Source organism: Streptococcus sp. DD10 (assembly GCF_001578805.1).
Classification (GTDB): Bacteria; Bacillota; Bacilli; order Lactobacillales; family Streptococcaceae; genus Streptococcus.
The window spans coordinates 28,490-70,907 of record NZ_KQ969158.1 but is presented as its reverse complement, the minus strand read 5'-3'; the positions used below and the strand labels follow the sequence as shown (position 1 = coordinate 70,907).

The 42,418-nt window shown below is 41.2% G+C and carries 35 protein-coding genes, 1 tRNA gene and 4 pseudogenes; 7 read left to right on the top strand and 33 right to left on the bottom strand.

The annotated features are described in order from the left end of the window. Nucleotides 1–695 precede the first annotated feature (695 nt). The 14 genes from STRDD10_RS03360 to STRDD10_RS03295 form a co-directional block, all read right to left on the bottom strand. Nucleotides 696–1,058, bottom strand: a complete 363-nt coding sequence (locus tag STRDD10_RS03360; protein ID WP_067193138.1) for a DUF1304 domain-containing protein — start codon at nucleotides 1,056–1,058, stop codon at nucleotides 696–698. Between the two features lie 10 nt (nucleotides 1,059–1,068). Next, nucleotides 1,069–1,494 carry a MarR family winged helix-turn-helix transcriptional regulator gene (locus tag STRDD10_RS03355; RefSeq protein ID WP_067193134.1) on the bottom strand — a complete coding sequence of 142 codons (426 nt, stop codon included), beginning with the start codon at nucleotides 1,492–1,494 and terminating at the stop codon, nucleotides 1,069–1,071. 123 nt (nucleotides 1,495–1,617) lie between these two features. After that, nucleotides 1,618–2,316 (bottom strand): CPBP family intramembrane glutamic endopeptidase, encoded by a 699-nt coding sequence (locus tag STRDD10_RS03350; RefSeq protein ID WP_067193132.1) that lies wholly within the window; start codon nucleotides 2,314–2,316, stop codon nucleotides 1,618–1,620. 10 nt (nucleotides 2,317–2,326) lie between these two features. Next, nucleotides 2,327–3,070 carry a DUF3169 family protein gene (locus STRDD10_RS03345; protein WP_067193131.1) on the bottom strand — a complete coding sequence of 248 codons (744 nt, stop codon included), beginning with the start codon at nucleotides 3,068–3,070 and terminating at the stop codon, nucleotides 2,327–2,329. A gap of 19 nt (nucleotides 3,071–3,089) precedes the next feature. Beyond that, complete coding sequence (locus STRDD10_RS03340) at nucleotides 3,090–3,848, bottom strand: DUF3169 family protein (RefSeq protein WP_067193129.1); 759 nt, start codon at nucleotides 3,846–3,848, stop codon at nucleotides 3,090–3,092. 12 nt (nucleotides 3,849–3,860) lie between these two features. Beyond that, nucleotides 3,861–4,211, bottom strand: coding sequence for a PspC domain-containing protein (locus tag STRDD10_RS03335; protein ID WP_067193127.1), 351 nt, complete (start codon nucleotides 4,209–4,211; stop codon nucleotides 3,861–3,863). An 11-nt stretch (nucleotides 4,212–4,222) separates the two neighbouring features. After that, the gene (locus STRDD10_RS03330; protein WP_067193125.1) at nucleotides 4,223–4,411 is read right to left on the bottom strand and encodes a hypothetical protein; all 189 of its coding nucleotides are present in this window, start codon (nucleotides 4,409–4,411) and stop codon (nucleotides 4,223–4,225) included. Between the two features lie 3 nt (nucleotides 4,412–4,414). Beyond that, nucleotides 4,415–4,621 (bottom strand): helix-turn-helix transcriptional regulator, encoded by a 207-nt coding sequence (locus tag STRDD10_RS03325; protein ID WP_067193123.1) that lies wholly within the window; start codon nucleotides 4,619–4,621, stop codon nucleotides 4,415–4,417. Nucleotides 4,622–4,630: 9 nt separating this feature from the next. After that, the gene (locus STRDD10_RS03320; protein WP_067193121.1) at nucleotides 4,631–4,942 is read right to left on the bottom strand and encodes a hypothetical protein; all 312 of its coding nucleotides are present in this window, start codon (nucleotides 4,940–4,942) and stop codon (nucleotides 4,631–4,633) included. Nucleotides 4,943–4,945: 3 nt separating this feature from the next. After that, a complete protein-coding gene (locus STRDD10_RS03315) occupies nucleotides 4,946–5,152 on the bottom strand; it encodes a hypothetical protein (protein ID WP_067193119.1) in 207 nt (68 codons plus the stop codon). Between the two features lie 433 nt (nucleotides 5,153–5,585). Beyond that, nucleotides 5,586–6,239, bottom strand: coding sequence for an HAD-IA family hydrolase (locus STRDD10_RS03310; protein ID WP_067193118.1), 654 nt, complete (start codon nucleotides 6,237–6,239; stop codon nucleotides 5,586–5,588). After that, nucleotides 6,236–7,522, bottom strand: coding sequence for an MATE family efflux transporter (locus tag STRDD10_RS03305; protein ID WP_082782038.1), 1,287 nt, complete (start codon nucleotides 7,520–7,522; stop codon nucleotides 6,236–6,238). Before STRDD10_RS03305 ends, STRDD10_RS03310 begins: the two co-directional genes overlap by 4 nt. Before the next feature lie 147 nt (nucleotides 7,523–7,669). Further along, entirely contained in the window at nucleotides 7,670–9,154 is a 1,485-nt protein-coding gene (gene thrC, locus STRDD10_RS03300) for a threonine synthase (RefSeq protein ID WP_067193425.1), read from the bottom strand. A 93-nt stretch (nucleotides 9,155–9,247) separates the two neighbouring features. Continuing rightward, the gene (locus tag STRDD10_RS03295) at nucleotides 9,248–9,646 is read right to left on the bottom strand and encodes a PaaI family thioesterase (protein ID WP_067193116.1); all 399 of its coding nucleotides are present in this window, start codon (nucleotides 9,644–9,646) and stop codon (nucleotides 9,248–9,250) included. A gap of 232 nt (nucleotides 9,647–9,878) precedes the next feature. Here STRDD10_RS03295 and STRDD10_RS03290 point away from each other — a divergent pair, with 232 nt between their 5' ends. Beyond that, nucleotides 9,879–10,634, top strand: coding sequence for a class I SAM-dependent methyltransferase (locus STRDD10_RS03290; protein WP_067193115.1), 756 nt, complete (start codon nucleotides 9,879–9,881; stop codon nucleotides 10,632–10,634). A 72-nt stretch (nucleotides 10,635–10,706) separates the two neighbouring features. Here the strand turns inward: STRDD10_RS03290 and STRDD10_RS03285 are convergent, their stop codons facing one another. The 9 genes and pseudogenes from STRDD10_RS03285 to STRDD10_RS03245 form a co-directional block, all read right to left on the bottom strand. Continuing rightward, on the bottom strand, nucleotides 10,707–12,185 hold the full coding sequence (locus STRDD10_RS03285; RefSeq protein WP_067193113.1) for an ABC transporter substrate-binding protein: 1,479 nt from the start codon (nucleotides 12,183–12,185) through the stop codon (nucleotides 10,707–10,709). 63 nt (nucleotides 12,186–12,248) lie between these two features. Next, nucleotides 12,249–13,151, bottom strand: a complete 903-nt coding sequence (locus tag STRDD10_RS03280; protein ID WP_067193111.1) for a carbohydrate ABC transporter permease — start codon at nucleotides 13,149–13,151, stop codon at nucleotides 12,249–12,251. 43 nt (nucleotides 13,152–13,194) lie between these two features. Then, nucleotides 13,195–14,124: an ABC transporter permease gene (locus STRDD10_RS03275; RefSeq protein ID WP_067193109.1), complete on the bottom strand. Its 930-nt coding sequence runs from the start codon at nucleotides 14,122–14,124 to the stop codon at nucleotides 13,195–13,197. Between the two features lie 338 nt (nucleotides 14,125–14,462). Beyond that, nucleotides 14,463–14,612: pseudogene (locus STRDD10_RS10770) on the bottom strand (IS3 family transposase); the annotation flags it as partial. A gap of 188 nt (nucleotides 14,613–14,800) precedes the next feature. After that, nucleotides 14,801–15,151: a hypothetical protein gene (locus tag STRDD10_RS10400; RefSeq protein WP_082782031.1), complete on the bottom strand. Its 351-nt coding sequence runs from the start codon at nucleotides 15,149–15,151 to the stop codon at nucleotides 14,801–14,803. Nucleotides 15,152–15,214: 63 nt separating this feature from the next. Continuing rightward, the gene (locus STRDD10_RS03260; protein ID WP_067193103.1) at nucleotides 15,215–17,095 is read right to left on the bottom strand and encodes a beta-N-acetylhexosaminidase; all 1,881 of its coding nucleotides are present in this window, start codon (nucleotides 17,093–17,095) and stop codon (nucleotides 15,215–15,217) included. Then, nucleotides 17,080–17,958: an ROK family protein gene (locus tag STRDD10_RS03255; RefSeq protein WP_067193101.1), complete on the bottom strand. Its 879-nt coding sequence runs from the start codon at nucleotides 17,956–17,958 to the stop codon at nucleotides 17,080–17,082. The genes STRDD10_RS03260 and STRDD10_RS03255 overlap by 16 nt, the downstream gene beginning before the upstream one ends. A gap of 12 nt (nucleotides 17,959–17,970) precedes the next feature. Continuing rightward, entirely contained in the window at nucleotides 17,971–20,601 is a 2,631-nt protein-coding gene (locus STRDD10_RS03250; RefSeq protein ID WP_067193099.1) for an alpha-mannosidase, read from the bottom strand. Nucleotides 20,602–20,738: 137 nt separating this feature from the next. Beyond that, a complete protein-coding gene (locus tag STRDD10_RS03245; RefSeq protein WP_067193097.1) occupies nucleotides 20,739–22,016 on the bottom strand; it encodes a glycoside hydrolase family 125 protein in 1,278 nt (425 codons plus the stop codon). 207 nt (nucleotides 22,017–22,223) lie between these two features. Between STRDD10_RS03245 and STRDD10_RS03240 the strand changes: the two are divergent. Then, nucleotides 22,224–24,296: pseudogene (locus tag STRDD10_RS03240) on the top strand (GH92 family glycosyl hydrolase); the annotation flags it as partial. A gap of 28 nt (nucleotides 24,297–24,324) precedes the next feature. Here the strand turns inward: STRDD10_RS03240 and STRDD10_RS03235 are convergent. From STRDD10_RS03235 to STRDD10_RS03220, 4 genes are all read right to left on the bottom strand, one after another. Beyond that, nucleotides 24,325–24,813: a DUF6287 domain-containing protein gene (locus tag STRDD10_RS03235; protein WP_067193094.1), complete on the bottom strand. Its 489-nt coding sequence runs from the start codon at nucleotides 24,811–24,813 to the stop codon at nucleotides 24,325–24,327. A gap of 251 nt (nucleotides 24,814–25,064) precedes the next feature. Beyond that, nucleotides 25,065–26,411, bottom strand: a complete 1,347-nt coding sequence (locus tag STRDD10_RS03230; RefSeq protein ID WP_067193092.1) for a DUF6688 domain-containing protein — start codon at nucleotides 26,409–26,411, stop codon at nucleotides 25,065–25,067. A gap of 282 nt (nucleotides 26,412–26,693) precedes the next feature. Next, nucleotides 26,694–27,134, bottom strand: coding sequence for a D-aminoacyl-tRNA deacylase (dtd, locus tag STRDD10_RS03225; protein ID WP_067193090.1), 441 nt, complete (start codon nucleotides 27,132–27,134; stop codon nucleotides 26,694–26,696). A gap of 67 nt (nucleotides 27,135–27,201) precedes the next feature. After that, nucleotides 27,202–29,418 (bottom strand): RelA/SpoT family protein, encoded by a 2,217-nt coding sequence (locus STRDD10_RS03220; protein WP_067193088.1) that lies wholly within the window; start codon nucleotides 29,416–29,418, stop codon nucleotides 27,202–27,204. Between the two features lie 526 nt (nucleotides 29,419–29,944). On the opposite strand from STRDD10_RS03220, the gene STRDD10_RS03215 reads away from it, so the two are divergent. Continuing rightward, nucleotides 29,945–30,268, top strand: a complete 324-nt coding sequence (locus tag STRDD10_RS03215; protein WP_067193087.1) for a hypothetical protein — start codon at nucleotides 29,945–29,947, stop codon at nucleotides 30,266–30,268. 148 nt (nucleotides 30,269–30,416) lie between these two features. Further along, entirely contained in the window at nucleotides 30,417–32,846 is a 2,430-nt protein-coding gene (locus tag STRDD10_RS03210) for a bifunctional 2',3'-cyclic-nucleotide 2'-phosphodiesterase/3'-nucleotidase (RefSeq protein WP_067193085.1), read from the top strand. 706 nt (nucleotides 32,847–33,552) lie between these two features. Here STRDD10_RS03210 and STRDD10_RS03205 read toward each other — a convergent pair. The 4 genes from STRDD10_RS03205 to STRDD10_RS03190 are packed head-to-tail and all read right to left on the bottom strand — an operon-like array spanning nucleotide 33,553 to nucleotide 39,402. After that, complete coding sequence (locus tag STRDD10_RS03205) at nucleotides 33,553–34,296, bottom strand: 16S rRNA (uracil(1498)-N(3))-methyltransferase (protein WP_067193083.1); 744 nt, start codon at nucleotides 34,294–34,296, stop codon at nucleotides 33,553–33,555. Between the two features lies 1 nt (nucleotide 34,297). Next, entirely contained in the window at nucleotides 34,298–35,248 is a 951-nt protein-coding gene (gene prmA / locus STRDD10_RS03200) for a 50S ribosomal protein L11 methyltransferase (RefSeq protein ID WP_067193082.1), read from the bottom strand. A gap of 27 nt (nucleotides 35,249–35,275) precedes the next feature. After that, on the bottom strand, nucleotides 35,276–38,905 hold the full coding sequence (locus STRDD10_RS03195) for an N-6 DNA methylase (RefSeq protein WP_067193080.1): 3,630 nt from the start codon (nucleotides 38,903–38,905) through the stop codon (nucleotides 35,276–35,278). Nucleotides 38,906–38,931: 26 nt separating this feature from the next. After that, nucleotides 38,932–39,402, bottom strand: coding sequence for a DUF3013 family protein (locus STRDD10_RS03190; protein ID WP_067193079.1), 471 nt, complete (start codon nucleotides 39,400–39,402; stop codon nucleotides 38,932–38,934). Between the two features lie 115 nt (nucleotides 39,403–39,517). Between STRDD10_RS03190 and STRDD10_RS03185 the strand changes: the two genes are divergently transcribed. The 3 genes and pseudogenes from STRDD10_RS03185 to STRDD10_RS03175 form a co-directional block, all read left to right on the top strand. Next, a complete protein-coding gene (locus tag STRDD10_RS03185; RefSeq protein ID WP_067193077.1) occupies nucleotides 39,518–40,789 on the top strand; it encodes a replication-associated recombination protein A in 1,272 nt (423 codons plus the stop codon). 263 nt (nucleotides 40,790–41,052) lie between these two features. Continuing rightward, nucleotides 41,053–41,125 (top strand) — tRNA-Lys (locus STRDD10_RS03180). Nucleotides 41,126–41,303: 178 nt separating this feature from the next. After that, nucleotides 41,304–41,618 (top strand): annotated as a pseudogene (locus tag STRDD10_RS03175) (transposase); the annotation flags it as partial. A gap of 3 nt (nucleotides 41,619–41,621) precedes the next feature. Here the strand turns inward: STRDD10_RS03175 and tnpA are convergent. Together tnpA and STRDD10_RS03170 are read right to left on the bottom strand one after the other, a co-directional pair. Next, a pseudogene (gene tnpA, locus STRDD10_RS10395) lies at nucleotides 41,622–41,869 on the bottom strand (IS200/IS605 family transposase); the annotation flags it as partial. A gap of 236 nt (nucleotides 41,870–42,105) precedes the next feature. After that, entirely contained in the window at nucleotides 42,106–42,414 is a 309-nt protein-coding gene (locus STRDD10_RS03170; RefSeq protein WP_156468587.1) for a helix-turn-helix domain-containing protein, read from the bottom strand. Between the last annotated feature and the right edge of the window lie 4 nt (nucleotides 42,415–42,418).

Genomic DNA, 42,418 nt, shown 5'->3' with positions numbered 1-42,418 from the left:
GAGTAATTGTTGCACTTATTCTTGTAATTCACCCAGAATAAAAACAAGAAAAATTCTCTTTGTTTCATCTGTCATCCCCTTCCCCTACACTTGATGAGTTGCACCACCTATTTTCTAATAAATCAGGCCTAAATTATCTAGTATTTCCAGAGTGATAAATTAAAAAGGCTGGACAAACACTGTCCAACCTTCAATAACTAATGAATAACTGATTACTGCAATGATACATCACTCAAGCACTATCTTAAGATAATGCATCAAACGTATTGAGTGGTACAGATGTGAGAAAAATTTTATTAACTAAATAAAATTTTTCCCACTACTAATCTATTGATTTATCAGGAGTTTCCGTAACCAGTTCGGGTTAATTTCGCAGGTTTAAATTTTTTTGGATAGTTTACTGAGATTTTCATATTTCTACCTCATTTTCTTTTAGAGACGGTGAAAGAGAATGCACTAGAGAAGTTTTGAGCCCCTCTCTTCAATCCGAAAAGACGATTAGGACTTGTATTCTATAAAAGAAGTTAACATCCTACTTATAACTGCATTAAGTCGTTCGTACGATTCTTAATATCTATACTAGTATTGTAGCCCAAAATCTTAAAAAGGGCTTATAAAAAACTTGAAATAAACTAAACTATTTGACGATGACCTATTGCCTATCCTGTAATTAAACCGCTCCTAGTTTGATTTTCTTAATGAAATAACAGAATACTGATCAAAGCTAAGATAGCTGGCCCACCTTGAGTTAGGATGATTTTCTTATTGGCAGTTGCTGCTCCATAGCTAGCAGCACCGATAACAAAGAGAACAAAGATGGTCACGATTTCCAAATTATGTGAGACAAAAATCCCATATAAGAGAAAGACAGCGACAAGGGCATTGTAAATTCCTTGATTTTTAAAGAGTGAAGTGACAGATGGGCGAGCCAGTTCTTCCTTATCCATGTTGAAAACACGACTGGTACTGTCTGAGTGCGTTGCAATGCTTTCCAAGTAAAAAATATAAAGATGTTCTAAAGCAACAATAGTAGCTAAGATAGTTGTAAAAATTGACATAGTATACTCCTTAAAATGTAATAGTTTCTAAGCCAGAAACCAATTTCTCCAGCAGATGACTGAGTTGAGTCTGTTCAACAGAAGACAGGATATCTTCCATCTGAGCTTTGACTTGCAAGTGCTGAGCAGGGGGATAGGTGACGAGCTGCTCTCTGGCAAATTCTGTCACATGAACCAAGACCTCTCGCTGATTTTCTGGATTTCGACTACGATTAACATAACCGCCCTCCTCCAATATCTTAAAATGACGAGTTAGCGCTGCTTGGTCAATTCGCAAGCGTTCTTGCACAGTTATCTGACTACACGGTGCCTGCTCTAGCAAAAACTGCAAGATTTGGTAGCGGGTCAGACTAATCCCTAGTTGTTTTTCAAAAAGCTGGGTTATCGTTTGATCTGCTAAACGTAGCTGGTAGAGCAAATCATTGATTTCTGCCATGGTTTCTCCTTAATTATACTTGATTTATCAATCATTGACTTATCAAGTATAACACAAAGAAAAAAATTGCAATTTTTTTGCTCATTTTTTTTGAAAAGAAAAACCAGCTAAAAGCTGGCGACATTATAACATCATCAAAAAAATGTAAATAGCTGGTAAAAGATTGTTCAACATATGTACTACTATCGAATCCAAGACATTTCCGCGACGGGCATAAGAAGCATAACAAACCAAGGCTAACATAAAGTAGGTTGGTACTTCTGCCCACGAATGAACATGGGGAAGGACAAAGAGTATCGAAGTAACTAGAGCTCCAAGCCAAGATACAAGCTTATTGAAGAGGAGACGATTTCCAAAACCACGGAAGACTAGTTCTTCAAAAACAGGAGCAACCACAACCAGGGTGAATAAAAACAAGACCAAAAAGAAGGGATGTTGAAAAGACATGTTAGCACCGATCCCTCGCAAAGATGCGTCGTTTGCAGAAATAAGCTTCCCTGAAAGAAGATATTGTATCATAACTCCTAAAACGGCTACTACTCTAGCAAGCAAGCCAAACAACAGTGCAAAACCGACATCTTTCCAGCCGAACCGAAACTTCTTTTTCGCATTCAAGTCATATTTAAAATACTTAGAAAATAAGTGTTTACCAATTACAATTAGGAAAGCCATATATAGAATGACGAAAAGGATTTCCAAAATCAGTGAAATACTTGCTGAATAAGCTAGAAAGTACATGGGAATGCTGTTTATAAGTAAAGTCAGCAGTATTAAACCCACTATTTTTAAACTAGATACACCAATCGTTTTTATTTGTTTCATTCTAATCTCCTTATTTATAATATCGTTTGATAATGCGATACTGACTCAACACAATGAAAGCCTGTAAACCAGCAAGAACAAATAAAGTTAAAGTAATATCCAAATCATACAAGCTAGATAAAAGCAAAAGTCCAATATAAATAAATGGGAACACATAGCCATTCAAGCGTAAAACAAGCTCAAAACTCTCCTCGTACTGAATCTGCTTTTCAGCCTCATCCATCAAACTCATGGTGAAGTCACGCATTTCCTTAACCGATAAATTCCGTGGGATTTTTTGTCCATGAAGCAACTTGAAAGAGCGATGACAGAGACTGGTGGTCACAATGACTAAGATTGATATCAGAACAAATTGAGCAAAAAGGAGGGTAGAAAATTCTCCAGTCATCATGACTTGTCCCATAATCCCTAGCGTTAAAAATAAGGTTACCGTTATCAACCCCATTAAGATAGAAGCAATACTATAGGCACGACCGGATGCTCTATCTCGTACTTCAACTCGTTCATCGTCTGTTTCCTCTTTCATCAGAGTCACCTGTTTTTTGGTTTCTGCTAAATAATAGAGAAAAAGGGCAAAAAGGATTAAGGACAAGGTTGTCACTAAATACTGAACTGATGTGAGTTGGATTTGAAACTGATTCAAAGTAAAGTTACCCCCACCGATTGCAGTAAGATAGCCAACAACTCCACCCAGTACCATACTAATGACAAGAGTGATGGTGGTTCTCCAAAAACGATAGCGATCTGACTTCATAATTTTCTCCTCCTATCTCTTATTTAAAATACTGCCGAATCATCTTAAAACTAGATAGATTGACATAAAAGTGGATAACCAGCAGGATAATAAATCCTGACACGCCACTAAGCGGGGACACATATGCTACAATCATCAAGATGATGTAAAGACTCGGAATAACGTACTGTCTGAGGTTAAATAGAGTTTCAAAACTCTGAACATAATGAGCTTGCAACTCTCCTTCATCATAGTGCTGAATCATGTCTCTCACTTCTTTTGAGCTTGGAAAGACAGAAATCTTATAGTCACGTAGCTGACGAGTCAGTCGCCAGATAACAAACTGTACTAATAGAAGTAGCACTATCTGTCCTAATGGCACCTCAAAACTTGATTTCAAATTTTCCTCATTGAGCTGACGCGCACCAATCACGATAGCAAAGAGCAAACTAGCACCAGATAAGTTAAAGGTAAGACTCGCATACTCCAGATAACGAAAGGAGCTACGGTAGGCCAAGTAACTCTCTTCCTCATTAGCCTCTTCGATACGAACGGAATTTCTTTGCGCTCTAAAAGAGAGCCAAGCAAAACCAGCTGTTACAGTTAACAATAAACTCGTCATCAGTTGGGCCAAGTGTCCTAAAAATAAAGTGGACAAAATATACGGCCAACCTGTTTCCTGAAAATGTTCAAAGAAGGCTGCTTGTAAAAATCCTGCAGAGAATACGATGACTACAGCTAACATAAGCCCTACTAAAATCAAGAATATAAATCGTAAAAAACGTTTTAAAGGTGTCATACTTTCTCCTTTTTAGAACAACTGTGTTAACCAAGCACCTGTCATACGACCAAAGTCATAAATGGTGTGGATAATCTCTCCCTTAGTCCCCACCAAAATAATTAGGAAAACAAAGAGGTAAATCGCATTATTGCGAGCTTTCTTATCTTCCAAGGACAACTCACCACGAGATAACCAACCTGCTAGATAGGCATAAGCAACGATGGTCACGATAGATAACTCTGTCGAGCTAACAAAAGCTAGCAACCAAATCAAGCGCATATACAACACCTTGATATCAAAGTAATTTGCCAAACCAGCACAAACGCCAGCTATTTCTTTCTGTTCTCTATCTAAAGTAAAGTTCTTCATGAATTCTTGCATGGTCATTCTCCTCATTTTCTTTTTTTGTCAGCCAGAATACACAATGGAATCAGAAGACTTGGTAGTCCACCTAAAAGTAGAATAAAATTAACGGAACTCATCTGACGATGTAAGCCCAAGTAAACTCCCGATAAAAATCCGATAATTATAGCGATCCCTAAAATGATTGCCACTAAACTGTTCTTGATTTCTTTTTTCATCTCTTACTCCTCCTCGACCAGGCTAAAAACATTTTCTACTGGTTCCTTAAATATCTGGGAAATGGTGATGGCGATAACGACCGATGGGGTGTACTCTCCTCGCTCGAGGAGACTGATAGTCTGTCTCGAAACCCCTGCTAGCTTGGCTAGCTCGGTCTGATTGAGCCCTTCACGGGCTCGCAGCTCCTTGAGCCGATTCTTTAGTATCATGGTAAACTCCTACTTCAAGCTCACAGACTGGATGTCCTCAACTCGTTTTAACTGGGTCTCCACATTCCCTTTCTTATCCGTCCGGGTCAGCTTGACCCAGTCCTCATCTACATCGAGGATTTCCCACTCCATACCAAAACCATTAATAATGACTGTCGCTTTTTGTCCTTTTAATTCTTCTAATAATCGTGACATCGCACTACTTCCTTTCTCATGTTTTTCTAAGCGTCTGACCCGTTTGGTCAGTTTTTTTATCTTACTCCCCTGTTCTATCAGCGCAACGAACGCAAACAGTGCCAGACATACACCATACAAACTCATAGACTACCTCCTACTCCCCGATACTTCTCCAAAAAATCTGGGTGCTTTCTTCCAACCAAGCAGAGCGATTATAAATAGACTCAGCAACACTTGCTCTCCATCAACCCCTTGACCAGAAATCAACCTCCAGATGTTATGCAAAATAAGCAAAACACTAGCTGTCAGTAGGAATCCTTTGTTCAACCCTTCTGCAAATACAAATAGTTTCATAAACATTCCCCTTTATTCTCTTTCCTTAGGCTTAACTGTATCCGCATAAATCGCAACAACCACCGAAGAATTAACTGGCTCTGTGAAATGCAATAGATGCACATCCTTCAAGATCATCTCCACAAAGTAGAGAAGAAACGAGAAGGTCAAGATATCTAGCTACGTAAAGTATGTTTTTCTACTTCTCTTTTATATATCTTTTCTTAACTTGATTATATTGTAACACATCTTTTTCTTTTTGACAAGTATCTTTGTCAAAAAAATAAAAATATTTGTCAAAAAGAACAATATTGCTGTCATAGATGCTTTCGCAGGTAAAAAACAAAAAAGACCGCCAAATTTGGCGATCCTTATGGGAGATTATTATGAAAAAGAAAAGTTTAGGATTTTTCTATCAAATGAATATAGGAGGTCTTCATTTGATGGTATTAGTTTACTGTTTTGAACTTAAAGGAAACTTAAAATTTTCTTGATCTTCAAATATTTGAACAATATCAGTCGCAAGACTGATTTTTTGATTTTGAGGATAGGAGCTTACAAGGAAGTTAATGCTCTTAATACCACTATTTTTCGCAAAGTCGATATCCAGCTGGCGGTCACCGATATAGTAGGTACGATTAGGATCTAGCTGGTACTTATCCATGAGATAGTGGGCAGCTTCAGGACTTGGTTTTCTAGCAAAACCTGACTGACTCGTCAAAATTTCTGTGAAATAATCGCGTAAACCTAAATGTTCCAAAATCGTAAAAGCATTATCTCCCTTATGGGTATAAACAAACTGCTGAACGCCTGCTTGCTTGGCCCAGTCTAACACTTCCTGGCTACCAGGTAAGAGTTGAACTTGAGCATTTTTCTCTGCCAGGCTTTGGGCACGCACAGTGTTGAGTTCTGCTAAGTCCAAATCGTGTACTGTTGCAACTTGCTCTAGCAAAGCTTGCACAGATTTTTCTAAAATAAAGGTACGGACACATTCCTTGTCATAGGGGAGAGCATACTGAGAAAAGGTTTCCGCAATTCCAGCGAGGATAGCCTCATAGGAATCAAGTAGGGTTCCATCTAGGTCCCAAATAAAGGCAATCTTGGTCATAATGTCCTTTCTTTCTGTATTTTTCTACGGTAGAGATAGGAGAGAAGCAAATAGCGAAAAGCATTATCTAAAAGCGTTGCAGCCCAGACTCCTGCCAAGCCCATACCAAGAGGGAGTCCCATCAGGTAACCTGCTACAATGCGGATAAACCACATCCCTATCGCTGTTGCCATAAAAGGGAGTCGTGCATTTCCCATTCCTTGCCAAAGAGCCGTATATACAAGGGTTCCCGCGGTCAAGGGCATACAGAAGGCTGAGTAGAGGATTACCGTCAGACTAGCGCCGATAGCACCGGCATCTGACGTGTACAATTGGGTTAAGGGTTGACCCAAAAGTAGAATTGTCAAACCAATTGGAAACATAAAAGCAAGCGAAATCCAATAACTCTGTTTGGTGAGCTTTTCTACCTCTTGCCAATCCTGCATACCAACTGAGTGGGCTACCAGCATGACGGTAGCTGTTGCCACACCTAAGGCTGGCATATAGTTAAACTGAGTTAGTGTTTCTCCCACAGCATTCCCTGCAACAATCTCTGTTCCAAAGGCTACGATAATAGCTACTATAACTACATCACCTGCTCGCATCAATAATCTCTCACCCGCTGCTGGTAAGGCCAGCGCTAAGAGTTTTCTATCTAAACCTTTGTCAAATTCTAAGAGTGTGATATCAACCTGTCGCCAAAGAATGACCACTCCAACTAAACGAGCCAAAATTGTTCCCCAAGCTACGCCGGCAATACCTAATTTTAATCCGTAAATTGCAAAACTAGAAAAAACAAGATTGAGAACATTACTAAGAATACTAACACACATAGGGAGACGTGGATTTCGAGTCACCCGGATCAGGGTACCTAAGGTCATGGTTAAACCTAACAAAACGGTTGTCCCACCTACCAGGGTTAGATAAAGAGCTCCAGCATCAGCAACCGCTGCTTCTGTTCCTAGAAAGTTCAAAATCGCATGCCCACCAAGTGCAGAAAACACTCCGAGTAAAAGGCTCAACAGAAGAGTCACCTTGATGGACTCTCTCGCATAATGGGCTAGAGAATCATTATCTCTTTGTCCTAGACTCCTAGAAAGCAGACTAGCTACTGCAGCTCCTAAAGCGATAAACACTGCTTGATAGATGGTGATAATATTCCCAGCCACGGATACACCAGAGATTGCTATGATTCCTAGATGAGCTACCAAATATCCATCCACCATCCCCATGAGCATCTGCAAAAAGTTCTCTCCCATAGCAGGTAGGGCAATTCTTAATATTTCTTTTTGATTTTGAAACAAACCATCCTCCTCAAAAAAGAAGAGGCTGGGACAATCGTCTTCAGCCTCCAAATAAGTTCCGTAATAGACTAATAATGTGGTAGATGATTGGACTACGAACTAAAAATTTTCAATTTTGAGTTCTAGCCCACTCCCTTAACCGTCACATTACAAACCTAAATAAGTTTCTACTGCTTTTTGCATCTCATCTGCCGCAACAACTGTCTTGTGGCGAACAGGAGCTGTCTCAAGGCCATCTACTGCTGGTGGAACTGCCACTCCTGAGAGAGTCTGCAAGGCTGCCAAAGCTTCAAAGTCGCTCAATCCTGCTTTTCCAGTTACTGCTTCTACTGCTACCACTGGGAATTTATAAGGACTAGCTGTTGATGCGATAACAGTCGGTGCTTCATCACCAGTCTCAGCTTGGTATTTTTTAAAGACTGCAGAAGCAACCGCTGTATGCGGATCTTCAATGTAGTTGTCTGCATCATAAACTCGCTTAATTTCTGTAGCAGTCTCAGCTTCTGTCGCATAGGCAGCCGCAAACAAGTCTAAGATTTCTGTGTCAAATCCAGTCAACTCGTATTGACCACTGGTCGACAAACTGTCCATGAGTTCCTTAGTCTTGCCAGCGTCATTTCCCAAAAGGTGGAAAATCAAACGCTCCAAGTTTGAAGAAACCAAGATATCCATAGATGGACTGGTTGTCACCTTAAAGCCACGCTTCTTGTCATAGACACGGGTCTTAAAGAAGTCTGTCAAGACATTATTTTCATTAGACGCACAGATGAGTTTACCAACAGGAAGTCCAATTTGTTTGGCATAAAAGGCCGCCAAGATATTTCCAAAGTTTCCAGTTGGAACCGTAAAGTTAACCTTTTCTCCCGCTTCAATCTCGCCAGTCTTCACCAATTGAGCATAAGCATAGACATAGTAGACGATTTGGGGCACTAAGCGACCAATGTTCATAGAGTTAGCCGATGAGAACTGCAAGTTATTAGCCGCCAACTTTTCCCGAAGGGCTTGATCATTGAACATGACTTTAACATTGGTCTGAGCATCGTCAAAGTTCCCATCGATCGCTACTACATGGGTATTGGCCCCCGTTTGAGTAGTCATTTGCAATTCTTGCACCTTGCTGACTCCATCTTTTGGATAAAAGACAATGATCTCAGTCCCAGGTACATCCGCAAATCCTGCCATAGCCGCTTTTCCAGTATCACCAGAAGTCGCAGTTAAGATGACAATCTTATTTTCCAAACCATGTTTCTTGGCTGCAGTTGTCATGAAGTAAGGTAAGATAGACAGTGCCATGTCCTTAAAGGCAATGGTATTTCCATGGAAAAGTTCCAAATTATACTGACCATCCAACTTGACCAATGGTGCAATAGCTACATCATCAAATTTACTATCATAGGCATGATTGATACAGTAGTCCAGTTCTTCCTCTGTAAAATCATCCAAAAATGCTGACAAAACGAGTTTGGCCACTTCTTGATAGGAAGCATTCTGGAGTTTGTCAAAGTCCAAGTCAACCTGTGGATAGCTAGTTGGAGTAAAAAGCCCCCCGTCAGTTGCCAATCCTTGTAAAATCGCTTGGCTGGCAGTCACCGTATTGTTCGCATCACGCGTTGATTGATAAAGCAATGTCATCATGTTGTCCTCATTCATTACATTTAGTCCACTTTATTCTACCATAATTCCTCAGAAAACTCTCTCTTTTTCTCTATTCTTTTAAGAAATCTCCTAAATCCGCACTTTCTCCCCCCTATCTCCTGTTATGAACATGGTAAAGGTTGCTTTACAGATATGCTCTCCCTCTTGATTATGGATGGCTACATCTACTACTCGCGTCGTTCGTCCCTTGTGAACACAAATCCCCGTAATGGTTAGATGTTCTCCAAGTTTAGCTGCTTTTAAATAGTTAATAGAAGACTGCAGGGTTACACCATCTGACCCTTGTGAGATGACAACCAGACCACTAATCTGGTCACAAAGAGTAAAAAGGTAGCCACCGTGAGCATTACCATAGTAATTAAGTGATGACTTCACTACCTCAGTAGACACCATCACTTCCCCATCACTCATCTTATCTATTTCATAATTTTCGAAAGCAGCAATCGCATCAAAATGAAAATCTTTCATTTCTTCTCCTTTCTTATATTCAGAATATTTTTTCATTTTAATTTATCAAAAAAATATGGTAAAATCAAGAAAAAAAGAAAGGAAGGAAAACCTATTTCTGTACAATTCGTCATCATCACTACCTAACTTCTACACTAACCAAACAAACAACCTCTTTTAAAGTAGTTGTAGGTTATAAAGAAATCCATAGATAGTTTTCAATCGAAAAAAGAAAATAGGTTACTGACAATATATGGTAAAAAAAGAAGTCGGACATAATTTCTTAGCCCGTTTAGGTAAGAAAAGACTAAGACCCGGTGGTGTTACTGCTACTAACTGGCTGATTGAACAAGGGCAGTTTTCAAAAGATAGCAAGGTTCTCGAAGTTGCTTGCAACATGTGTACCACTTCTATCGAACTGGCTCAAACGTTTGGTTGTAGCATCATTGGGATCGACATGGATCCTATCGCTTTAGACAAAGCAAAACAAAATATCAAGGAAGCTGGGGTAGAAAAACTTGTCCAAGTTCAGCAAGGCAACGCCATGAAATTACCCTTCGAGGATAACTCTTTTGATATAGTCGTAAATGAAGCCATGTTAACCATGCTACGGGGAGAAGCCAAAGAAAAAGCTATCAAAGAATACCTACGTGTCCTAAAACCTGGTGGACGACTCCTCACTCATGATGTCGCCTATCTGGATGACCATATGGGAAGCTTGTTAGATGAACTTAGTCAAACAATCCATGTCAATGTGCAACCACTCCATGTAGACAAATGGCAGGAATTATTTAAACAGTTAGGTTTTTCAACAGTTATTGCCCAATATGGACCTATGACTCTTATGTCAACCCCGGGCATGATTAAAGACGAAGGCTGGCTTGGAACCTGTAAGATTCTATGGAATGGCTTTAAAAAAGAAAATCGAAAGCAATTCCTTAGCATGTATCGTTTTTTCAACAAAACTGGTAAAGACTTGCGTTATATTGCAGTCTGCTCCAAAAAATAACCCATAAATAAATTCCCCTTAGCAACATGAGCAGCTAAGGGGAATTTTAATAGAAAATCTGCCAATCAGACTTTATTTGTTTGCCAAAAATTCATCGTATTGTTTTTGCATTTCATCCAAGACTTTTTGATAAGCTCCTTCTTCTTTGAGTTTATCCAACATCTTAGGAATTTCAACTTCAGGATCAACAGTACCTGTATTAATTGCACTTGCATATTGGTTTAATGTATTTGTAAGAGCTGTAATTTCAGCTTTTACAGAATCTGTATTAAAGATAAAACCAAGCGCTGGAGATTCTTTTGCCTCTTCCAAATCTTTCTTAGATTGAGCAATTTGGTCATCTGTTACATTTTCATTTATGTAAAGAATCCAGTTGTTACCAGTGTTCCATCCTGACATATGGGTATTACCATTATAGCCATCAAGAACTTTTACGCGATTTTCAGTGCCAGCAACTTTTTCCCAGTTGGTTCCTTCTGGACCGTAAACAAGGCCATTCAATACTTCAGGATCTGTATTTAGAACATTCAATACTTCCATCGCTTTTTCTTTGTTCTTAGAGTTGTTTGAAATTACAAAGTTCGCTACTTGAGTTGTATTATTTTTCTTGTACAAACCTGTGATTGGCTTAATTTCAATCTTACGGTTTGCTACACGAGAAAGAAGGCTGTTGCCGTAGTCAGCAGGACCGACGGTTTCTTCACGGACAAACCAAGTATCTGCACCTAGTTCAAAGCTGGTATCACTTGTTGTAACATCTTTTGGAATATATCCCGCTTCATAATATTTGTGAAGAGTTTTGAGTTTTTCAACATAACGTGGAATAGTGTAGCGGTCTACAATTTTAGTCGTATCACCTTGCAAATCGACAACAAATGGAAGACTATCAACTGCTACATAGTCAAAATCATCTGCAGGCCCACCGTAACTCTTGGTCATGGCATAAGGCGTTACATTCGGTTCTTTTTCTTTGATTGTTTTGAGCGCTTCTTCTAGATCACTATAATCTTTAATATTTGAAATATCAATGCCATACTTTTCAAGAAGTGGTCCGTTAAAGGCAAAGTTTTGTGATGAGGCTACATTGGCTGCTACTGGAACAGCATAAATCTTGCCATTTACTGTATTCCCCTTGATGTAGGCTGGGTCCAATGCCGCATAGAGATCTTTCCCTTCTTTTTTGTATAGTTCAGTCAAGTCAGCATAGGCACCTTTTTGTGCATTGATAACATAGTTATTAGCAAGAGCAATATCATAATTTTCACCAGATGAGATGATGACATTCATTTTCTTGTCATAATCACCCCAACCGAGGTATTGGATATCTAGTTTAGCACCTGTTTTTTCACCAATAATTTTGTTGGCATTTTCCAATAATTCGTCCAAATTATCAGGCTTATCACCAATTTGATACATCTTAATAACAGTCTTACCGTCATCAGAGGTAGCTGCTTTTTTGTTATTTCCTGTTAGATTACCACAAGCAGCAAGGGTTGCACCGATTGCCAAAAGGCTAGCTGAAGTAAGAGCATACTTTTTCCATTTATTCATAAGAATAGTCTCCTTTTTTATTTTTTGTTTTAGACATACTTAGCTATACATAAACGTATAGGATTATTCTTTTACGCCACCAATCGTTAAGCCTTTTACAAAGTAGCGTTGGAAGAATGGGTAGAGAATCGCAATTGGGATAGTTGCAACAACCACCATAGCCATCCGTCCAGTCTCTCTTGGGAGAGATTGAAGAGCGCCAACAAGTTGACTGGATTGTCCAACTGACTTAGAGATATAGTCCATATTGCTCTGGATTTGCATCAAAAGATATTGAAGTGGATAGAGGTTATCACTCTTGATATATAGGAGTGCATTAAACCAATCATTCCAAAAACCAAGAGCTGTAAAAAGACTAATCGTCGCCACACCTGGTAGAGACAGAGGCAAACAAATCTGGAAGAAAATCCGTGTTTCGCTTGCTCCATCGATACGAGCTGACTCTAAAATCGCTTCTGGAATGGTTCGTTTAAAGAAACTTCGCATCAAAATGATGTTAAACGGATTCAACAACATTGGGATAATTAAGGCTCCAACTGTATCTCCCAAGTGTAAGAGCTGAGTCACAACAATATAACCTGGTACCAATCCTGCACTAAATAGCATACTCAAGAGGGCAAATATGGTGAAAAATCTCCGATATTTAAAGGTAGAACGAGAGATAGCATAGGCATAGGTTGTGGTGATAAAGACATTACAGAAGGTCCCTACTATCGTTACAAAGAAGGTAATAAAGAGGGATTGTAAAATCTTATCTTTAAACTGTCCTAGGAAAACAAAACCATCCACCCCAAACTTAGCTGGAAAGAAGCTGTAACCGTTTATCGCTAAACTTTGCTCATCTGTAATCGATATGATGATAACAAAGATAAAAGGAAGCACGCAGGCGACAGCAACTAACCCCATCAAAAGGGTAAAGAAGAAATTGGAACGTTTACTAAAGGAGTGAATTCCAACATTATCGATTTTTTCTTTTTTATTTTATCTTTTTTCATGGAAAACCTCCTTTCTAAAAGAGTGCTGAATTTTTATCAATCCGTCTCGCAATTAAATTGGAAATCACAACCAAAATCAACCCTACGACTGACTGGTAAAGCCCTGCTGCTGCAGTCATCCCAATATCCCCTGACTTGGTCAAGCCATTGTAGACATAGACATCAATAACATTGGTAACACTATATAACTGACCTGCATTATGTGGGATTTGATAAAAAAGTCCAAAATCTGCTCGGAAGATGTTTCCGACTGCAAGAATAGTCAATACCGTTATCAACGGAGCAAGCTGAGGAATGGTGATATTTTTAATTCGTTGCCACTTGCTAGCACCATCTACAGTAGCTGCTTCGTAATAGGTTGGATCAATTCCCATGATGGTTGCATAATACATAACACTATTGTAACCAAAACCTTTCCATACCCCCATAAATAGCAAGAATGCTGGCCAAATGGTCGTATCCGCGTAGAAATTCATTTCTTTTATGCCAAATGACTGAAGCAAGTGGTTGATTAATCCCTTGTCAATATTTAGGAAAGCATCTGTAAAGAAACTAATGATAACCCATGATAGGAAGTAAGGAAAAAGAATAGAGGTCTGAAATAGTTTGACCATCCTCTTAGATCGCAACTCACTAAAGATAATGGCAATTCCAACAGAAACCACCAATCCCAAAAAGATAAATCCAAGATTGTAGAGAATGGTGTTTCTCGTGATGATAAAGGCATCCTTAGAACTAAAGAGAAAGCGGAAATTATCAAAGCCAACCCACTTACTATTTAAGATACTATCGATAAAGCCCTCACCAGTAATATGGTAGTCCTTAAAGGCAACTACGTTTCCAAAAACAGGAATGTAGAAAAACAAAATCAACCAAAGGGCTCCGGGAAGAACCATCAAAAGGAAAATGAGGTTACTTTTTAAAGTTTGAACAATTTTTTGCATAAACTCCTCCCATTATAATACAGGAGATACAAATAAGGTCATGACATAAAGCAAGGCAACAATCATTCACTTCACTTTTCTCTTGTTTGTTCTCCTTAAATTGTTACCGATTACATTTATGATTATATTATTTACATACTAGCTTTTCAAACCCTAAATTATAGTAAAAATTCTACAAATTATAAAAGGGGAGAGTAACTTCTTCTATTTGTTTCTGCATCCCATCTTTCTAACCTCTTTTTTCCATTACACATAAACTTTGCTAATAGAGGTGGTAAACCGTTAACAGATTAGAGTCCAATTACTCTCCGGTTGGCAATAAACCATTTTCTGTCTATCAGGAGCTTTATTCCGTAACAATCAATCAATTTAATCATGTACCTAAGATTAGAATTGTTTATCCCAAATTTATTTGAAAGTTGCTCTAAGCTATATCCTTGTTTTCTAAGTTCATAGATCTGAACTTTATCTTTATAAGTCAATTTCATAATAAAAACACCCCAAAAGTTAGATTTTTTCTGTCTAACTTTCGGGGTGCAGTTCATTTTCATATATTTTTTATCTAATGAAATGAAGTTTTTAGATTGCCAGCAAAACGAAATACTGCTAGGTCAGCGTATAAATCTTATTGCTGCTATTGTTACCTTTAAAAGTACGTTTTAATTTCGCGGGAAGCCTATTTTTTATTTTTTATATTTATAAAAGAAGCTGCTAGCAATGAAATCCCCATTCCCAAAGCAATGACAATAAATAGAAAGTTGACTATATCAGGTATTGGAATTATTCTATTTATCAACCTCATTATAGAGAGAGTTGACAAGACAATTAGAGCTGATGACTCTAAACGAATAAAAGAAGTTTGCTTAAAATCAACGGCTTTAAAGAAAATAGGTAGTAAAAATAGGGTTAGAACTATTATAAATATGTTAGAACCAACTTCTACTCCATTATTGATTGGGGATATCATCAGTAAATTTGAAATAATGACTATTATTGAACAGATTATAAAAGAAATTTTGTTTTTCATTCTACTTCCTCGATATTCTTACTTTGAAACTCTATTCCAAGATATTTCCTGTGAAACTATTGATCAAGTCGTATAAATAGTCGACGCGGTCGCAATGGTATGCCACTGGTTGGCAGTGGTTGCGCTGAACTCTTGGTCCGCATAGAAGTCGGTAAATGGAAGGAGCTCCACTTCTAGCTCTTCGATCCGGTCAATTGTGCCATTGCTAAAGGCTAGCAGACGACTTTGCGCCCGTTTGATCCGTTGCATGAGGCCACCCATACGGATATCAACCGTATCCAAGCCAAAAACCTTATTTTCCTTGAGCCACTGCTGGCTAAAGGTTTGGTGAAAATCTTCGACTTTTTGGAGAAGACTCGAAAGCTCTTCCTGAGCCAGTCTTTCTAGGGCTTGACGATTACGCGCCTCATAGGCCACCCGAATCTCTCGACCGATGGTCGCTTTTTGCGCTAGGATGCTATTCAACTGGGCCTGAGTCTCAAAGAGATAAGCATAAGGCCCTGCTTGTTGGGAAATAGCTGTCAAGCTTGTTGCAGCCTTTTCAAAGTGTGCTCGGTCTTGTTCAGGATTGATATGCGGATCCAAAAGCGGGCAGAGAATATCCTGATAAAAGACATAGCGATTGGGGTTGATTCCACTGAGATTGGCTGGCAGATCTGGCAGGAGATTGCCCAAGTCAATCTGCATAAAGTCCTCAACAGAAAGCCCTGTATTGGTCTTGAAATGACTGGAGAGTTGTTCTAAGTCATTGCGGTAGCTGAGTTCTGCCCAGATTTGCAAGCTTGGTAGGATAGAGAACTGGGCGGTTTCACCACCGTTGTCCCCCCAACCGGTCACAATGACTTCCTTGATACCGTTTTTGCGGCAGGCTTTATTGGCCTCAATGGCGATCAGGCGACTAAAGTGATTATTGGGCGTAAAGCCGATCCATTTCCAAGCGCCCCCTGCAAAAGCAAGGTCATCGCTAATAGTGTGGTGGTTGCTGAAATTCTTGTTGTACTTTTCTTCGCTGTCTTGGTAGTAATCCCAATAAACTAGTGTCACTCGGTCTTTCAAACGGTCTAGATAGGCCCGGGTCTCAGTTGGAATCTCAATTTCCCGATCATATTGGCCGTCAGAGGACATGAGCTTGAAGAACATATCGCTCCACATTTGACAGTGGAAACCGTATTTATCGGCAATATCCAGCACGCGCTCCAAGTGTTGGCACATGAGAAGACTGCGGTCCACAACGCCGTTTAAGATGAGATAGCGTCCCAAACCAACTAAGTGGGCCTCGTCCATACCGATATTGACCTTGCGAGTCTGCAGTTTAGATAGAGTGGCAAACATACCATCAATCAGGTTATAGACTTTTTCTTCTCCAATAAGGAGAATGTCCTCTACATCGCGGAGTTCTTGCACTTCTTTGACACCCCATTTGACGAAGGCTGACAAGTGGGCCAAGGTCTGAATGCAGGGCACAAAGGTCAGGTCAAACTGCTGGGCATAAGCCTCGATTTCCTGCAATTCCTCAGCCGAGTAGGATCCACGGAAGTAGCCAAAATATGGCTGTCCCTCAATCTGGTAGGTGTCTTCCATGTAGAGCTCAAAGGTTGAGTAGCCCATGAGAGCCAAGACCTCAATCATCTGCTTGGCAGAGGCTACATTCAAAACTGCATTTCGCGAACAGTCTGCCATGTAGGCCAAATCTTCATAAGCCGCTGTTTCGGTGAGGCTAATCTTTTCCCCTTTTTCCAGGGCATTGGATAAGAGCGAAAGTGCCCGATAAAGTTGGTGAGGTTTGCGATAGGTGAGGCGGTAATCGCCTTTGTCTCCCTCAATCTGGATCGAAGCACCGTTACCTTGGGCAACCGTAATCGTATGCTCACCTAATGAAAGGTGTTGTTCAAGTATCTGAACAGCAGCAGTTTGTTTTTCTGTCAGTCCTATAAATGTGGCCACGCTTTTTCCTCCTGTAACCAATTGACTAAGGCACCGTAGAGATTGGCATCTGCTTGGTAATGGCAGGCGACAAGCTCAGGCACCACTGAATATTCTTCATAACGATCGACATAGTCTTGGATGGCCTTTTTCACTCCTAGCAAGAAGTCGGGATTGCGACTGATGGAGCCTCCTAGGCTGATCACGTCTGGATCAAAGAAGTACTGGATATTGAGAATCCCTTGGGCGAGATGGCGATTCATCCGCTGAATAGCCTCTTGGCAGAGGGTATTGCCGTTAACTGCCTCATGATAAATCCGTAAGCCACTCCAGTCCGTTTGTCCTGTTTTTTCATTGACATAGCGGACCATATTTCCTGTCGATGCTAATTGGGACCAATTATTGAGCTTTTCAGCTGGGGTTTTGGTGGTCATATAACCAAATTCTCCCCCTAAACCGTGACGACCACGGTGGAGTTTCCCATTGATGATCAGGGCGCCACCAATGCCCGTCCCAATGACGACACAGGCTGCATTCTCAATCTCTGGATGGGCCAGTAATTCACTCAGCCCCACACAGTTGGCATCATTTTCTAGATGAACGGGCAGATCATAGCGAGCCAAAGCTTCGTACCAGGAAAATCCATGAATGTAAGGAACCGCACTGATGCCCTCAATCACACCGGTTTCTTGATTGACCGCTCCTGGAACGCTGATGGCAATACCCTCATAGTGTCTTTTTTTCAATTCCTTATCCAAAAAGGCCAGCAGTTCTTCGAATGTATCTGGCGTCGGCGTGCTGTCTTTTTCAAGGAGGTCCCCCTCACGGGTCAGACTGGCAAACTTGATGCCTGTCCCTCCGATATCAAATGTTGCAATACTCATGAAATCACCTCATTAAAGTAACTCAGTACGAATCTCCTGCGGAGCTAACAGCCCACTATGGACTGGATAAGGACGTTCTAACAGATCGAGCTGACATTGCTGACTTTCCGTGACACGAACATTTTCTTGACTCATATTATAATAGCGCAAAACCCTACCAGAACCATCCTCAGCCAGTTTGAAAGCTGTTGGACAAACCTGTGGGAGACTGAGCGCTGGATGTTTTAGAGCTTGTCCAGCTAATGCTACCTCCCCTTCTTGCCGTTTGATTTGTAAGCCTGTGAATGGTGTGGCAAGTGCCTTGGCCCGACGATAAGCTGCAAATCGTTCGTCTGGTTGATGGCATTCTACTGCAAATTCAACCTCAAAATCTCGTAAACACTGGGCTTCTGGTGTAGGGAAATATCCCCAATCTCCTAGCTCTCCTGATGCGCGCAAGATTGTGACAGCAATGGTATCATTCCCTAGGATTTCATATTCATTAAGCCCAATATTGCTGACCGTAACTGCTTTTTCTTGGTCATAGAGACTGACAAATGATTGTTGATGTTGCGGGTTTTCAGGATTCACCCAAACTGACGCTGGTTGATTTGGGCGACGAACTACTTCATAGATGCTTTCTGAATCATTCGTTTGACTACTATTGTGCGTCTTAAAAAGGACTCGGATTCGATGATCTTTTGCATTGTTCGTAAAACGGGTTTTAAAGCGAATCTGAGGACAATCTGCGAACACCGTCATCTCGGTTTCTAAGTGGAGAGTCGTATATTGACTTGAACGTCCTGCTCTTCTATGCATGAATTCGACGAGACCTCTCTGTTCCGCATCCAATACTTCATCTGCACTTACTGGAATCGTCAACTCATGCTTTAGCAAAACAGTGCTATACCTTGCATTATTTACCAACACCTGATTTTCTACTAGTTGAGCATAAATCGGTTGGCTGTTTTTAGGTTGAAAATAGATATACTCATTTCCGATATCCCCACAATCTTCAAAGAGCATGAAATCTTCGTACGCCTCATTTGTAGTTTTATCATAAACTGTCACTCCCTCATCCAAGCTTACGGTTAAATAAGGCGTATCAATGACACCATTTTGATAGAGTCCAGAACTCTCCTGCATCTTTCCTTCTAGCAACTGAAAGCTCTGCCAAGAAAGGGGAGCCAAACGAATAGGTAGGGTCACCCGCACTTGACGGGCAATATATGCTTGACGAAATTTATCTTTTGGCAATTCATAATGAAAATGAGCCCCCAAGTCTTCTACTTTTGCCTCTATCAGTTGGCCTTCCATATCCTGAACGACATAACTTGGTAAACTAAGCGCAGACATTTTCTTATAGGCTTCTGTCGGGTGGGTGCTATGAAAATCACACATCTCTATCGTCATATCTACCGATACCGTATCCATTTTCTCATGTAGACCTGTATTGATAACAGTAAAGAGCAGGTCACTCTTAGCGGATTGACTATGAAGTTTAGATTTCCAATCATGAAGAAGATTCTCCTTAACAAAAGAAGCAACCTGTTCTACCTTGGCATAACGAGTTTCCATCTCCCTATGAACCTCATCTACACTACAGCCACAAATACTGTCGTGAGGTGCATTTTGAAGCAAGGTCTTCCAAGCATACGTTAGTTGGTCCTTGTGATTCTTCCCACCCGTGATAATCGTCAACGGCTCTACTACCTGCTCCAGAAGATTACTATTTTTTTGGAAGGCTTGCTTGAGATAAAGACGAGATGATGCCGTGTTTGCAAGTGTGTACCAGCCATCTGTCTCCTGACTTGTCAATTCACCAGATACGGTTGACAACTGCTCAGGAAGGGCTCCTTCCACTGCCTTGATATAATCATCAAAAGAACTATGAACAAAGGTTACATCTGGAAATAATTCATTTGCGACTCGAATGGCTTCACTAAGATTTTTTTGAACCGGTTGGTGGTCACACCCATTCATAATGAGCCACTGATTGGTTGACGCATAGTCACGCACATCCGCTAGTTTTTGTTTCCAAAAAGTTAGTGCTTCTTCTTTTTCAACCGGGATTTCATTCCCATTACTATACCAGTTAGCAAAGAGAATCCCTAAAATCCGACTCCCATCAGCCCCTTGCCAGTACATCTCTGAAAACTGAGAGGTAAATTGTTCTCCCTCAAGCACTTGATTATCAAAACCAATAGGTTTCACACCACGCCCAAAAGCCGCCACATGTAGCCCAGATTTTTGTAAAATTTGAGGAGCCTGCCCCATATTCCCAAAGGTATCTGGGAAGTAACCAATTTGTGTAGACTTGCCCCATTTAGCACATTCTTGTTGACCGATAAGAGTATTGCGGACATTTGCCTCACTTGAGATGAGATAATCATCCTGCAAGATATAAAAGGGGCCAATCTTAAGTTTTCCTTCGTCAATATAGCGTTGAAGCCTGTCTCTATTTTCAGGACGAATAGCCAAGTAATCATCCAAAACGATTATCTGCCCATCTAAGTGAAAGGACTTGAAATCTGGGTCTGTCTCAAAAAGTTCAAATAAGTCATCAAATAACTCCACCAACTGCATACGATGGCTTTCAAAAGATTGGTACCACTCTCTATCCCAATGACTGTGTGAAATGATATGGACAACGATATTTTCCATAATATAACCTCTATTTAATTTTTCTCGTTTTCGATTGCATTGTTCGTATTTGTAGTGAGTTCTAACGCACAACAGGTACTCCTTACCTACAATCATAAGTCCATTAAGCTAACTAAAAATGTAAAAGATACTATATCTTATTCATTGTAGTAATCAAGAACCAACTCACAAAACATCATATTGGCCCAAGAAAACCATTCACGTGAGTAGTGACTCGGATCATCTACATGAAAACTCTCATGCATCAGACCTGTTCCACCATCACACGCAACTAAAAGGTCTAAAATGCGGGCTTTTTCTACTCTATCCCTAGTAGTCAAGCCCTCTATTGCAAGAGCAATCGGCCAAATATACCGATAAAAAGTATGGGAACTTCCCAAACCAGCCGCATACTTGCCTTCATAGTAGTAGGGATTCTCAGAACTAAGAATTGTCTTTCGAGTACACTGATAGACCTCATCTTCGATCGTACAATAACCCAGATAAGGAGCAGCAAGTAAGCTCGGCACATTAGGATCATCCATCACACTTGCATTTCCCAATCCGTCTACTTCAAAAGCAAATATTTTTTCTCCCTTCTGATTATGAGTATAGCCATATTCTTCTATCCCTTGGCGAATTTCTGCCTGCAATTTTTTAGCTTGTTTGGTAACTTCCTCATAACCGCTCAACTCCAGTTGACTAAAGATTTCTTCTAGATAGCCTAACACCACCACTGCAAACATGTTTGACGGAATGAGATAGCTGTATTCACAACGATCATCACTCGGTCTAAATCCTGACCATGTCATACCTGTCAAAGCAAAGGCCGGCCCCTGACCGTCATTAACCAACGTATCTTCTTTTCGATCTGTCTGTCGCTCAAAACGATAGGGTGATTTTCGATGATCCTGTTCTACTGTCCAAACTTGTAAAATCTCTCTACTCGCTGCAACAAAAGCAGCATCGAATTGTTCTGTCTCACCAGTTTCCTTCCATAGTAGGTAAGCCAACTGCAAAGGGTAGCAGAGAGAGTCTACTTCATATTTACGTTCCCAGATCCATCCTGATAAATTAGTGAAATCCGTTGTATGGTGTCCCTTCCAGTTCTCCTCGATGTTAAAAGCATTTGCATAGGGATCATGTAGGATAAAGCGCATCTGGCGTTTGACTAGCCCTGCAATCATCGAGCGAATATTCGGTTCTCTCTTCGCAACTGGTAGATAGGGCTTTATTTGAGCAGTTGAATCCCGTAACCACATCGCAGGAATATCCCCTGTTAAAACAAAAGTCGTCCCATCTTCCAAAATTTCAACTGTATGATCCAGTGTATCCGTATAACAACGCTCAAAAACAGCTACCCAATTAGGGTGATTTTTAGCCTTTTCAGCAATGTTATCCAACCAATTTCTTACTATCTCTTTTGAATACTTCATCTGTTCTCTCCCTTCTGATACCTTAGCGTCTAGATCTTTTGTGATGATCCCAAAACAAACACACTACACGACTCTATTTTCAGTATAAAGTTTTTTTTCAGAAAATACATACACAAATGTTAGTCCTTTTTCCACAAAATTCTTAAATTTTAGAAAGCGTTTTCTATCATTCTTTTTTTCTGTTAAAATAGAAAAAAAAGGAGTGATAACTATATGAAAACGATCGTAGAAAGCATTGACACTCGATATGGGAGCGATAGCCATCCTGCCTACTCAAACGGAAATACCCTGCCTTATACAGGGGTCCCCTTTGGCATGAACTACTTTACCCCTCAAACAACGGACAATCAAGGAGCTTGGTTTTTCAATCCCAACCTCCCCATCTATCAAGGAATCCGTCTCACCCATCAACCTAGCCCTTGGATAGGAGATTATGCTTGGCTCCTCCTAACACCCGTCAGTGAAAAACCACGTGAAACCGATCTCTTTCACCGCCAATCCTCTTATCAATTGAACGAAGCCATCTTTCATCCTCACTATCTCAAACTTCATTCCACACGCTATCAAATCACAAGCGAGGTAACTGCCAATACCTACGGAGCTATCCTTACGTTCAAACAAGAGCATGGAAAAAACATCGCTCTCATTCTTCATAGTGAAAAGCATGCCCAACTCAAAAAAGATAACAACTACCAGCTAAATGGAACCATCCACCAGAAAACGCCAACTACAAAACTGGATTTGACTTTCTTTTTTAGCATGAAAAGTAGTCACCCAATTTCAACTATCGAACAGATTGGCGAAGATTGGTACCTTCAATTTGAGACAAGTCATCTGGAGATAAAACTTGGAACTTCCTATCTGTCTGAGCTACAGGCGCAAGTCAACCTACCGGTCGAAAGTTTTGACGAACTTAAAAAAGCTAGCAAAAAAGCTTGGGAAACCTACCTTCATCGCTTCGATATAGTGGATGAAGGGGATTGTGATCGCAAACTTTTTGACCATTGTCTTTATCGTCTCTTTCTTTTTCCACAAACCTTTTACGAAGTGGATCAAAGCGGAAAAGACCAGCACATCAATCTCTTAACCGGAAAAATCCGTCCTGGAAAACTCTTTACGAATATTGGTTTTTGGGATCTATACCGGACAAGTTTTCCTCTTTATAGTTTGATTTTGTCTGATAAATATCCTGACTTTTTAGAAGGATTCTTAAACAGCTATGAAGAGACCGGATTTTTACCCAAATGGCTCGCACCTGATGAGAGAGGGATGATGCCCGGAACCCTAATAGATGGGGTACTAGCAGATGCATGCGTCAAAGAAATAGCCCCTCAGCTAGAAAAAAGAATCCTCTCAGCCATGGTAGATACTGCTACCAAAGAAGATCCCTTGCAGATACATGGAAGACAAGGGTTAGAACAATACCAACAGTTCGGCTACCTCTCCAAGGACCATCATGAAAGTGTTAGCCATACTCTCGACTATTTTTGTATTGCAACTGTCGCTCAAAAGTTAGAAGAAACGACTATCGCCAAACACTATCTGAGACAGTCAAAAAACTATCGTCATCTCTACAACCCAAAAACTGGTTATATGCAGGGAAAACTAGCTAATGGGAACTTTTCACTCGACTTTTCCCCTACTAGATGGGGTAGTGACTATGCCGAATGCTCAGCCATTCAGGCAACACTTGCTGTCCCCCACGATATCGACGGCCTAAAAGAACTTATGGGAGGTCCAGAAGCCTTTACACATTATCTAGAGACCCTATGTAAATCACCAGCCAACTTTGAAACTTTAGGTTATGGTTATGAAATACACGAAATGTCTGAAATGGCGACTGCTCCCTTTGCCCAAGTCGCTATCTCTAACCAACCTAGCTTTCATATCCCATACCTCTTTCAACATAGTTTATCATCTCACTTTACCAGCCTCCTCGTCAAAACAATTAGAGAACAAGCTTTTCAAGCTAACTTTCAAGCCTATCCAGAAGACGAAGACAATGGCAGTCTCTCAGCTTGGTACATCTGGTCTGCTCTCGGACTCTATCCAAGCTGTCCTGGCAAGCCAATCTACCAGCTGGGCATTCCCCTCTTTAATCATATAAAATTCTATCTACCAGAAAAAAATCACTGGATACATATTCGAGCTCACAGAAACCTACCACACCACTTCTTTGTCTCAAGATGCACAGCTGATGAGAAATGTATACAATCCATCAGCCATCAAGAACTACTTGAAACAAAACAAATTGAGTTTACTCTTTCTTGGATACCATAAAAGCTAGTTGGATAATTCCAACTAGCTTTTATTCTACACGATAAAAAAAATGACCTGTTTCTAAGAAAGGATAACTACCTGTCCCGGTCCACAAGCGATCCTTGCTTGCATCAGAATTGTCTTGAAAAAGGAGATTTCCTGCATCATCCACCTGCTCTGGAATGGTTACTCCTGCAGGTATCATCTCGAGCAGAAAAGTACTTTTTAAGGTGCCTGAACCAACAACTATCATCTCGGCTGTTCCAAAATAAGTCAAGGTAGCTGCTTCTGGCTGATAGTTGCTAGTCGCAAGACCTGATGCATTGAAGACCAATCGTTCTCCACTATCGCTGACCCAAATACCAGCTACACTAGCATAGTTTCCCTCTACAATTTCTTCGATGTTCATTTGAGGCTGATTTGTACTCGCTTGTGCTTCTGATTGGTTTACTTCGTTTGTTTTGTTTTGAGCTTGGCTAGAACAGGCAGTCATACAAACCAACAAACCCACTAATAGCACATAAGCCATTCGCTTCATGATTTTTTCCTTTACCTGGTATACATTCTCTCCTATTCTATCTTATTTTGATTTATTTTACAATTTTAAAGCCTAGTTGAGGAGCAAGAGCTTTGCTACAATTTTAGTCATCATGGAAAGCTAAAACAAGGTTCCCAATCTTCATAAATAGGGTACATGAAAAGACAACACTTTTCTCTGCAACATTTATCAACTATTTTTTTAAACGTCACCTCGTTTTATTATTAAGTTTTAGTAGTTGAGACCACTGTTTAACCGATTCGGGAATCTAATTCATCCTCTTTGGGTAGGGGATGAATATACTGCATCGCAATCCGATTTTCTGGTTGACGATCGACAATATACAGAACAAGCAGAAAGAACCATTCCAACGGCTTCATAATCAAGTAAATCGCATCCATCAACCATTTATTTTTGATATGTTGTGCAAAAGGATAGCCATAACGATCGTATAAACTTCGTACAAAATAATGACAACGGGGAAACTTTTCTTCTAAAACCTGCTCAAAAGCATTCGCAATGCACAATTGACGATTGACAATGACAGGGTGACCATGACGCCCCCCCATCCGTTGTGGCTTGACCAGTTTCTCATGACCACCCGCTGCTACTGTACAAAGGTAGTGTTCATCAACCACCAGGTTTTGAGGTGGAATCTTGTCTGAGAATGTCCAATCTGCTGTATTCGTCCACGCTTTGATAATAGAATCAGGTTGCTGACCAAACAACATGAGAAACATCACAATCACTGCTAGAGTTGGTAAAGCAAGAAGTAGTCCCAGCCAAGGCCAATTCCATGAATGATTAAGCCATTGATGTAAGTATTGAAGAAGTTGATTATCATAAACAAATTCCTCCCTTTTCTCCTGCCATTCTCTCATTCGGATACGCAATAACTGGATGGAATATACCAGTAAAAACAAGGTATGACATCCAAAAACTTGTAGCTGAATATCAAACACGATTAGAAGGATGGCTCCGGTGAGAATGCCTCCGATGCACAACACGTTCAAGAGGGGCGAGAGGGAGTTCGCATCTCGGTAAGAGTAAACGATCAAAGCCAGAAGGCAAAGAAAATCGAGGGTAAAAAAGGTAGGATAGGATCCTGTCCAGATCAAACCGTGTTTTTGACTGTTGATCAAGGTCTCGTTCCAGTCATAGAAGGTCATATCCTTCACTAAGAAAATGATGAGAGCTTCCAAAAAGGACCCAAATAAACCAAACCACAATACAGAAGTATACCTCTTATGGTTTGTTTTCAAATGAATCTCCTGCCGTTTCATCTCGTTTTTTACGTCTTTTTTTCGAAGGCTGTCCCAACGGAAAATGAAGTACAGAAGCACAAAAATATTAGGAATAAAAAAGCATAAGAACAAGGCATAAAACCCAATAGACAAGAAAGAACCTAGTAGGGAAGGAACTGCTTCTAAATCCAGTTTTGATTGCATCAGCATGCGTATATCCGTCAATAAAAATACACTAAAACAAGCTAAAAAAATCAGTCCATTTGTTAAGAAGTTGATCATCATCAAACTCATCCCAAAATTTGTCTCCAAATCCTGATTCCACTTTTTGTACAAAGAAATAATCCTTTTCATCACAACCTCTTCTTTTATTGGTTAACTCTATCACTCAAAAAAGTTGATCCAAACTCCAGCTAAAAATCTTCACGGTCTAGAAGAAAGAAAAAGAAAGATCCAAGCTATCGGCTTTCACCATCTATCTCATAAAGCTTGTATCTTTCTAAATATACCTTTTTAGACAGCGATAGAGAAAAACTCCGCAAATCCCGTAATAATGTACTGAGATAAAAGGAATCATCCAATCACCCCTAGATAGGCTTGACCAAGCAAATACTAGAAACTTTATAAATTCTAGCCTTACTCCTTAGTATCTAGAATAATGGTTACTGGTCCATCGTTAATCAATTCCACCTGCATATCCGCAGCAAAGATTCCCGTCTTCACTGGAACCTCCTTAGCTAACCTAGCATTCAAATCACTATAAAGACGATTAGCCAAATCCGGTCCGGCTGCAGCTGTAAAGGAGGGACGATTCCCTTTTTTAGTTGCAGCAAAAAGCGTAAACTGGGAGACAGATAAAATCTCCCCAGCGATATCCTTAACAGATAAATTCATCTTGCCTTCACCGTCAGAGAAAATCCGCATATGCGTAATCTTACGTACTGCATAGTCGACATCCTCTACGCTGTCTTCTGGTCCTACCCCAACCAGTAAGAGCAAACCTTTGCTAATCCTTGCATGAGTCTGACCTTCTACACTAACTTGGGCAGATTGAACGCGCTGAATAATGATTTTCATTTTTTAAACCGCCTTTAAAAAGTCTGCAAAATCCAATTTTAACCCCCAACTAAATAAGAAAGTAAATCTAGCCATTTGTCCGTTTAACCGAATAAACCTCAGGGACATTTTTTATCTTATCAACAACAGTTGTCAAATTGGATAGATTTTGGATACCAAAAGATACATGGATATTGGCAAATTTCATGTCCTTAGTTGGCTGAGCGTTGACTGTCGAGATGTTTTTAGTGGTATGGGACAGGACTTGCAAGACATCATTTAATAAACCTGCACGGTTAAGACCATAGATATCAATATGAGCCATGTACTCCTTGTTCTGGTTGTTATCCTCCCAGTCCACATCGATTAAGCGCTGTTCGTAATCTCGTTGAGATTTGAGATTCATACAGTCCTCACGGTGAATAGCTACTCCACGACCTTTTGTAATGTAGCCTACAATCGCATCGCCTGGCACCGGGTTACAACATTTAGCCATCCGAAGCAGCAAGCCTGACGCTCCCTGAATAACCACGCCTCCTTCATGCTTAACCTTGATGACATCTTTATTTTCATGCTTGACCTCACCACCTTTGACCAATTCCTCAGCTTCAGCCTTGGCACGAGCTCGTTCTTCTTCGCGACGCTCTTTTTCCGTCAAGCGATTAAAGACAGACACGGCGGAGATTTCCCCAAAACCAATCGCAGCAAAAAGGGCATCTTCCGTCTTATAACTTGTCTTTTGCAAGACATCTTCAATATGGCGTTTGTCCATAAATTGAGCCGTGCTATATCCTTGGTCTTGGAGTTGATTCATCAGCAACTCGCGTCCTTTAGAAATGGACAACTCCTTGTCTTGATTTTTAAAGAATTGACGGATTTTATTGCGAGCTTTGCTTGTTTTAACTAGATTAATCCAATCACGACTCGGACCAAAAGAAGACTTACTAGTGATGATCTCTATCTGATCTCCTGTCTTTAACTTGGTTGTAAGAGGTACCATCCGACCATTGACCTTAGCTCCAACCGCTCGCTCCCCTACTTGAGTATGAATCTCATAAGCAAAATCAATCGGGCTAGAATCCTTTGGCAAAGCTCGTACCGTTCCATCAGGAGCAAAAACATAAATTTCTTCTGCAAGATATTCTTCTTTTACTGTATCCACAAACTCCTTAGCATCGCCCGTGGAAGCTTGGAGTTCCTGCATCTCATGGATCCACTTCATTCCCACAGCAGATTCAGCCTTGTCTACTTGTCCTGTCACACCCTTCTTATAAGCCCAGTGTGCTGCAACCCCAAACTCTGCCACTTCATGCATCTGAGCCGTACGAATTTGAAACTCGATAGGACCTTTAGGACCATAAACCGTTGTGTGAATAGACTGATAGCCATTGGCTTTGGGGTTTGCAATATAATCTTTGAACCTTCCTGGCATTGGTCGCCACAACTCATGGATGTAGCCCAACATAGCATAAACATCACTCGGCGTATCTAAAATGCAGCGAATCGCTATCAAATCATATATTTCTTCAAAATGCTTTTTCTTATCTACCATTTTTCGGTAGATAGAATAGATATGCTTAGGACGGCCATAAATCTGCCCATGCAGGTGACGCTCAGACGTATAAGCACTGAGCTTGCTCACCACTTCATCTACCAAAGCCTCACGTTCGCGTCGCTTTTCCTTCATTAGATGAGTAATTTTGTAAAACTCAACCGAATTAAGGTAACGAAAAGATAGATCTTCTAACTCCCACTTAATACTGGAAATCCCCAAACGATGGGCTAATGGTGCATAAATATCCATCGTTTCTCTTGAAATTCTCTCCTGCTTGTCCTTTCGGAGATGCTTAAGAGTACGCATATTATGCAAACGGTCAGCTAGTTTGACTAAAATCACTCGGATATCCTGGGACATAGCCATCAACATTTTTCGATGATTCTCCGCTAATTGCTCCTCAATCGACTTGTACTCAACTTTACCAAGCTTAGTCACCCCATCCACAATCAAACGGACATCAGAGCCGAATTCAGCCTCCAAATCCTCAAAGGTCACATCCGTATCCTCGACTACATCATGCAGAAAACCGCAAGCAACTGTCACCGCATCCAGCTTGAGTTTGGCTAATATCCCTGCCACCTGGATAGGATGAATGATATAAGGTTCTCCTGATTTACGAAACTGACCACTGTGATGATCTACCGCATACACCAGAGCTTTTTGTACAAAAGCCACATCTTCTTTTGATAAATATTCTCTCGTTAAAGCGACCACCTGATCGCCAGTCAAATTCACTTCTTTGGGCATAGTTCTCTCCAATTTCTTGTAGTCTATTTTATCACTTTTTGGAGAAGATGGGAACTAGATTTCTTTTATAAAAATCACAAAAAAATATTAGCATATTATTTGAATTTTTCAGAATATTAAGAATATAGTATATTTATTAAAGAGACGAAGTGCTGGAAGGAGGAAAAAATCGGAAACAATAAGTGGCACTAGTCTCTATCGCACACTGTAACCTAGAACCTTTTATCACTTTCTAAAGCGATAAATAACGTTCTACTTTACTTTTTAAAAGGAGATACATCGTAAAAAAAGTATCTTTTACCCTACTCCGCTTAGTAATATTATCCTCCACTCTGCCAGCTTTTGCCGGCACCAAAGAAGGTCAACCGTCTAATAACTTTGACGGTCTTCGATAAGATTATGTTTATTTTTTCACTAAAATAAATATGGTGATTTGTCATTATGGAAATGCAAATAGTATTTCAGCAGCTATTTACTGCTCAGAATATAGTATCAATTTTCATTCTACTTTTGAAGGAGGATTTCTATGAAAAAAGTTTTCATTCCTGCGCTTGCCCCTGTTGGTTTGGGCGCTATCTTTTCTCTCGCCAACCAAGGATATAACAAGACCGTCGTCCGTTACTACGGTAGCGAACCGAGTCTCCCTAGCAAGATAGACTACTCTGAATACAACGACCAGCACCAAGATAACTACGCTGGCAATCTCGAAATTCCCTCTGTCCGCCCATCTAACCGTGGATACTATGCCACCTATGAGGGCAAACTGACAGCAAGAAACGAAATAACTATAACACAAGCAGAGTTCGGAACATTTCCAGCTCTGTTCTTCTTTCCATCACCAAAATGCTAATCTTTTGATTTCCAAAAAACCAAAACACAAAAAAATACAAACATTACCATATGTTTACTGAAAATTTGCAAAAAACATTCGCAAACATCTTGCTGTATGCCCTTTCATCCTGTATAATAGAAAATGAAGATTTTTTAGGAGGATCATTATGTCATTTTCTAAACAAGCTGCTTTTTTAAGCCTTGCCGCTGCAGTTCTTGCGACAACAACTGTTCAAGCTGAGGATACAACTGCTAGACAAAACTCTAATCAAGCTGGTCTTGCAAGCCAAACAGACAGCACCGCTGTTGAAAACCAAACAGCTACTACCACAGCTGAAAACAAGATTCAAGCCAGCGAAAACGAAGAAAAAGCTGTAACCACAAGTGCCAAAGAGGCAACTTTAACTTCCTCTAACACCAGTGAAGAAAAAGCACAAGAGCCTATCGAAGGGCAGGAAGTAGATGTTCGTATCCTTGCCACAACTGATTTGCACACCAATCTCGTCAACTACGACTATTATCAGGACAAAATTTCCGAAAACGTTGGTCTAGCAAAGACAGCTGTTCTCATCGAAGAAGCAAAAAAAGAAAATCCAAATACCCTCTTAGTGGATAATGGCGATACGATCCAAGGAACTCCTCTTGGAACTTACAAGGCTATCGTAGAACCCATTAAAGAAGGGGAGCAACATCCGATGTATGCAGCCCTTCAAAAACTAGGATTTGAAGCAGGAACCCTAGGGAATCACGAATTCAACTACGGCCTAGATTATCTCAACCGTGTTATTGCCACCGCTGGGATGCCCATCGTCAACGCTAATGTCATCGACCCTAAAACAGGGGCTTATGTCTACGACCCCTATAAGATTATCAGCAAAACATTTACAGATAAACAAGGCCGTCAAGTTAGTCTAAACATCGGGGTCACTGGTATCGTCCCACCACAAATCCTTAGTTGGGACAAAGCCAACTTGGAAGGAAAAATCCTTGTAAATGACTCTGTTGAGGCTATTGAAGCAATCCTTCCACAAATGCGCCAAGCAGGAGCAGATATCGTCCTTGTTCTCTCCCATTCTGGTATCGGTGACGACAAATACGAAAAGGGAGAAGAAAACGAAGGATATCAAATTGCTAGCATTCCCGGAGTAGACGCTGTTGTAACTGGACACTCACATGCTGAGTTTCCAAGCGGAAACGGGACAGGTTTTTATGAGAAATACGCAGGTGTTGATGGAATCAATGGTAAGATTAACGGTACACCTGTAACGATGGCTGGTAAATATGGTGACCATCTAGGAGTAATTGATTTAAACCTTGTCTATTCTAGTGGCAAATGGACTGTAGCAGATAGCAAAGGATCTATTCGCAAGATTGATACCAAATCCCACATTGCAGATGAGCGAATTACAACTATCGCAAAAGAAGCTCACGAAGGGACTGTCAACTATGTTCGCCAACAAGTAGGAACAACTTCTGCACCAATTACAAGCTATTTTGCTCTCGTTAAAGATGATCCTTCTGTTCAGATTGTCAACAATGCCCAAATCTGGTATGCGAAAAAAGAACTGGCAGGAACAGCAGAAGCTGAACTTCCTATCCTATCAGCTGCCGCACCGTTCAAGGCTGGAACTCGTGGTGACGCAACAGCCTATACTGACATCCCAGCTGGTCCGATTGCCATCAAGAATGTAGCCGATCTCTATCTCTACGACAATGTCACAGCCATCTTAAAGGTCAACGGAGCACAACTCAAGGAATGGTTGGAAATGTCTGCTGGTCAATTCAACACTATTGACCCAACTAAAAAAGAGCCACAACAACTCATCAACAGTAGCTACCGAACCTATAACTTCGATGTCATTGACGGTGTTACCTACGAATTTGACGTGACACAGCCAAATAAATATGATCGAGAAGGAAAAATGGTTAACGAAACAGCTAGCCGTGTTCGTAACCTCAAATATCAAGGAAAAGAAGTCACTGCTGAGCAAGAATTTATCGTTGTTACCAACAATTACCGTGCTAATGGAAAATTCCCAGGTGTTCGTGAAGCCAGTCTCAATCAACTTCTTGGTCTTGAAAATCGTCAAGCTATTATCAACTATATCCTTGATGTACAAAATATCAATCCAAGTGCAGACAACAACTGGCATTTCACCGATAGTATCAAGGGATTGGATGTTCGTTTCCTAACAGCTGAAAAAGCAAAAGATTTAATTGGAAACGACGGAGATGTGGTCTATCTAGCAAGCTCTGATCAAGACGGTTTTGGAGAATACAAGCTCATCTATGTAGAACCTAAGATCGAACCAAAACCAATCGATACAGTTGAAACCACTGATACCTCAATCAAGCCAAATCCCCAACAAACTAAGGTTACACAAAAAGAAACAAAGGAAACTACCATTACCCTTTCAAAAGGTGGACAAAAAGTAACTCTCCCTGAAAGCACCCAATCAACCCTTGCTATTACAAGCACAAAGGCAACAAGCAAATCCTTGCCAAATACAGGAGAGCACGTTTCCCTCCTTACTTTCTTTGGTCTCGTTCTTGCTGGACTTGGAATGACTATAAAAAAGAAAACAGAAGAAAACTAAGTAATGACCATACTTATTGAAAACTGAAAACTGCGTAACTCTAGGCAAATCGATAAAAGGGAATAAAATGGCGAACTCTCTCTAGCTAAATGAGATGGAAAAACGTTCCATCTCCGAACTGCTCAAGCAGTCAGCCACTTTATCATACAATTCGTTCTACTCAGCTTCGAAGACTAGATCCAGTTTTGACCAGCCACCATTGTGAAATAGTCAAAATTCACACAGTTTAACTTCAGCTTTCAAAATCAATCATCAAATAAAGACATGAATCGTGCACTGCCCCAAAAGTTAGATAGGCTCTGTCTAACTTTTAGAGGCAAGTCATCCTCGATTCGTGTCTTTTTAGTTCCTCCAATAACAACTTTCCTTACTCACTTCTATCCTACAAAAAAGATACTGTTAATCTTAGGCCAATAACATGCTCAGTAGGTTTCTTTAAACAAATAAAAAACGAATACTACCTTCTACTATAAAATTAGAATCGGTATTTATTCGTTTTTTGTTTTTGAGCCTATTTACTTTTTAGGATACTCTTATACTCAATGAAAATCAAAGAGCAAACTAGGAAGCTAGCCGCAGGCTGCTCAAAGCACTGCTTTGAGGTTGTGGATAGAACTGACGAAGTCAGTCACATACCTACGGTAAGGCGAAGCTGACGTGGTTTGAAGAGATTTTCGAAGAGTATTAAATCTTTTTCTCCCTCAGCCTACTTCATTAATTCCAACAAGACACTCACTGCTGATAAGGCATAAAGCGGGGATGTTTCTGCTCGTAAAATCCGCGGACCAAGTCCTGCAAGAACAGCTCCTTTGGCTTCAAAACTTTCAATTTCTGCAGGTGAGAGACCACCTTCCGGACCAAAGATAAAGAGCAGTTTGGCTCCCTTTTCAAGACCAGCGACTACTTGCAAGAGCGCAGCGGCTTCTCCTTCTTTAGCCGACTCTTCATAGGCTACTATGATAGAGTCAAACTGGTCAAGCCGAGCTAGAAAATCAGCCTTTTTCTCAAAGAGTTGGACTGCCGGCACCCGGTTTCGCTTGCTTTGCTCAGCTGCACCGAGGGCGATTTTTTCTAATTTCTCAACTTTCTTGCCCAATTTCTTGCCGTCCCACTTGGCAACTGACCAGTCGGCAGGGAAGGCCCAGATCTGGCTGGCGCCCAGTTCCGTCACTTTCTGAGTGATAAACTCCAGCTTGTCCCCCTTGGGAAAGCCTGATGCGATAGTCACTTGGATTGGCAGTTCCACATTGTCAGCTAATTCTTCTACCAACTCAAACTGACGTTTTTCCACATCCAGCACGCGCGCCAAGCGCTTGATGCCATCATCAAAAACCAAGGTCACTTCGTCATCCTCTTTCAAGCGCATGACCTGAAACATATGCTTACTGGTTTCCTTGTCCTCGATGGTCACGGGAGAAGTCGCAGGACCTTTGATAAAATACTGCTGCATATTAGCCTCCAATCACACCGGACATATCCTTGGTTTTCTTAAAGACACAGGCATTCCATTCCCCTTGAATCATGTGAGTTTCAAGGAAGAATCCAGCTGACTCAGCCGACTCTCGCACCATGTCCCACTTGTCCTTGATAATCCCACTCATGATGAGGTAGCCTTCATCCTTGACCAAGCGATAAGCATCCTCTGTCAGATGAATGAGAATATCCGCCAAGATATTAGCCACAACCACATCTGCCTCGATGTCCACACCTTTAAGCAAATCGCCTGCTGCTACCTGGATATTTTCCATACCCGGATTGAGCTCAATATTTTCTTGGGCCACCCGAACAGCTACATCATCCAGGTCGTAAGCGAAAATTTCCTTGGCACCCAGAAGAGAGCTAGCAATGGAGAGGACACCTGAACCAGTTCCCACATCGAGCACTGTCTCGCCACCCCGAAGGACCTGCTCCAAGGCAAAAAGGCTCATTTTAGTGGTTGGATGAGTCCCTGTCCCAAAGGCCATACCAGGATCTAGCTTGATAATCTTTTCTCCCGCAGTCGCCTCATAGTCTGTCCAAGACGGCACGATGGTCAAGTCATGAGTGACACGAGCTGGCTCATAGTATTTCTTCCAATTGTCTGCCCAGTCTTCCTCAGAAAGAGCAGTCGTACCCATTTTGACCTCTCCCAAATCCATAAAATCTGTCAATTCTGCTAGGCGAGCCTGCAAATCTGCCTCAACTGCCACTACATCCACCGTTTCAGGGTAGTAGGCGGTCACTATGATTTCTTCCTGCTGCTCGACCTCTGGGAAAATCTCACCGAAACGATCGACATTTCCCACATAGTCCATACTGTCTTCAATCGCAACACCTTGCGCTCCCAGCTCAATCAAGAGATTGGAAACCAGTTCCTCCCCCTCACGCTTCACTGTAACTTTTAACTCTTGCCATGTTTCCATATAGTTTCTTCTTTCTGTATAAAAAACTTACAAATATTTATCCAACACCGCTTTTTTGGCATCTGCCATACTGTCCAGTTTTTGTTGGCATTCGGTGATTTGAGCTTCCAGTTCTTTGATTTTTCTTACGACTTTTTCCTGTTCGGAAAATGGAATTATCGTCATCTTTATTCCAACTAAGTTTTTAACGGACAATCCCGGCTGAGCTGTACCAGTGGAATATTGGTTTAAATTCATTGATTTAAGTAAATAAAACAACCAATACGATTCAATTTGAATTTTAGGATAAACCACAAGCGCGTGTTCAGTTGCATGGAATTGTCCTTTTACAAAATGCACATTGCCACACAGTGCGCCTTGTCGCCCAATTAAGCTATATTCGCCTTCATTGGTCATTGTTTTGACATAGCCACGCAATCCATTTCCGCCATAACAAGGAAATAATCCATCAGCAAAATTATCTTGAATTTCATTTGCCCGAACAAAATCGCCTGCACGTAAATCCATTACCTCATCAAGTCGTTTGGTTTCTCCTTGAATATCGGTGAAGAAGGATTCAATCTCCGCCCGATATTCCTCAATCTTCATTCGGGTTTGATTGTATTCTTCATCAAGTTTTTCGCAGGCTTCCACAATCTGGGTTTGGATTTCAAATGGTGGGCGTGGAATTGGCAAACGCTTAATATCATCAGGATAAACGTGCGGTTGCGCTGCGCCTCGAGCTAAATCGTAGATATTTTCTTGAATACTCTGCAAATAGGTATAAATATATTTGCTGCTTATATCATTTTCGCCCCTAACAGTTGTACAGTCTGACGCAAAAATTTTCTCTGCCCAAAAATTAACAAAGCCAGCATTTGCCCCAGATGCACTAATGGTAATGGTGTTTTCTGCCCGATTAAATTCATTATGTGTATAAGCAAAATCTTTACCGCCGGCAACAACTTTATAATCTCCAGAAATGGTATTTTTAGCAGTAATAGATTTTCCTTTTCTAATTTCTGTTGGAAAATCTTCTAACAGAACAACGTCAAACTTGCTCACTATCTCCACTTTTTTCTGCACGCTGGTGCGTATCGCCCGATTAAAGCCCACCGCTTGGAAGTCGATCATATCCGCCGTATTCACCACTTTGGCGTAGTCAGCTTGCTCGCCTGTAATGCTGGCGGTTTGCTGTTCAAACATACTGCGCACGCAAGCGGCGAGGGTGTCGGGGGCGAAGCGGTCGGCGTCGTTGTAGAGTTTGCCGCCTGCCTGTTGGATTTGTATCCCCTCCGCGCCTTTGCGGTTGCTCCAGTCGTAGCCCAAAAAGGCTTTTTGCTTGGCGTTGTCGCCCGGTGCGGTGATGATTAAGGTTTGTTCGCCGTAAAGCAGGGCAAACAAGGCGATTTTGTCGGTTTCCATGGCTTGGAATTTTGCAAAAAACTTGCGTAATTTGACCGCACTTTGCGCCTTTTCATCGGGATGATTTTTCTCTTCGGTTTTGCTTAATGCCATGCTGCTTTGCAAGGCCTTGAAATGCGCCGCCAAATATTCGTTGTCGCTTTCGGACAATTCCGCCCAAGTTAAGCTTTGTTGGCGGATTTTGTCGTAGAGTTCAGACGGCATGCCGATGGTCTCTAAATAGGCGTTGAGTACCGCTTGGTCTTTTTGGTGTTGCAGCGGAAATTGCTTAAACACGGCTTCGGCTTGGTCGCGTGCCAAACGGTCTTGTTGCGGCGGATAGCTGATTTTTTCGAAGAATAACACGGCGGTGTTGGTACCCGTTGCGCCAAAGGTTTTGGAGCCGAAAAGCACGATCGCACGGAAACGGAAGCGATTTAGCAGCAGTTCTCGGGCGGCGGTGTAGCTACCGCTGTCGTTGCTTAAAATGCTGGAGGGCAAAATCACCGCGCCCACGCCGCCCGATTTGAGCAGCTGGGCAATGCGTTCGCAGAATAAGACTTCAATCTCGCCACCGTTGTTGCTGATGGTTTCCAGCAAGTCCAATTCGTTGTTTTTCAGCTTTAAATGCGATTTAAAGGCAGACACGGAATAAGGCGGATTGGCAACCAGAATGTCAAAGGCTTCGTTGGCAATGCCTTTGCCGTTGTCCAGCCCATCGCCAAAAATAATCTTGCTGTTGCCCGCGCCATTCATAAACATCGACACTTGCGACACACGCGCCAAGCGGTAATCTTTTTCTATGCCAAAAATGCTCTCCTGCGTCCAATCGTTATTTTCAGACGGCTTGACGGCGTTGATGGCTTCCACCGCTTCGGTCAAGAAATGCCCCGAACCACAAGCGTAATCAATCACTTTCGGATAAGCACCGCCCAAGTTTTCCACGATATTGTGTAAAGGCAGGCAATCCCAAATAAAGCGCGTAATCGGGCTGGGCGTGAAAAATTGCCCTTCGTTTTGCTTGAAGCCTTTATTTAGCAACTGTTCAAACATGTCGCCCAAAAACTGATGTTTGGAAGCGTAACTGATGCGGTATTTTTCAAACAGTTGCACCATTTCCATCACGATTTTGCCGTTTTGCAAAAAGAGTTCTTCGTTATGCACGTCTTTAAAGGAAAAGTCGTTGTTGGTGTAAAACTTCAGCTTGCGGATGGTGTCTTGCAACATGTTTTTGGCATGTTCTCGGGTGTCGATATTTAAATCTTTAAAGAGATGCTCGGCGTAATCGTTATGCACATAGAAAATTTCTTCTTTCATGAATTTTTCCATGCCGATTTGATAGAGCTGTTGCAAACGGTCTTGCAGCGTTTCGTAGGTGTCAGTGCCGACTTTATATTGAAAATCGACTTCTTGATCATCGTCTTTTTCTTCGTCCACCAATTTACAGATAAAGAGCGCGATCAGGCGGTTGAAGGCGTTTTCTTTGTCGGAAACGGCGTTGTGGCGCAAGATTTCTTCAAAACGGTTGATGATTTTGTCGTCTGTGGAAAAGGCTTTGAGGTCTTTTTTGCGTAAGGGCTGACGGTTTAAATCCAAAGCAACGGCATCTTGCCCGAAAATCAGGTTTTCATGCAGTTGCTGCGAATAGGTTTCCGTCCAAACTTCGTGCAGTTGCTCGGCGTTATAGGCGGATTGGTAAAGTTTGATGCTGTCGTCTTTTTCGGCGAGTTTGACCAAGTTGGCGTCGTCTTGGCACAAGACAATGTCGTTTTTGTAGCTGACTTCGCCGTCTGAAAAATCGGAGGCATAAAGCGACAGGCATTGGGTGGATTTGTCCTGTTGCCAATAGCTGAACAGCTGACCGCCGTCTTCTTTTAAGATTTTCAAGGCTTTGTTGTATTCTGCGCCGGCGGTTTTGCATTCAACAATCATAAAAAGCTGGGTTTTGTCGTCGTCTAAAAAGACGGAAATATCGGCGCGTCCGCTTTTTTGCGAATGTCCCAACGTCCAGCGTTTTTCCAATTCTATTTTTTGCGGCGGATAGCCTTTTTCCAGCAAACGATGCACGCATTCAAACACGACAAAGTTTTCGGGCGCGGCAAAATTGCAGGTTTGGCGTTCGTTGACGATAAAGTCTTGTTCTTCGGGGTAAATCAGTTTTTCTTGGGCAAAATCAACCGCCAATCCACTTTTACGGTGAATATAGTAATCCGTTTTATCCTCGTTAAATTCCAGGCTTTCTAAAACTTGTTTAAAATTCTTTTTAGTTATCAATTTTTCCCTCTCATATTTCTTGTTCCCTAATACCTCGGATAAGGGTAAAATTCTCCCTCTTCCAATCCTGCTTTCCCTTCTTCAAAGACTTCTTGGTTCCATTCCATGACAAATTCCTCTGCTTCTGGGTCTTCCAAAAAGTCCATGAGCGCATCCAGCCCAACCTCGGCTGTATCTTTGAGAAAAAGAGCAAAATAAGCTAAAAACTCACGAGAAAATCCTTTTTTAGGCAGGTAAGGGATGACTGTTAAATAATCTTCCTCATTGACTGTTGACTTGGCAGGATTGTAGAAAAGGACTGCTTCCTCAAAGAGGATATCGTCTGACGAAACCTCTCCGTCTTCATCCACCATCTCCACACCTGTAGCGTTTTGCGCTTCCAATAGAAAACTCACTTCTACCGCATGGTTGCGCTTATCCCAGCTAATCTCATAGTCAAAGGGAAAGTTCTTGTCCAACTCTTCCTGTAAAACATCTAAAAATCCGTATGTTGCCATTTTGTCCTCTTTCTATGCGACTCTTTAATCGCCCCGATTGCTCAGAAATATGCTAAAATAGATACTACCATCTTACCACATATACATCAGAAAATCCATGTTAGAAAGGACTGCTATGCCAGACAATCTCGCGCTTCGCATGCGCCCAAAAACCATCGACCAGGTCATCGGTCAGGAGCATCTGGTCGGACCTGGAAAAATTATCCGTCGCATGGTGGAAGCCAATCGCCTGTCCTCCATGATTCTCTACGGACCTCCAGGAATCGGCAAGACCAGTATCGCCTCAGCCATCGCTGGAACGACCAAGTATGCCTTTCGAACCTTCAATGCGACAGTCGATAGTAAGAAGCGACTGCAAGAAATCGCTGAAGAAGCTAAATTTTCAGGTGGTCTCGTCCTATTACTAGACGAAATCCATCGACTTGACAAAACCAAACAAGACTTTCTTTTGCCACTCTTAGAAAGTGGTCAGGTCATCATGATTGGGGCTACGACTGAAAATCCTTTCTTTTCTGTCACTCCAGCCATTCGTAGCCGTGTTCAGATTTTTGAGTTAGAACCCTTGTCCAATCAAGACGTCAAAGAGGCGATTCAAATCGCTCTAACTGACCCTGAGCGTGGTTTTGATTTCCCAGTTGAGCTAGATGAGGATGCACTGGATTTCATCGCGACCTCTACAAATGGAGACCTGCGTTCTGCTTTTAATTCACTAGATTTGGCCGTTCTCTCTACTCCCGAAAATGACAAGGGCATCCGCCACATCACGCTTAACATCATGGAAAACAGCCTGCAACGGAGCTATATTACCATGGACAAGGATGGGGACGGTCACTACGATGTCCTTTCAGCCCTGCAAAAGTCCATCCGTGGCTCTGATGTCAATGCTAGTCTTCACTATGCGGCTCGTTTGGTGGAAGCTGGGGATCTGCCAAGCTTGGCACGAAGACTAACCGTCATCGCCTACGAAGATATCGGCCTCGCCAATCCTGATGCCCAGATTCATACCGTGACAGCCCTGCAAGCTGCAGAGCGCATTGGCTTCCCCGAGGCCCGTATTCTCATCGCCAACGTGGTAATTGATTTGGCTCTCTCTCCAAAATCCAACTCAGCCTATGTGGCTATGGATAAGGCGCTGGCAGACCTCAAAACAACTGGCCACCTGCCTATCCCTCGCCATCTGCGTGATGGTCACTACAGTGGAAGCAAGGAACTGGGCAACGCCCAAGATTATCTCTATCCACACAACTATCCTGGAAATTGGGTCAAGCAAGACTATCTCCCTGAAAAAATCCAAAATCACCACTATTTTACTCCAGAAGATACCGGCAAATACGAACGAGCCTTGGCGCAACGCAAGGAAACCATTGATAAATTACGAAACTTGTGAAATCCTTTTCAAAAAATTGCACTTTCCTCTTGATTTTTTTTGAAAAAGTGGTATCATATAAACATAGAAACGCTGTGGTGTACGACTTCACACTTAAGTGTTGACCGACTATTTTTTGTATTACTAGGGAAACAAAAGACTTCTAACAGCATGTAGGCCGTCTCACACGGAAACAGCTTCAGTTAGAGCGAGTTGCCCACCTGCTTAATTGCGCGGGTTCAATACAAACCGTGAAGTTTCGGCACCAATACAGCTTTTTATTTGCCTCCTTAGCTCAGTTGGTAGAGCAGTAGACTCTTAATCTATGGGTCGCAGGTTCGAGCCCTGCAGGGGGCATCATTTATCACCCAAAAGCCTTGTAATCAAGGCTTTTTTTCGTATTTGTTCTACTTTTGTTCTACCAACTGATACTCACTTATACTAGACTAAAATCAAAAAAACATCTTATAATAGTAGTTATGAAACTTACAAACGAAGAAATAGAGAAAATTGAAAAACTCCTGAGAGATTCATCGTACGGCAAGTTTCACAAGCTTATCCAGATGACTATATTTTACTTGTAATGGATAATGCTATATGGCATAAATCAAGTACCTTAGAGATTCCAAGTAATATTGAGTTGGCTTTTATCCCACCTTATACACCAGAAATGAACCCTATTGAACAAGTCTGGAAAGAAATTCGAAAACGAGGTTTTAAAAATAAGGCTTTCCCATCATTGGAAGCTGTCATTGATAAGCTTCAAGAAGTTATTCAAGGATTGGAAAAAAATATTTTAAAGTCCACTGTCAGCAGAAAATGGACGAGGTTGCTTTTTGAAAACAATTGAGTATAAATACCCCATGAAACTTGAAACACTTATCCTTGGTGGAATACTGACTAACATATGTACATGATCTAGCATTAAGTGACCCTCGATAATTTCAATACCTTTATAACTACATAATCGGTGGAATATTTCTCCCAAACTACTTTGATATTGATTATAAATGACTTTTCGTCTATACTTAGAGGTAAACACAATGTGATAGAACATATCCACTTTGTGTGTGATAAACTATGTGCCTTTTGTGCCCTCAACTTTTTTACTTTTAGGTTTCGTCAAAAATCATCCACTGGATAATTTTTCTTCTCCTTTCGCTTTACAATTGGCTTGAACACCTTTATTGTATCGCGTTTGGAGTTTTTTGGTATAACCGTAGATAGCGCACCCGCATAGCGGGTGATTTTTTTGTCTCGCACCTAGCGGAGCGAGACGGACTAATAGTCACATAATAGAATATCAAAAAGCCAAGTCAGCTTATATTCGACTTGGCTTATTTTTCTATCTCATCTAAAAAATGAATCAGCAGTTTCGTGACTCGTTCTTGTTTGCTAGGTGATAACTCTTCCAGCTTAAATAATAATTGATTTATCAGGGGATTGCTTTCAGTCAGAGAAATATCAAAGAAACTTTCTATATCTGTATCCAAAGCGTCCATTATTTTCTCAAGTGTTTTTATTTTTATGTTGGGTTTAAGATTTTCTAGTTTATAGGTATATTTTAATGGTAAATCCGCAAGCTCTTCGAGTTGCTGTTGGGTGATGTTCTTTTGTAGTCTCAGTAGGCGGATACGTTTACTGATGGCA

Excerpts from the sequence above, each read along its gene's own strand:
- STRDD10_RS03360 (WP_067193138.1), bottom strand. The coding sequence starts at position 1,058 with ATGTCAATTTTTACAACTATCTTAGCTACTATTGTTGCTTTAGAACAT.
- STRDD10_RS03355 (WP_067193134.1), bottom strand. The coding sequence starts at position 1,494 with ATGGCAGAAATCAATGATTTGCTCTACCAGCTACGTTTAGCAGATCAA.
- STRDD10_RS03350 (WP_067193132.1), bottom strand. The coding sequence starts at position 2,316 with ATGAAACAAATAAAAACGATTGGTGTATCTAGTTTAAAAATAGTGGGT.
- STRDD10_RS03345 (WP_067193131.1), bottom strand. The coding sequence starts at position 3,070 with ATGAAGTCAGATCGCTATCGTTTTTGGAGAACCACCATCACTCTTGTC.
- STRDD10_RS03340 (WP_067193129.1), bottom strand. The coding sequence starts at position 3,848 with ATGACACCTTTAAAACGTTTTTTACGATTTATATTCTTGATTTTAGTA.
- STRDD10_RS03335 (WP_067193127.1), bottom strand. The coding sequence starts at position 4,211 with ATGCAAGAATTCATGAAGAACTTTACTTTAGATAGAGAACAGAAAGAA.
- STRDD10_RS03330 (WP_067193125.1), bottom strand. The coding sequence starts at position 4,411 with ATGAAAAAAGAAATCAAGAACAGTTTAGTGGCAATCATTTTAGGGATC.
- STRDD10_RS03325 (WP_067193123.1), bottom strand. The coding sequence starts at position 4,621 with ATGATACTAAAGAATCGGCTCAAGGAGCTGCGAGCCCGTGAAGGGCTC.
- STRDD10_RS03320 (WP_067193121.1), bottom strand. The coding sequence starts at position 4,942 with ATGAGTTTGTATGGTGTATGTCTGGCACTGTTTGCGTTCGTTGCGCTG.
- STRDD10_RS03315 (WP_067193119.1), bottom strand. The coding sequence starts at position 5,152 with ATGAAACTATTTGTATTTGCAGAAGGGTTGAACAAAGGATTCCTACTG.
- STRDD10_RS03310 (WP_067193118.1), bottom strand. The coding sequence starts at position 6,239 with ATGACCAAGATTGCCTTTATTTGGGACCTAGATGGAACCCTACTTGAT.
- thrC (WP_067193425.1), bottom strand. The coding sequence starts at position 9,154 with ATGACATTGCTTTATCAATCAACGCGTGATGCGAACAATACGGTGACT.
- STRDD10_RS03295 (WP_067193116.1), bottom strand. The coding sequence starts at position 9,646 with ATGAAAGATTTTCATTTTGATGCGATTGCTGCTTTCGAAAATTATGAA.
- STRDD10_RS03290 (WP_067193115.1), top strand. The coding sequence starts at position 9,879 with ATGGTAAAAAAAGAAGTCGGACATAATTTCTTAGCCCGTTTAGGTAAG.
- STRDD10_RS03285 (WP_067193113.1), bottom strand. The coding sequence starts at position 12,185 with ATGAATAAATGGAAAAAGTATGCTCTTACTTCAGCTAGCCTTTTGGCA.
- STRDD10_RS03275 (WP_067193109.1), bottom strand. The coding sequence starts at position 14,124 with ATGCAAAAAATTGTTCAAACTTTAAAAAGTAACCTCATTTTCCTTTTG.
- STRDD10_RS10400 (WP_082782031.1), bottom strand. The coding sequence starts at position 15,151 with ATGAAAAACAAAATTTCTTTTATAATCTGTTCAATAATAGTCATTATT.
- STRDD10_RS03255 (WP_067193101.1), bottom strand. The coding sequence starts at position 17,958 with ATGAGTATTGCAACATTTGATATCGGAGGGACAGGCATCAAGTTTGCC.
- STRDD10_RS03250 (WP_067193099.1), bottom strand. The coding sequence starts at position 20,601 with ATGGAAAATATCGTTGTCCATATCATTTCACACAGTCATTGGGATAGA.
- STRDD10_RS03245 (WP_067193097.1), bottom strand. The coding sequence starts at position 22,016 with ATGAAGTATTCAAAAGAGATAGTAAGAAATTGGTTGGATAACATTGCT.
- STRDD10_RS03235 (WP_067193094.1), bottom strand. The coding sequence starts at position 24,813 with ATGAAGCGAATGGCTTATGTGCTATTAGTGGGTTTGTTGGTTTGTATG.
- STRDD10_RS03230 (WP_067193092.1), bottom strand. The coding sequence starts at position 26,411 with ATGAAAAGGATTATTTCTTTGTACAAAAAGTGGAATCAGGATTTGGAG.
- dtd (WP_067193090.1), bottom strand. The coding sequence starts at position 27,134 with ATGAAAATCATTATTCAGCGCGTTCAATCTGCCCAAGTTAGTGTAGAA.
- STRDD10_RS03220 (WP_067193088.1), bottom strand. The coding sequence starts at position 29,418 with ATGCCCAAAGAAGTGAATTTGACTGGCGATCAGGTGGTCGCTTTAACG.
- STRDD10_RS03215 (WP_067193087.1), top strand. The coding sequence starts at position 29,945 with ATGAAAAAAGTTTTCATTCCTGCGCTTGCCCCTGTTGGTTTGGGCGCT.
- STRDD10_RS03210 (WP_067193085.1), top strand. The coding sequence starts at position 30,417 with ATGTCATTTTCTAAACAAGCTGCTTTTTTAAGCCTTGCCGCTGCAGTT.
- STRDD10_RS03205 (WP_067193083.1), bottom strand. The coding sequence starts at position 34,296 with ATGCAGCAGTATTTTATCAAAGGTCCTGCGACTTCTCCCGTGACCATC.
- prmA (WP_067193082.1), bottom strand. The coding sequence starts at position 35,248 with ATGGAAACATGGCAAGAGTTAAAAGTTACAGTGAAGCGTGAGGGGGAG.
- STRDD10_RS03190 (WP_067193079.1), bottom strand. The coding sequence starts at position 39,402 with ATGGCAACATACGGATTTTTAGATGTTTTACAGGAAGAGTTGGACAAG.
- STRDD10_RS03185 (WP_067193077.1), top strand. The coding sequence starts at position 39,518 with ATGCCAGACAATCTCGCGCTTCGCATGCGCCCAAAAACCATCGACCAG.